The 56,431-nt window shown below is 66.9% G+C and carries 54 protein-coding genes (2 of these 54 only partly in view); 36 read left to right on the plus strand and 18 right to left on the minus strand.

Annotation, left to right across the window (positions count from 1 at the left end):
* Both VHP37_13340 and VHP37_13345 read left to right on the plus strand, forming a co-directional pair.
* Positions 1-603: the 3' portion of a saccharopine dehydrogenase NADP-binding domain-containing protein gene (locus VHP37_13340; protein HEX2827326.1), read on the plus strand. Its footprint begins 570 nt before the window's first position; 603 of the gene's 1,173 nt are visible here — the last part of the coding sequence; the start codon falls outside the window, past its left edge; the stop codon is at positions 601-603.
* Entirely contained in the window at positions 603-2,357 is a 1,755-nt protein-coding gene (locus VHP37_13345) for a hypothetical protein (GenBank protein ID HEX2827327.1), read from the plus strand. Before VHP37_13340 ends, VHP37_13345 begins: the two co-directional genes overlap by 1 nt.
* Positions 2,358-2,373: 16 nt before the next feature.
* Here VHP37_13345 and VHP37_13350 read toward each other — a convergent pair whose 3' ends face one another.
* Positions 2,374-5,523, minus strand: coding sequence for an AAA family ATPase (locus VHP37_13350; protein ID HEX2827328.1), 3,150 nt, complete (start codon positions 5,521-5,523; stop codon positions 2,374-2,376).
* Positions 5,524-5,805: 282 nt separating this feature from the next.
* Here VHP37_13350 and VHP37_13355 point away from each other — a divergent pair, with 282 nt between their 5' ends.
* Together VHP37_13355 and parC are read left to right on the plus strand one after the other, a co-directional pair.
* Positions 5,806-7,767 carry a DNA topoisomerase IV subunit B gene (locus VHP37_13355; GenBank protein HEX2827329.1) on the plus strand — a complete coding sequence of 654 codons (1,962 nt, stop codon included), beginning with the start codon at positions 5,806-5,808 and terminating at the stop codon, positions 7,765-7,767.
* Positions 7,768-7,933: 166 nt separating this feature from the next.
* On the plus strand, positions 7,934-10,177 hold the full coding sequence (parC, locus tag VHP37_13360; protein HEX2827330.1) for a DNA topoisomerase IV subunit A: 2,244 nt from the start codon (positions 7,934-7,936) through the stop codon (positions 10,175-10,177).
* Between the two features lie 37 nt (positions 10,178-10,214).
* On the opposite strand, the gene VHP37_13365 is transcribed toward parC, so the two are convergent.
* Positions 10,215-11,378: a S8 family serine peptidase gene (locus VHP37_13365; GenBank protein HEX2827331.1), complete on the minus strand. Its 1,164-nt coding sequence runs from the start codon at positions 11,376-11,378 to the stop codon at positions 10,215-10,217.
* A 214-nt stretch (positions 11,379-11,592) separates the two neighbouring features.
* On the opposite strand from VHP37_13365, the gene VHP37_13370 reads away from it, so the two are divergent.
* The 7 genes from VHP37_13370 (at position 11,593) to VHP37_13400 (ending at position 18,477) form a co-directional block, all read left to right on the plus strand.
* Positions 11,593-12,552: a tripartite tricarboxylate transporter substrate binding protein gene (locus VHP37_13370; GenBank protein ID HEX2827332.1), complete on the plus strand. Its 960-nt coding sequence runs from the start codon at positions 11,593-11,595 to the stop codon at positions 12,550-12,552.
* A gap of 32 nt (positions 12,553-12,584) precedes the next feature.
* A complete protein-coding gene (locus VHP37_13375; GenBank protein HEX2827333.1) occupies positions 12,585-14,000 on the plus strand; it encodes a carboxypeptidase regulatory-like domain-containing protein in 1,416 nt (471 codons plus the stop codon).
* Between the two features lie 9 nt (positions 14,001-14,009).
* Entirely contained in the window at positions 14,010-14,825 is an 816-nt protein-coding gene (locus tag VHP37_13380; protein ID HEX2827334.1) for a hypothetical protein, read from the plus strand.
* A gap of 10 nt (positions 14,826-14,835) precedes the next feature.
* Positions 14,836-16,413 (plus strand): D-aminoacylase, encoded by a 1,578-nt coding sequence (locus VHP37_13385; GenBank protein ID HEX2827335.1) that lies wholly within the window; start codon positions 14,836-14,838, stop codon positions 16,411-16,413.
* A gap of 133 nt (positions 16,414-16,546) precedes the next feature.
* Entirely contained in the window at positions 16,547-16,840 is a 294-nt protein-coding gene (locus VHP37_13390; GenBank protein HEX2827336.1) for a hypothetical protein, read from the plus strand.
* A gap of 96 nt (positions 16,841-16,936) precedes the next feature.
* Positions 16,937-18,274 (plus strand): hypothetical protein, encoded by a 1,338-nt coding sequence (locus VHP37_13395; GenBank protein ID HEX2827337.1) that lies wholly within the window; start codon positions 16,937-16,939, stop codon positions 18,272-18,274.
* Positions 18,262-18,477 (plus strand): hypothetical protein, encoded by a 216-nt coding sequence (locus tag VHP37_13400; GenBank protein ID HEX2827338.1) that lies wholly within the window; start codon positions 18,262-18,264, stop codon positions 18,475-18,477. The genes VHP37_13395 and VHP37_13400 overlap by 13 nt, the downstream gene beginning before the upstream one ends.
* On the opposite strand, the gene VHP37_13405 is transcribed toward VHP37_13400, so the two are convergent.
* Entirely contained in the window at positions 18,474-18,797 is a 324-nt protein-coding gene (locus VHP37_13405; GenBank protein ID HEX2827339.1) for a hypothetical protein, read from the minus strand. The two genes, VHP37_13400 and VHP37_13405, sit on opposite strands and share 4 nt — an antisense overlap.
* Positions 18,798-18,961: 164 nt before the next feature.
* Between VHP37_13405 and VHP37_13410 the strand changes: the two genes are divergently transcribed.
* The 6 genes from VHP37_13410 to VHP37_13435 all read left to right on the plus strand — a co-directional run bounded on the left by VHP37_13410 (position 18,962) and on the right by VHP37_13435 (position 25,673).
* Entirely contained in the window at positions 18,962-19,885 is a 924-nt protein-coding gene (locus VHP37_13410; GenBank protein ID HEX2827340.1) for a transglutaminase family protein, read from the plus strand.
* A gap of 524 nt (positions 19,886-20,409) precedes the next feature.
* Entirely contained in the window at positions 20,410-21,279 is an 870-nt protein-coding gene (locus VHP37_13415) for a tripartite tricarboxylate transporter substrate binding protein (GenBank protein HEX2827341.1), read from the plus strand.
* A gap of 29 nt (positions 21,280-21,308) precedes the next feature.
* A complete protein-coding gene (locus VHP37_13420; protein ID HEX2827342.1) occupies positions 21,309-21,656 on the plus strand; it encodes a RidA family protein in 348 nt (115 codons plus the stop codon).
* 9 nt (positions 21,657-21,665) lie between these two features.
* Positions 21,666-22,901, plus strand: a complete 1,236-nt coding sequence (locus VHP37_13425; protein ID HEX2827343.1) for an alpha-hydroxy acid oxidase — start codon at positions 21,666-21,668, stop codon at positions 22,899-22,901.
* Positions 22,902-22,962: 61 nt separating this feature from the next.
* Positions 22,963-24,708, plus strand: a complete 1,746-nt coding sequence (locus VHP37_13430) for an acetolactate synthase catalytic subunit (GenBank protein ID HEX2827344.1) — start codon at positions 22,963-22,965, stop codon at positions 24,706-24,708.
* A complete protein-coding gene (locus VHP37_13435) occupies positions 24,705-25,673 on the plus strand; it encodes a tripartite tricarboxylate transporter substrate binding protein (GenBank protein ID HEX2827345.1) in 969 nt (322 codons plus the stop codon). Before VHP37_13430 ends, VHP37_13435 begins: the two co-directional genes overlap by 4 nt.
* Positions 25,674-25,822: 149 nt before the next feature.
* On the opposite strand, the gene VHP37_13440 is transcribed toward VHP37_13435, so the two are convergent.
* Complete coding sequence (locus VHP37_13440) at positions 25,823-26,230, minus strand: carboxymuconolactone decarboxylase family protein (GenBank protein ID HEX2827346.1); 408 nt, start codon at positions 26,228-26,230, stop codon at positions 25,823-25,825.
* A gap of 87 nt (positions 26,231-26,317) precedes the next feature.
* On the opposite strand from VHP37_13440, the gene VHP37_13445 reads away from it, so the two are divergent.
* Positions 26,318-27,313, plus strand: a complete 996-nt coding sequence (locus tag VHP37_13445) for a tripartite tricarboxylate transporter substrate binding protein (GenBank protein ID HEX2827347.1) — start codon at positions 26,318-26,320, stop codon at positions 27,311-27,313.
* 112 nt (positions 27,314-27,425) lie between these two features.
* Here the strand turns inward: VHP37_13445 and VHP37_13450 are convergent, their stop codons facing one another.
* Positions 27,426-28,118: an intradiol ring-cleavage dioxygenase gene (locus VHP37_13450; protein HEX2827348.1), complete on the minus strand. Its 693-nt coding sequence runs from the start codon at positions 28,116-28,118 to the stop codon at positions 27,426-27,428.
* A gap of 47 nt (positions 28,119-28,165) precedes the next feature.
* Here VHP37_13450 and VHP37_13455 point away from each other — a divergent pair, with 47 nt between their 5' ends.
* The 5 genes from VHP37_13455 (at position 28,166) to VHP37_13475 (ending at position 33,846) form a co-directional block, all read left to right on the plus strand.
* Complete coding sequence (locus VHP37_13455; protein ID HEX2827349.1) at positions 28,166-29,785, plus strand: GMC family oxidoreductase N-terminal domain-containing protein; 1,620 nt, start codon at positions 28,166-28,168, stop codon at positions 29,783-29,785.
* 75 nt (positions 29,786-29,860) lie between these two features.
* On the plus strand, positions 29,861-30,154 hold the full coding sequence (locus VHP37_13460; protein ID HEX2827350.1) for a GIY-YIG nuclease family protein: 294 nt from the start codon (positions 29,861-29,863) through the stop codon (positions 30,152-30,154).
* A gap of 240 nt (positions 30,155-30,394) precedes the next feature.
* On the plus strand, positions 30,395-31,189 hold the full coding sequence (locus VHP37_13465) for an enoyl-CoA hydratase-related protein (protein ID HEX2827351.1): 795 nt from the start codon (positions 30,395-30,397) through the stop codon (positions 31,187-31,189).
* Between the two features lie 6 nt (positions 31,190-31,195).
* Positions 31,196-32,155: a tripartite tricarboxylate transporter substrate binding protein gene (locus VHP37_13470; protein ID HEX2827352.1), complete on the plus strand. Its 960-nt coding sequence runs from the start codon at positions 31,196-31,198 to the stop codon at positions 32,153-32,155.
* Between the two features lie 41 nt (positions 32,156-32,196).
* Entirely contained in the window at positions 32,197-33,846 is a 1,650-nt protein-coding gene (locus tag VHP37_13475) for a bifunctional metallophosphatase/5'-nucleotidase (GenBank protein HEX2827353.1), read from the plus strand.
* Here VHP37_13475 and VHP37_13480 read toward each other — a convergent pair.
* Positions 33,818-33,940 carry a hypothetical protein gene (locus tag VHP37_13480; GenBank protein HEX2827354.1) on the minus strand — a complete coding sequence of 41 codons (123 nt, stop codon included), beginning with the start codon at positions 33,938-33,940 and terminating at the stop codon, positions 33,818-33,820. The genes VHP37_13475 and VHP37_13480 overlap by 29 nt on opposite strands.
* Before the next feature lie 48 nt (positions 33,941-33,988).
* On the opposite strand from VHP37_13480, the gene VHP37_13485 reads away from it, so the two are divergent.
* On the plus strand, positions 33,989-34,963 hold the full coding sequence (locus VHP37_13485) for an NADPH:quinone oxidoreductase family protein (protein ID HEX2827355.1): 975 nt from the start codon (positions 33,989-33,991) through the stop codon (positions 34,961-34,963).
* Between the two features lie 123 nt (positions 34,964-35,086).
* Here VHP37_13485 and VHP37_13490 read toward each other — a convergent pair whose 3' ends face one another.
* The gene (locus VHP37_13490; GenBank protein ID HEX2827356.1) at positions 35,087-35,803 is read right to left on the minus strand and encodes an RraA family protein; all 717 of its coding nucleotides are present in this window, start codon (positions 35,801-35,803) and stop codon (positions 35,087-35,089) included.
* 64 nt (positions 35,804-35,867) lie between these two features.
* Here VHP37_13490 and VHP37_13495 point away from each other — a divergent pair, with 64 nt between their 5' ends.
* Genes VHP37_13495 through VHP37_13510 form a run of 4 tightly spaced genes read left to right on the plus strand, consistent with a single transcriptional unit; the run spans position 35,868 to position 39,277 of the window.
* Positions 35,868-36,317 carry a cupin domain-containing protein gene (locus tag VHP37_13495; GenBank protein ID HEX2827357.1) on the plus strand — a complete coding sequence of 150 codons (450 nt, stop codon included), beginning with the start codon at positions 35,868-35,870 and terminating at the stop codon, positions 36,315-36,317.
* Positions 36,314-37,531: an MFS transporter gene (locus VHP37_13500; GenBank protein HEX2827358.1), complete on the plus strand. Its 1,218-nt coding sequence runs from the start codon at positions 36,314-36,316 to the stop codon at positions 37,529-37,531. The genes VHP37_13495 and VHP37_13500 overlap by 4 nt, the downstream gene beginning before the upstream one ends.
* Positions 37,503-38,306 carry a hypothetical protein gene (locus VHP37_13505; protein HEX2827359.1) on the plus strand — a complete coding sequence of 268 codons (804 nt, stop codon included), beginning with the start codon at positions 37,503-37,505 and terminating at the stop codon, positions 38,304-38,306. The genes VHP37_13500 and VHP37_13505 overlap by 29 nt, the downstream gene beginning before the upstream one ends.
* A gap of 17 nt (positions 38,307-38,323) precedes the next feature.
* On the plus strand, positions 38,324-39,277 hold the full coding sequence (locus tag VHP37_13510) for a tripartite tricarboxylate transporter substrate binding protein (GenBank protein ID HEX2827360.1): 954 nt from the start codon (positions 38,324-38,326) through the stop codon (positions 39,275-39,277).
* A gap of 132 nt (positions 39,278-39,409) precedes the next feature.
* Here the strand turns inward: VHP37_13510 and VHP37_13515 are convergent, their stop codons facing one another.
* Entirely contained in the window at positions 39,410-39,949 is a 540-nt protein-coding gene (locus VHP37_13515) for a hypothetical protein (protein HEX2827361.1), read from the minus strand.
* Positions 39,946-40,920, minus strand: a complete 975-nt coding sequence (locus VHP37_13520) for a S1C family serine protease (protein ID HEX2827362.1) — start codon at positions 40,918-40,920, stop codon at positions 39,946-39,948. Before VHP37_13520 ends, VHP37_13515 begins: the two co-directional genes overlap by 4 nt.
* A gap of 80 nt (positions 40,921-41,000) precedes the next feature.
* Between VHP37_13520 and VHP37_13525 the strand changes: the two genes are divergently transcribed.
* Both VHP37_13525 and VHP37_13530 read left to right on the plus strand, forming a co-directional pair.
* Positions 41,001-41,567, plus strand: a complete 567-nt coding sequence (locus VHP37_13525; protein ID HEX2827363.1) for a hypothetical protein — start codon at positions 41,001-41,003, stop codon at positions 41,565-41,567.
* A gap of 208 nt (positions 41,568-41,775) precedes the next feature.
* Positions 41,776-42,933 (plus strand): iron-containing alcohol dehydrogenase, encoded by a 1,158-nt coding sequence (locus VHP37_13530; GenBank protein HEX2827364.1) that lies wholly within the window; start codon positions 41,776-41,778, stop codon positions 42,931-42,933.
* A 115-nt stretch (positions 42,934-43,048) separates the two neighbouring features.
* Here the strand turns inward: VHP37_13530 and VHP37_13535 are convergent, their stop codons facing one another.
* Positions 43,049-43,693, minus strand: coding sequence for a hypothetical protein (locus VHP37_13535; GenBank protein ID HEX2827365.1), 645 nt, complete (start codon positions 43,691-43,693; stop codon positions 43,049-43,051).
* Between the two features lie 77 nt (positions 43,694-43,770).
* On the opposite strand from VHP37_13535, the gene VHP37_13540 reads away from it, so the two are divergent.
* Positions 43,771-44,337 (plus strand): SRPBCC family protein, encoded by a 567-nt coding sequence (locus VHP37_13540; GenBank protein HEX2827366.1) that lies wholly within the window; start codon positions 43,771-43,773, stop codon positions 44,335-44,337.
* Complete coding sequence (locus tag VHP37_13545; protein ID HEX2827367.1) at positions 44,334-46,004, plus strand: thiamine pyrophosphate-binding protein; 1,671 nt, start codon at positions 44,334-44,336, stop codon at positions 46,002-46,004. Before VHP37_13540 ends, VHP37_13545 begins: the two co-directional genes overlap by 4 nt.
* A gap of 97 nt (positions 46,005-46,101) precedes the next feature.
* Here VHP37_13545 and VHP37_13550 read toward each other — a convergent pair whose 3' ends face one another.
* A complete protein-coding gene (locus VHP37_13550) occupies positions 46,102-46,527 on the minus strand; it encodes a MerR family transcriptional regulator (protein ID HEX2827368.1) in 426 nt (141 codons plus the stop codon).
* A 240-nt stretch (positions 46,528-46,767) separates the two neighbouring features.
* Here VHP37_13550 and VHP37_13555 point away from each other — a divergent pair, with 240 nt between their 5' ends.
* Complete coding sequence (locus tag VHP37_13555; protein ID HEX2827369.1) at positions 46,768-47,220, plus strand: tripartite tricarboxylate transporter TctB family protein; 453 nt, start codon at positions 46,768-46,770, stop codon at positions 47,218-47,220.
* Positions 47,221-47,222: 2 nt separating this feature from the next.
* Positions 47,223-48,719 carry a tripartite tricarboxylate transporter permease gene (locus VHP37_13560; GenBank protein ID HEX2827370.1) on the plus strand — a complete coding sequence of 499 codons (1,497 nt, stop codon included), beginning with the start codon at positions 47,223-47,225 and terminating at the stop codon, positions 48,717-48,719.
* A gap of 114 nt (positions 48,720-48,833) precedes the next feature.
* On the opposite strand, the gene VHP37_13565 is transcribed toward VHP37_13560, so the two are convergent.
* Complete coding sequence (locus VHP37_13565; protein ID HEX2827371.1) at positions 48,834-49,628, minus strand: exodeoxyribonuclease III; 795 nt, start codon at positions 49,626-49,628, stop codon at positions 48,834-48,836.
* A gap of 92 nt (positions 49,629-49,720) precedes the next feature.
* Between VHP37_13565 and VHP37_13570 the strand changes: the two genes are divergently transcribed.
* Complete coding sequence (locus VHP37_13570; protein HEX2827372.1) at positions 49,721-50,695, plus strand: tripartite tricarboxylate transporter substrate binding protein; 975 nt, start codon at positions 49,721-49,723, stop codon at positions 50,693-50,695.
* A 57-nt stretch (positions 50,696-50,752) separates the two neighbouring features.
* On the plus strand, positions 50,753-51,718 hold the full coding sequence (locus VHP37_13575; protein HEX2827373.1) for a tripartite tricarboxylate transporter substrate binding protein: 966 nt from the start codon (positions 50,753-50,755) through the stop codon (positions 51,716-51,718).
* Positions 51,719-51,820: 102 nt separating this feature from the next.
* Here VHP37_13575 and VHP37_13580 read toward each other — a convergent pair whose 3' ends face one another.
* The 6 genes from VHP37_13580 to VHP37_13605 form a co-directional block, all read right to left on the minus strand.
* Positions 51,821-52,015 (minus strand): hypothetical protein, encoded by a 195-nt coding sequence (locus VHP37_13580; GenBank protein HEX2827374.1) that lies wholly within the window; start codon positions 52,013-52,015, stop codon positions 51,821-51,823.
* A gap of 63 nt (positions 52,016-52,078) precedes the next feature.
* Positions 52,079-52,279 (minus strand): hypothetical protein, encoded by a 201-nt coding sequence (locus VHP37_13585; protein ID HEX2827375.1) that lies wholly within the window; start codon positions 52,277-52,279, stop codon positions 52,079-52,081.
* A 129-nt stretch (positions 52,280-52,408) separates the two neighbouring features.
* Positions 52,409-53,362, minus strand: a complete 954-nt coding sequence (locus VHP37_13590) for a D-2-hydroxyacid dehydrogenase (GenBank protein ID HEX2827376.1) — start codon at positions 53,360-53,362, stop codon at positions 52,409-52,411.
* Between the two features lie 46 nt (positions 53,363-53,408).
* On the minus strand, positions 53,409-53,678 hold the full coding sequence (locus VHP37_13595) for a hypothetical protein (GenBank protein ID HEX2827377.1): 270 nt from the start codon (positions 53,676-53,678) through the stop codon (positions 53,409-53,411).
* 81 nt (positions 53,679-53,759) lie between these two features.
* Positions 53,760-54,809: a Gfo/Idh/MocA family oxidoreductase gene (locus VHP37_13600; GenBank protein HEX2827378.1), complete on the minus strand. Its 1,050-nt coding sequence runs from the start codon at positions 54,807-54,809 to the stop codon at positions 53,760-53,762.
* A gap of 20 nt (positions 54,810-54,829) precedes the next feature.
* Positions 54,830-56,431: the 3' portion of a thiamine pyrophosphate-requiring protein gene (locus VHP37_13605; GenBank protein HEX2827379.1), read on the minus strand. The gene runs 123 nt beyond the window's last position; only the last 1,602 of its 1,725 coding nucleotides appear in the window; the start codon falls outside the window, past its right edge; it ends in the stop codon at positions 54,830-54,832.

Raw genomic sequence — 56,431 nt, forward strand, 5'->3', positions numbered from 1 at the left:
AAAACAGAGGAAAACGGCGCCGAGCGGCTCGTGCCGTGGCACGAGCCGGTCGGAAAGCTCGAGCGCACGTTCGACTTCACGGCGCCCGGTGATAAGGAACGCGATCTGCGCATCGCTTCGGCGGCGAGCCTCGTCGACACGCTGAGCGCGCGTCTGACGCTGGAACGCTACAAATGCATGCCGCGATCGGTGGAATCCTACATAGAAACGGACCTGGGCCGCCGTATCGCGTATCAGGCGGGCGCCCTGATGTCCGCTTTCGCCGCGACGCGCGCGAGCCGGGCGCTGGTGCGCCAGACGCTGTCCTGGCTGAGCGAAGGCCCCAGCCCGGCCGAACGCGGCAGGGAGCGCCACCTCGTCATCCTGCAGCTCGAAGATCGCTATCGCCGCAATCTGGTGGATTGGCGCTGGGAGACGCCGAACGTTTACGAGTTCACGGCCCAACTCGCGGTCGGCGTCGCCGCCGGTGTCGGCATCCAGGTCGGCGGCCGCAAGTTGGCCGGTTGGTGCTCGCCGGCCGAAGCGCTCATCCGGCTGCGGCAAGACGCTGCGGCCCGGGTGCTCAGGGGATGCAACGCCATCGAAGACAGGAGCGCCCGGTAATGGCGAGGTTCTGGCTCGGCACCTGGGACGTGCAGCCTGTGCTGCCCGCGAGCAGGTCACCCGCGCAGCCGATCGCGTACCACGGCGCGAGCAGGCTCGCGATCGAGGTGATCGTCGACGACGGCGACGGCGGCGCCCCCAGTTACGCGGTGCTGCTTTCATCCGTCGACGACGTCGCCGATCCGCAGAACCTCGAGTGCCGGATCGGCTTCGCCAACGATGCCAAGGCGTGCGCGATCTGGCGTGACCGCGGTTTTCCCCTCGTCGATGCCGCGATCACCTATGACGGCACCACTCTCGAAGTCTTTTCGCCGTTTTACGGCGGCACCGAGAGCATGACGTACGACCAGCGGCTCCTCTCGATCACCGGCCTCGAGTTCGCATCGGCCGCCGGTTCGAAAGCCAAGCTCGGCACGCGCTATCGACAGTTCTATCAGGGTCCCGATTGGAGCGACGCCGCCAACTACATCAGGCAAGCGCCCGTGCAGTGGGGCGCGCCGCGCACACAGATCGCTTATGCCCAGTCGCAGGCCACGTTGACGCTGGACGTGGTGAGAGGCGTGCGCTCCCCCGACCTCATCCCGCTAGTCGGCATGAAGAGTATCGGCGTCGCGCATGCGTGGTCCGGGTATGTCGATGTTGCCAAGGCGAAGGCGGCGGCGAACGCCGAGCAGCCGACGCGCGTGAGACGCGCCGATCTGTTCGGCGTGCCGGCATTTCGCTTCGAGGACGTGGAGGTGCTCGGCTTCCGGCTCGATCTGCCGAATACGGCCGAGACCGACGCATGCCTGTCGAAGCTCGTCGAGCCGCTCAATTTCCATCTGGCCGACCGCGTGCGCGGCGCTCGAGTTCCCGATTTCCGATATCGCGCGGCGACTCGAACGGTGCTCGTCGAGCTTCTTCGCTACGGCCGCATGAAGCTGAGAGCGCAGGACCCGCCGCTCACCCTCATGGACTACCAGTCGCAGCACGAGCTCGTCGTCCGCGTGCTCGTAGGCCGCGTCGACGACGACACCGCGCAGGCGCACGATCCCGCGGTGTTCGTGCCGGCGATCTTCGTCGACAATCCGTGGTCGAAGATCGTCGGCAGAGATCTTCAGGGTTTCGGCAAATGCATGGCCTCGTTTTGCGTGCAGCGCGACAATGCCATGGTGCCGTTGAGACCGAACGGACGCGCGGCAGACGCGCCGGACCCGTACCGGCTGGGCGACGTGATCCAGATCAGCACGTTGACGCGATCGGTCACCGGCGGTGCGCCCGACGGCAAAAAGTTGGTCACGATCGATTGCCGTCCCGACGATCATCCCGATTGGGATGATTTTCGGAGCATCGACCTCGATATTGCGCTGGGAAGCTTTTCCGCGGTGGACGCGAGATGGCGGCAGACCGATTTCGACGGCGTCGAGTTCCGGCGCGCTTTCGCCCGCGAAGCCGTTGCCGAGCCGCTGAGGGGCTTCAAGTCGGTCCAGGTCGCCCCGATCGGGAAACGCGGTCGCAACCTGACCAAGACCTGGGTCACGTCACGCTTCGAAATCGACGGCGACGTCCGTGTCGCCTTTCCCACCGGCGGAGCACGGGTCACGTTTCACGCGGACCCGGCGGCTCCTCGCGACTGGCTGTCCGTCTGCAAGCTGTTCGGTGTCGGCGACGAGCCGCTCACGCAGCGCAACTTCCGGACGGGCAGCTGGTATCGAATGATGTTTTCGATGGACATGACCGTCGAAAGCGGGCTCGCGTGGAACGACGCGGGCTGACGTTCGTGCCGCGGACTTACGCGCCCTCGGGCACCGCTGCGGCGATGGCGGCAAGCGCGCGCCGGAAGACGGCCAGGCGCTCGTGCATCCACGGTCCCTCCGGACAGGCGGCATGGCCGTCCAGGGCGTCGCTCGTGGCTTGAGCGAGCGGCGCGGTGTCGTCGCGCGGCGCAAAACGCGTCACGAGTATGGCCGCGGCGCGCAGCGCATTGGCGACCGCGCCGTGCTCGTCCGCAATGGACATCGCGCGCTTGAGCAGCGGCAGCGCAGCAGCGTCGTCCGGCTCGAGCTCTGCTTTGAGGATGAGCAACTCCGGATGCATGCGGAAATCGCCGCTCGCCTCCGCACGGCGCAACGCCTCCTCGATGAGGTGCTGCGCGACTGCCGTGTTACCGGCGAGCCTGTGACCGCGCGCGAGACCCCATAAGTACCAGGACGCATTGAGCCCTACGCCCTGGCGCGCAAGCTCGGTCATGGTGTCGGCAGCCTGTTGCAGCGCCTCGGGCGCGGGAGCGATACACGCCTGCGCGAGGCGCTCGACCAGCAGACCGGTCACGTACCATTCGCCGAAGCCGTTCTTCTGAGAGATGGCGACGCAGATCTGCGCATGCTCGACGCTTTCCTGGTAACGGCGCTGGGTGAATCGCAGACCCGCGATCCACGCGTGCTGGTAGGCCTTGTCGAAGTCGCGACCGAGATGTTCGACGTGAGACAGGCCTTGGAGGATCGCGCGATCGGCCGCGTCAGGATTGCCCAGCAGCCACTCTATGGTCGGCAGGATCGCCAGCGCGGCCAGCCCGGCGTCATTCGGAACCGGATAGTGCAGCGTGTCGCCGCCTTCGCGCCGATAGAGGTCGAGGGTGCGCTCGATCCAGGAGCGGCACTCGGGCACGTCACGGTAATACATGGCCGCATAACAATGCACGCTCATGGCGTCGATCCGGAACTCGGGCCGGCCCGACTTGTCCGCGATCTCCATCGACTGCAGCGAGAGCTCGTGCCCCGTCGGCAGATTCCCGCGCACGAGATTGAGCGCCGTCAGACCCCGCATGATCGGATAGAGCATCGCCGCTTCGGCGCTGTGGCCGCAGACCTCGCGCGCCTGCCGATACGTTTGCTCGACGATGGGCGCCGAATAGCCGTGCCGTCCCGTCAGCGCTACGCCGAGCTGGACCAGCAGCCGGAACTCGAGGTGCTGCCGCTCGGCAGCGTCCTGGACGTGCTCCACGAGCGCGAGAGCCGATTCGCAATGGCCCTGCGTCTCCACGTAGGCGCCGCGGGACGCGGTGTCCGAGCTCGCCTCGAGTCGAATCCGCACGGCCTCCACAAAGCGGGCCGCTTCGCAAAGATGGTGGGCGAGCACGTCGGGGGAAGCGTCGGAAGTGCCTTGATACGCGGCGGTCAGGATATCGGCCGCCCGCGAATGCAATCGCCGGCGGTCGTCGCGCAAAAGCGTCTGATACACCGCATCGCGGATCATCGCGTGGGTGAAGCGGGCGCGATCCGATGCCGGAGACGAGCGCGGGGCGAAAAGGCCATGCTGCCCCAGCAGGTCGAGCGTAGGTGAGAGGTCCACGAAGTGCTCCGACAGCATCGTCTGGAGCAATCCAACCGAGAACTCCCGGCCGAGCACCGACGCAGCTTGTATGACCGCTCGCTGGCTGCGGAAACGCTCCAGGCGGGATTCGACGACCAGCTGCAGCGTCGCGGGGACGGCGCCGCCGGTCGGATTCAGCGCGCGCCCGAGCGCGCCGCCGCTTTCGGATTCGACGGCGCTGCGCGTGAGCTGCTGAAGAACGAGCGGCACGCCTTCGCAACGGCTGACGATCGCCTGGACCACCTCCTCCCCGAGGTCCGCGCCGTGGGCGGCCGACCGCACGAGGTCCGCGGCCTCATCGGGCGGCAGCGCTTCCAGCACGATGCGCGTGTGATCGGCTGAGAGGTTCTGCGCGAGGTCGCGCTCGCGCTCGGGGCGCGTCGTCACGATCAACACGGCAGGCAGACCGCCGATCTGCTGCGCGATGCGCTGAACCAGCGTCGCGGTCGTGTCGTCGGCCCAATGAAGGTCTTCGCACGAGGCGATCATGGGCCCTTGCGCCGCGAGCGCGCGCAGCATGCGGCAGATCGTGTCGATCGTCGCTTCGCGTAAGTCGTCGGGGCTTTGTCCCGGCGCCGGTGCCGCCTCGATGCCCAAGAGCGGCGACAGCATGTCCAGCGCGCGAGGCACGTCGTCTTCGGCCAACAGGCGCAGCAACAGCGTTCGCGCCAGCTGGTCGCGCTCGACGCTCGGTGTTCCGGTCTCTATGCCTGCGAGCCGGCGCAGCAGTACGCCGACCGGATACAGCGGCGTGTTGCCGGTGCTCGGCATGCAGTCGATTTGAATCGCCGTGGCGCCGATTTCCAGCGCCGAATCGATCGCGGCCTTGGCGAGGCTCGACTTGCCGATGCCGGCGGGTCCTACGAGCTCGACGATCTGGCCCGCACCCGCCCGCGCTTTCGCCCAGCACGCCTCCAGCGTGTCGAGCTCGGTCGAGCGCCCCACGATCGATTGCCGTGCGACGTCGAAGCGTTGCGCGACGAAACGCGAAGCGATCGGTGTTTCGCGCGCGGCGCACCATGCATGCAAGCCCTGGCCGAAGCCTTTGGCTTCGCGCGTGCCGAGATCCTCGTAGTCAAAGAAGCGCGCGGCCAGATGCTTCGTCGCATCATCGATGACGACCCAACCCGGTTCGCCGAACGACTTGAGGCGCTCGGCTACGTTGATCGCGATACCTTCCAGCGACTGCGTGAGATGGTCGATCGCGACCGGGCCCGACGCGATCCCGACCCGGAATTCGAGCCTGACATCCGCGACTCGCAAGCCGCGCACCGCGCGCGCGAGCTCGAGCCCGGCTCGCACCGCGATCTCCGGAGCGTCCTCGCGCGCATCGGGATATCCGAATGGTACGAGTGCGCCGTCACCCTCCCAGCGCGCGATCCGCGCGCCGTAGCGCTGGACGACGTCCTCGATGAGCTTCCGAACGCCGCGCGAGAGCGCGAGCCCGTCCGACGGATCCAGCGCGCTCCAGATGCGGGTCGACTCGACGATGTCGCATTTGAGGATGGTCGCGTGGCGCAACTCCGCGTCGGCGGCGCCTCCCAGCGCGTCCATGGATTTTTCTGTCATCGAGCCTCCATCGTCTCATCGGACAGCTCGGCGGCAGCCCGGCCGTCTTAGTCGGATCGTGCACGATTGTTGCGACGTATTATGTCCCGCACGGCGGGAAGTTTTCTACCGGGGCGCTTTCAAGGCCTGTCGGGACGCCGCAGGCGTCAGGACTCCCGTATTCCCAGACACTTATCGGCGCTGTACCCGCGCGGTACACCGGCGTGCGCGATGGTGCCGTAGCGCGCGGTACAATGCGCCGTTTTTCGAAGCGGCGCCCCCGGTGCGCCTCTCAAGGATTCCATGGCAGCAAAGAAATACGACGAAAGCTCGGTCAGAAAGCTCCGCGGCATCGAGCCCGTGCAGCGCCTGCCGGGCATGTATACCCGCACCACCGATCCCACCCACATCATCCAGGAAGCGATCGACAACGCGGCCGACGAGGCTTTCGGCGGTCACGCGAAGCAGATCGACGTGACCGTCCACCGCGACGGCTCGGTGACCGTCGCCGACGACGGTCGCGGCATCCCGGTCGGCCTGCACCCCGAGGAGAAGATCCCGACGGTTCAGCTCGTCTTCACCGAGCTGCACGCCGGCGCGAAGTTCTCCAAGACCGAGGCCGACGCGGCCTACAAGTTCTCCGGCGGTCTGCACGGCGTCGGCGTGTCGGTGACCAACGCGCTCGCCGACCGCTTCGAAGTCGAGGTGAAACGCGAAGGCGCGCTCCACCGCATCGTGTTCGTCAACGGTGCGGTCGCGGAGAAGCTGAAGAAAGTGAAGACGGTGGGTCCGCGAGACACGGGCACGTCGCTTCGCATCTGGCCGAACAAGAAGTATTTCGACTCGCCCAAGGTCTCGATGCCCGACCTCGAGCGCATCGTGCGCTCCAAGGCGGTGCTGCTCCCCGGCGTGCAGGTCACGCTCAACATCGAGACGGCGAAAGAGACCGAGACGAAGCGGTGGAACTACCCGGACGGGATGAAAGGCTATCTCGCGGAGCTCCTCGCCGAAGCGCAGTCCGTGGCGCCGATCTTCGACGGCGAGAAGTACGTCACCGAGGCGAACGGCTTCGCGGTCGGCGAAGGCGCGGGCTGGGCGTTCGCGTTCGTCGAGGAGAGCAAAGGCTACGGCGAGTCGTATGCCAACCTGATCCCGACGCCGGCGGGAGGCACGCACGAAGCGGGCTTGCGCGACGGCGTGTTCGCGGCGGTGCAGGCATTCGCCGAGCATCACGGCATGATGCCGCGCGGCATCAAGCTGGTCGCCGACGACGTGTGGTCGCGCACCGTGTACTTCCTCTCCGCGAAAGTGCTCGAGCCGCAGTTCCACGGCCAGACCAAAGAGAAGCTCTCCAACCGCGACGCGCTCAAGCTCGTCTCCAGCATGGTTCGCGATCCGTTCGAGCTGTGGCTGAACAGCCACGTCGATTGGGGCAAGAAGATCGCCGAGCTCGTGATCAAGCAGGCGGTCGAGCGCTCGCGCTCGGTGCAGAAGGTCGAGCGCAAGAAGTCCTCCAGCGTGGTGATACTCCCCGAGAAACTCACCGACTGCGAATCGACGAGCATCGACGAGAACGAGCTTTTCCTGGTGGAAGGTGACTCGGCGGGCGGTTCGGCCAAGCAGGCGCGCGACAAGCGCTACCAGGCGATCTACAAGATGCGCGGCAAGGCGCTGAACTCGTGGGAAGTGAAGCGCGAGCTCCTGTTCTCCAACGCCGAGATCCACGACATCGCGGTCGCGGTCGGCGTCGATCCGCACGGCCCCGAGGACAATCCCGATCTTTCGGGGCTGCGCTACGGCAAGATCGCTTCGATGACCGACGCGGACGTCGACGGCGCGCACATCTCGGTGCTGCTGCTCACGCTCTTCTATCGCCATTTCCCGAAGCTGATCGAGAACGGCCACATCTACGTCGCGAGCCCGCCGCTCTACAAGATCGACATCCCCGCGCTGGGCAAGCGCCAGCGCAAGATGGTCTACGCCCTCGACGAGGAGGAGCGCAAGTCGATCCTCGATCGCGCGCGCGACGACGGCGTGAGGATGGAATCGATCAAGATCCAGCGCTTCAAGGGCCTCGGCGAGATGAATCCCGAGCAGCTCTGGGACACCACGCTGTGCCCCGATACGCGGCGGCTCCTGCAGGTGCGGATCGAAGATCGCGAAGCGACTTACGCGATCTTCAACATGCTCATGAGCAAGCGCGAGGCGGACAAGCGCTGCGCGTGGATGGAAGAAAAAGGCGACACCGTCGAGGCTGACGTGTAGCGCAGGCGCCTCGCCTGCAGCAGAGACATTCATGGATACCAAGACCCGAAGCTCCAAGCCCGACGACGACCTGTCGGGCGACCTTTTCGCCGAAGCCGGCAGCGGCGGCGGCAGCACCGGCCTGCCGCCGGCGCCGCCCGCGACGGGCGGCGACGACTACATCGACATGGCCGCGTTCGCCGAGCGCAGCTATCTCACCTATGCGATGAGCGTGGTGCGCGGCCGCGCGATCCCGAACGTCGAAGACGGCCAGAAGCCGGTCCAGCGCCGCATCCTCTACGCGATGCACGAGCTGGGACTGCGCGCCGGCGTGCAGCACACCAAGTCGGCGCGCATCGTCGGTGAAGTGCTCGGTAAGTACCATCCGCACGGTGACGCATCGACGTACGACGCGCTGGTGCGCATGGCGCAGGATTTTTCGCTGCGCTATCCGCTCATCGACGGCCAGGGCAACTTCGGCACCGCCGACGGCGATTCGGCCGCGGCGTATCGATACACCGAGGCGCGTCTCACCCCGATCGCCGACCTGCTGCTCTCGGAGATCGACCAGGACACGGTCGACTTCCTGCCCAACTACGACGGCCGGCTGCATGAGCCCGAGCTTCTGCCCGCCCGCCTGCCGATGCTGCTGCTCAACGGCGCATCGGGCGTGGCGGTCGGCATGGCGTGCGAGCTCCCGCCGCACAACATGCGCGAGGTCGCCGAAGCGGCGATCCAGGTGCTGAGGCATCCGAACACCAAGCCCGAAGCGCTGATGGACATCATGAAAGGCCCCGACTTCCCGGGCGGCGGCCAGATCATCAGCCCGCGCCAGGCGATCGTCGACGCGTACACGTCGGGCCGCGGGAGCTTGCGCGCGCGCGCACGCTGGAAAGTCGAGAACCTCGCGCGCGGCCAGTGGCAGGTCGTGGTCTACGAGCTGCCGCCCAGCACCTCGGCCAAGCGCGTGATGAGCGAGATCGAGGAGCTCACCAATCCCAAGCCCAAGGAGAAGGGCGGCAAGATCAACGCGACGCAGGCGAACCTGAAGCAGCTCATCATGGGCGCGCTCGAGAAGGTCAACGACGAGTCGGGCAAGGAAGACAAGGTGCGGCTGGTGCTCGAGCCGCGCTCGTCGCGCCAGGATCCCGACGAGTTCATGCGACTCCTTCTCGCGCACACCAGCCTCGAGGAGAACTTCTCGGTCAACCTGGTGGTGCTCGGCCTCGACGGCCGGCCGGGGCGCAAGAACGTCCGCGAGATCCTCGACGAGTGGGTGCGGTTCCGCGTCTCCACCGTCACCCGCAGGACGAAGTTCAGGCTCGGCCAGGTCGAGAAGAGGATCCACATCCTCGAAGGCCGGATCATCGTCTTCCTCAACATCGACAAGGTGATCAAGGTCATCCGCGAGTCGGACGAGCCCAGGCCCGAGCTGATGAAGCGCTTCAACCTGACCGAGGTGCAGGCGGAGGACATCCTCGAGATACGGCTTCGCCAGCTCGCTCGTCTCGAAGGCATCAAGATCGAGCAGGAGCTCAAGGAGCTCAAGGGCGAGCGCAAGGAGCTCAAGGCGCTGCTCGCCGACGAAGGCGAGATGAAGAAGCTGGTCACCAGGGAGATCCGCGAGGACGCCAGGAAATACGGCGACGAGCGCCGCACCCTGATCGAGGAAGCGAGCCGTGCCGCCTTCGAGCGCCAGGTCGTCGACGAACCGCTCACCATCATCGTCTCGCGCAACGGCTGGGTGCGCTCGCGCCAGGGCCACGGCCTCGACCTCACCGGCGTCACGTACAAGACCGGCGACGCCGAATACGCGATCGTCGAGACGCGTTCGGTCAACTTCATCGCCGCGATCGATTCGACGGGACGCGCCTTCAGCGTGCAGGCGTCCGACATCCCGGGCGGCAAGGGCGACGGCGTGCCGTTCACGTCGCTGATCGAGCTCGCACCCGGCGCGCGCCTCGCGCACATCGTCGATGCCGCTCCGGGCAAGCGCTACCTCGTCGCCAACTCCGGCGGTTACGGCTTCGTCACCAAGTCCGAGGAGCTGCTGTCGCGCGTGCGCGCCGGCAAGACCTTCATGACCCTCCAGGAAGGCGAGGAAGTGCTGCGCCCGGCGCAGATGACCAAGGACTCCGAGATGGCGGTCACGCTCTCCGAGCACGGCCGCATGCTGCTCTTCAAGGTCGAGGAGCTCAAAGAGCTCGCGCGCGGCCGCGGCATCACGCTGATGAGCCTCGACGACAGGGAGAAGATGACCGCGGTCGGCTTCTCCGGCGGCAAGTCGGTGACGGTCGTCGGCAAGTCGAAGTCGGGCGCGGACAAGACGGTGCGCGTCTCGGGCGAAGACCTCGAGAAGCACGTCGTCCATCGCGCGCGCAAAGGCTGTCTCCTGCCGGGCAAGATCGTGCCGGAGGCAGTGAAAGCGTAACGCCGCGGGGGCGGCTCCCGCGGCCGCCTCCGACGGATCAGCTTTGCGGCGCCTGGACCATGCCTGCGCCGTAGTCGTGCGCGTCGTATTCCTCGGGAATGCCTCTCGTCGTGCACGAGTCGATGACGGCGTTGCGCAAGGTCTCGGCGTCGAGGCGGTCTTCCTTCCTGAGCTTTTCGGCCCACAGCGCCGCGACGCCGGCGACGTGCGGCGTTGCGGTGCTCGTGCCGTTTCGCCTGCGCCACCGCTCGGGCATGGGTGTGGCGGACCAGATATCGGCGCCCGGACCCGATACGTTCGCGTCGGTATTCGAGCTGTGCCATGACGCTAACACGTTATCGCGGAAGCTGAGAGCGGACACCGCTAGTACATTCCTGGCTGCCGCAGGCAGATTCACCGCAGCCTCCCAGTCCTCGTCCGCCTCTCGCAGGCTGTCGTTTCCCGCTGCGGCTATGAGAACGCAGGGCTCGATCTGCCGGGCCAGTTGCTCGAAGAAACGCAGCGTATCGCGGTAACCGATCAGCGCTTTCGACAGCGCAATGGCCGGAGGCATGTTCGCCGCGAGATCCGTCATCATCCCGTCCAATAGGCGGATGTCCAGGGACAGAGAAATCACATGCGCGCCTTGGGCGGCAGCCCACGCAATGGCTTTCGCCATGCGCGCCGGAGCGAGCTCCACGTCATCCGCGATGATTTTGCCGATCAGAACTTTCTCGATGTCTCGCGCAACGCCGATGCGCCTGCCGTCGACGTCCTGGCCGAAGAGCACGCCCGCGCAGTGCGTGCCGTGTCCGGCGATTCGTCCCGTTCCGGTGTCTCCGTTTCCTTTGCCCGTGAAGTCTTGTTGAACGATCCGGTCCTTGATGTCGTGGAACGCCGGGTGATCGATATCGATGCCGCTGTCCAGAATCGCGACGGTGACGCCCTTGCCGGTGAACGGAGACGTGTCGGCTCCGACCGCTTTGACGCCCCATTGCATACCCTGCGGCGGTCCTTCGGATGCGGCTTGCGTGGACGCCGGGCTCGGCACGGTGGGAGCGCCTGACGCGGCCGGTGCGAGCGCCAGCACGCTCGGATCGTTCTGCAATTCGCGCTTTTCCTTGCGATCGAGCCCTTTCACCTCGAGCGTGGGCGTCGGAGGGTGGGCCCGGGGTGCCCCAGTATGTGGGGCCCTGCGCAGGATCACATGTTCTTTCTTCATCGGTTCCCTTTCTTCGATCAGAGCGCAAGACGGCTGGCGACCTCGCCATCATTGCACGACCGACGCGGAGTAACGCTGTCGATCGGTGCTATGGCCGATGCGATCTCGAGCTCGAAACGTTGTCAGCCATTCACCGATTGACGCGGTTCGCCGGTGTGCATATAAAACCTCAACGAAAAAGCAGCGCCGGACGCTCTTCACGAGGAGGTGCTCCATGAAAGCGCACACGCTCCTGCCGTTGTTGCTCGCGGCCGTCACCCCGACGGTCGCACTCGCCGCCGAGTACCCGTCGCGGCCCATCCGCATCGTCGTGCCTTTCACCGCCGGCAGCGCGAGCGACCTGCTCGCGCGCATGATCGGGCCGAAGCTCACCGAGGCGTGGGGACAGCAGGTCGTCGTCGACAATCGACCGAGCGCGGGCGGCACGGTCGCCGGACAGATCGTGGCGGGCTCGGCGCCCGACGGTCACACCCTGATGATCACCTCGTCGGCGTTCGCGGGCGCCGCCGCGCTCTACGACAAGCTGCCTTACGACCCGGTGAAGGACTTTTCCGGGATCACGCAGGTGGCGGCGACGTACCTCGTGCTCGTCGCGGGAACGGGCGGTCCCAGGTCGGTGAAGGATCTCATCGCGATGGCGCGCGAGAAGCCGGGGCGGATCAACTACGGCTCCTCGGGGATCGGCAGCGGCACCCATTACGGCGGCGAGCTCTTCAAGCTCGCGGCGAAGATCGACCTCGTGCACGTGCCCTATCGCGGCGTGCCCGAGGCGCTGACCGACACCATGAGCGGTCGCATACAGGTCGCGATGTCGCCCACGCTCATCGCCGCGCCGCTGATCCGCAGCGGCCGGCTGGTCGCGCTCGGCGTGACCGCGTCGCAGCGCCTCGGCGTCCTCCCCGACGTGCCGACGATCGCGGAAGCGGCGCTGCCGGGCTTCGTCTACGAAGGCTGGTTCGGCGCGCTGTGTCCTTCGCGCACCCCGCGCGCGACGGTCGCGAAGCTCAACCGCGAGATCGGCCGCGTGATGACGCTGCCGGAGAACCAGGAGCGCATCGCGCGCGAAGGCTCGGTCGCGCGCGTGTCGACGCCGGAGGAATTCGAAAAGCTCGTGCGCGGAGAGATCGTCATGCGCACCAAAGTGTTCAAGGCCGCGGGCGCCAAGCCCGAATGAACGAGGAGCGGCGACGACGGGGGAGGTGAATCGTGCTGAAGAACCCGCGGCAGGAGGGACAGCAGGCCGACGCGACCGTATCCCAGGACAGCGCGGGGACGCGCAAGGATCGCCGCAAGACCGACAAGCGCGGTTGCAGCGAATGGAAGTCGATGAAGGACTGGGTGTGCGAGCGCCCGTGGCCCGTCGTGCTGTTCGGTCTGCTGTTCGGCATCGCGTGGATCGGCTGGGCGACCGACGCGTGCAGCGATCACGGCATTCCCGAGATCCTGCTGCCGCTGCTGATGCTGGCGTGGGTCGGCGCGCTGTTCGCGTGGTTCATCGTGTGCTTCGCCGGCGACGCATACCTCAACCGCCTGCGCGCGATCGAGTTCGCGTACTTCTTCATGGTCCTGTCGTTCTGCCTCGTCGGCGTGATGATCACCGACATGGGGAAGGCGCGGAAATTCGGCGTGGTCGAAGGCTGCATCGAGAACCTCGCGCCGAACAACGTCTCGCTCATCCAGTGCGATTACCCGATACGCGCGCCGTGGCGCATCGTGGACGCGGCGAAGAAGGACAAGGAGAAGAGCGTCGCCGCACCCGCCGAGGCCGACACCGCAACGGCTGTGCAGACCCCCGCGCCGGCCCAGGCCGCCGCCCGGGATGCCGCCAAGGCCAAGTCGGGCATCGAGAGCAACGGCATGCCCACGATCGACGAGCTGAAGGACTACTACGCGGCGAACAGGAACTACCACTACCTGCTCAACATCGGCGGCAGGCTGACGCCGCTCGAGCAGGCGCGCTACGAGGAGATCAAGCTCGGCGGAAACAACAAGCGCGCGCAGTGCAACGCGCCGGTCTATGCGGTGCGCGGCGGTCTGCCGGTGCCGGTGTATTTCATCGTGCTCGCCCTCATCGGCGGCGCGATCAGCCTCGCCAAGAACGTGCCGGTGATCCACAAGCGCTCCGACGAAGCGTGGCAGGGCACGGTCACCGAGCCGCGGCTCGCGCCGGGTGAAGTGCGCGAGCTCCTGCTCTTCCAGGTCCTGCAGTTCGTGTCGGCGCCGCTCCTCGCGGTCGCGGCGTATCACACCATCAAGCCCGATTCCTTCGGCACGACCGTCGCGCTCGGTTTTCTGGTCGGCTTCGCGTCCGACCAGATCCTCGCGTCGATCCGCGGCATGATCAAGAGTCAGCCGCTCGGCAGCGCCATGCAGACCCCGCTCGCCGGCAGCATCAAGGGCGCGGTGACGCAGGGCGACAAGCCGGTGCAGAACGCGACGGTCGTGCTCCTGAGCACGACGCTCAACGCGAAGACCGACGACAAGGGCGGTTTCCTGCTGACGGCGGTGCCCACCAAGAGCGATCCGTACACCCTGCGCGTCACCGCTGCGGACAAGAGCAAGGAGGTGCCGGTGACGGTGAAGGACCCGGCGCAGGTGACGGTCCAGATCGCGCTCGCCTGAGGGCGTCCGATGCCGTTCTCGCCGAGCTCGCCGGTGTTCGAGTTGCTGCGTGCGGAAACGACCGAGGGCGGCCTGTCGGACGGTCAGTTGCGCGATCTCGTCGCGTACGTCGAGCGCTCGCCGATCCTCGAACGGCGCCTGACGGGTTTCGAGCGCGTCGGGGGACGCATCGTCTACAACACCGACGAAGTGAACTGCTACTGGCTCGACCGCTCGACCGAGCCGCCGGGGCCGCCGACGATCTACCTCGCGGCGTCTTTTCTCGAGACCGCCGACATCGCCGGGATGGTGCAGATCGTCGCGCACGAGCTGTCGCACTTCGAGACCGACGCGGGCACCGCCGGAGGCTTCAACCCCAACGCCATGGTGAACAAGGATGTCGCGGCCGCTGCGGGGTGCCGCGACGAAGCGCGCGCGTATGCGCTCGAGTACCTCGTCCAGCAGGAGATCAACCGCACCCAGCCGCGCGTGGACTGGATGGCGCGAGGGCAGGAAGCGGCGATCAGGAGCGGCCTCGACACGCTGCCCGCGGACGAGCACGACGAGATCCGCAGGCTCGATGCGGCGACCCGGACCACGATCGCATGGGCCGCGAACTGGACCGGCGCGGATCCGAAAGCCGGCGGCTATTTCCAGTTCTATCAGAACGAATGGCTCAGGACGAACCCGCCCGGCGGCACTGCCGCCGCGAGCAAGGTCGAGCTCGTCTGCGATGCGAGCGGCAACATCGTCAAGCTCGAATACGTCGCGGGCGCGGAGGGCGCGCGCATCGTCATCCTCGATCCCGCGGTCGGCGGGTTCACTCCGGGGACGCGGCTCGCGTAAGCTTGCGCTCGTGCTCCGCTATCTGATCTTTGTGCTCGTCGCGGCCGCCGCGCACGCCGCGGACGCGCCGTACGACCTCGTGCTGCGCAACGCGCGCATCGTCGACGGCACCGGCAGCCCGTGGTTCAGGGGCGAGGTCGCGATACGCGGCGACACCATCGTCGAAGTCGCGCCGCAGGTGTCGCGTCCCGCTGCCCGCACGATCGACGTCGGGGGCAACGTCGTCGCGCCGGGCTTCGTCGACCTGCACACCCACGCGATCCGCGGCATCTTCGAAGTGCCTACGGCGGACAACTACATCCGCCAGGGCGTCACGACCGTCCTCGAAGGGCCGGACGGCGCCTCGCCGGTGCCGCTCAAGCCTTTTCTCGACAAGCTCGAGCAGCTTCCGAAGTCGATCAACATCGGGAGCTTCGTCGGGCAGGGCTCGGTGCGCGCGAAGGTCGTGGGGCGCGCCGACCGCGCGGCGACGCCGGACGAGATCGCGAAGATGAAAGCGATCGTGCGCGAGGCGATGCACGACGGCGCCTTCGGCCTCTCGACCGGGCTCTTCTACGTGCCGGGGAAGTTCACGCCGTCGAGCGAGGTGATCGAGCTGCAGAAGGAGGTGAGCCCGTTCCGCGGCCTGCACACCTCGCACATGCGCGACGAAGCGTCGAAGATCGTCGACAGCGTGCGCGAGACGATCGCGATCGGCGAGCAGGGCGGGGTGCCGACGCAGATCTCGCACCACAAGGTGATCGGCAAGGCCTACTGGGGGAAAACGGTCGAGACCCTGAAGCTCGTCGACGAAGCCCGCGCGCGCGGCGTCGACGCGACGATCGACCAGTATCCTTACACCGCTTCGAGCACCTCGATCCACGCGGCGCTGCTGCCGGGATGGGCGCTCGAAGGCGGGCTCAGGGAGACGCGCCAGCGCCTGAAGGACCCCGCCACGCGGGCGAAGATCAGGCAGGCGACCGCCGATCTCATCCGCAACGAGCGCGGCGGCGGCGATCCCGCCAACGTGGTCGTCTCGCTCTGCACGTGGGACGCGTCGCTCGCGGGCAAGAGCCTGGCGGTCATCGCGAAGGAACGCGGCATGACGCCGACGATCGAGAACGCCGCGGAAGTCGTGGCGTGGCTCATCGACAACGGGAGCTGTCGCGGCGTGTTCCATGCGATCAGCGAGGACGATCTCCTGCGCGTCATCGTGCATCCCGCGACGATGGTCGCCTCCGACGGCGAAGTCGTGATCTTCGGCCGCGGCGCGCCGCATCCCAGGAGCTACGGCACGTTCGCGCGCGTGCTTAGCGTTTACGTGCGCGAGAAGAAAGTGCTGACGCTCGAAGGCGCGGTCCGCCGCATGTCCTCGATGCCCGCGATGCGCATCGGCCTCGCCGACCGCGGCGTGATCCGCCCGGGGATGAAGGCGGACCTCGCGGTCTTCGATCCCGCGCGCGTGCGCGACGCCGCGACCTTCGAGAAGCCGCACCAGTACGCCGAAGGCTTTTCGCACGTGATCGTCAACGGCCGCATCGCGTACGAGAACGGCGCCATGACGGCGGCAAGGGCGGGGCGCGTCCTCTACGGTCGCGGCAAGCGCTGAGAAGCCGTCATTCCGGACCGCGCGGCAGCGCGTTGTGATCCGCAATCCATTTTGACGTTGAAACCGTCTTAAAATGGATTCCCGCCTGCGCGGGAATGACGTTCCGCGCACGCATCACCATAGGAGGCAGGCAGTGGTCACCCTCGAATTCCACGATCCCTCGGGCGCGCTCGAAGTAAGCGTCCCGTTCGCGAAGCGTCTCGATACGCTCGAAGGCAAGAAGGTCGGCATCGTCACCAACGATCAGTGGCAGGCGTATCGCATGATGCCGGCGCTGAAGGAGATGCTGGAGAAGGACTTCCCCGGCGTCGAAGTGCTGCCGGTCGACGCGTATCCGCAGGGCAACCTGCTGATCGGCACCGAGGAGACGGCCAAAGCGGTGAAGGCGAGCGGCGTCGACGCGGTGATCGTCGGCAACGCGAGTTGAGGGGCCTGCGCCACAGCATGCGGCCGTGCAGCCGCTAGGATAGAAAGCCTCGGGATCCCGACGGTCACGCTGACGAGGCAGGACTTCGTCGGCGTCATGAAGAACGCGGTGTCCGGCCTCGGGCTTGCGCCCGACGCGTCGATGGTGACGTTCCCCATCGACATGTTCCTGCCGGGCAGCGACATCTCCGCGCTCGAGCTTCGCAAGCGCGAGTTCTACAACGGTCTCACCAAGTGGAAGTCGGAGTTCGGCACCGGCGTGGGCGAGAGCAAGATGGTGAAGGTCGAGGCGCCGACTTACGAGGATGCGCTGATCCAGGCGAACAACCTGATGATCACCAACCTCTGGGGCGACGGCCTGCCGGTGTGGCCCGCGACGCGCGCGCGCGTCGACTGGATCCTCAAGGGCGCGGCGTTACCCCGCGATCACGTGCTCGGCAAGTTCCCGCCGCGCGGCGGCATCACCACGATCGAGACCTGCGCGGTCGCGCTCGCGATGGCGGGCGGACGTCCCGAGTACCTGCCGGTGCTCGTCGCCGCGGTCGAGTGCGCGCTCGAAGCCGATTCGAACTTCGATCAGCTCCAGGCGACGTCGGGCGCGCCGTTCCCCGTCGTGATCGTGAATGGTCCCATCGGTAAGGAGATACGCCTCAACTCGGGTTTCGGCTGCCTCGGTCCCGATCCGCAGCAGCCCGCCGGCGCGTCGATCGGACGCGCGCTGCGCATGCTCCAGCAGAACGTCGGCGGCGCATTACCAGGTGTGGGCACGATGGCGATCTGGGGCGCGATGCGCTACACCAACGTCGTCTTTGCCGAAGACGAGGAAGGCCTGCCCGAAGGCTGGCAGCCGCATGCCACCGATCGCCACGGCTTCGAGCCCGGCACCAACTCGGTGTCGCTGGTGTTCGCGAGCGGCGTCACCAACGTGCGCCGACGCAGCGCGCGCAAGGAAACGCCCGAAGAGGACATCCTTCAGGGACTCTGGCGCATGGCCGATTACATGCGCACGCCGAACCTCGGCGGCCTGATGGGCTACGAGAAAGGCACGCCCGGCGTCTTCCTGATTCCGCGCGTGGTGGCGCAGATGATGGCCGAGCAGGGCTGGACCAAACCCAAGTTGAAGCAGTTCCTGTACGACAACTCGAAGATCCCGATGGAGCACCTGAAGCGCGGCGGCGCGCTGTCGTGGTTCGAGATCGATTCGAACCCGATCACGCGCGACAGCGTGAAGCAGGACCCGTGGCCGGTGACGCTGAAGCCCGAGAACATCGTCTTCGTCGTCGCGGGCGGCTCGCATCCGACCCACGCGTACTGGCTGCAGGGCACGGGCCCGCGCGTGCACGGCCGCGTGATACGCACGCCGGAAACCTTCGATCGCCTGCTCGCGCAGGCCGATCGCGATCTGGGCTGCGCCTCCGACGAATGCCGGATCTGATCCGGCGCTGGGTCTTCCGACTGAACCGCGCGAGCGCGGCGGCGCTAAGCCGCGTGCTCGCGTGGCTCGATCGGAATGCGGAGCGTCAGGGCGGCGGCTGGGGCGCCACCATGGAATACCGGCATCGCTACACCAACCCCGACGACGCGAAGCGGGCGCGCAACGGTCTGCCCGAGCGCCGCAAAGGCGATCGCAGAGCCTAGATCCCCGTCAGACCCGGCGCCCTCGGCGCGGTCATCTGCATCTCTCCGCCGGCGCTGGGCGCCATCTCGGACTGCATCATCAGAAGCTGCAGCAGCAGCATCTGCATCGCGGCCATCTCCTCGGGGCCGGGGGGCGTGCCGTCCGGCGAGGGACCGAGCTCGAGGATGATCACGTCGTTGGTGCCGCCGACGTTCGGGGGCACGTCCGCAGGAGCTCCGGCCTGGGGCTGCGCGTCCTGAACCATCTCGGGACCCGCATAAGCGCTGCCCCACGTAAGGCAGAGACCGACTGCGGTCGCCGCCAGCTTCTTCGCAAACATGTGCCGACTCCTGCGATTCAGTAACTGACGCGATAGACCTTGCATCCCCCGTGCCGTGGATTCGAGTCTTCGTCGCGGAATGTTCCTGTCGGGCCGAAGCGACGGGTTGCGCGCACTGGTAGAGTGCACGTTGTGTGGCATAGGTGTTGCTCGAGGAGGCCCCGATGAACGCCGTCCCGATCGATCCGCCGCCGCTGGAGCTCACCGTCCGCGTCGGCTGCAAGCTCGCGTACGAGACCGCGGAGCGCGCGCCGCTCCTGCTCGTGCTCAAACCCAGGCTCGACCTGCGCCAGCTCATCCTCGAGGAGAAGCTCGTCTTCGGCGAAGGCGTGCCGACCGAGCAGCTCACCGATTCGCACGGCAACACCGTGTATCGTCTCATGCTGATCCCAGGCCGCAACGAGATCGTGCACGACGCGATTTTCGCGGTGCCCAGCGTGTGCGACAACGTCGGGCTCCCCGACGAGATGGTCCCGATCGAGCGCCTGCCGATCGAGGTGCTGCGCTATACGATGCCGAGCCGCTACTGCGACTCCGACAAGCTGATGGCGTTCGCGCTGCAGAAGTTCGGCCACATCCCGCGCGGCGTCGAGCAGGTGAAGGCGATCTGCGAGTGGACGTACCGGAATATCGAATACCGCTACGGCTCGGGCAGCGCGGTGATCTCGGCGTGGGACGTGGTCGAGCGCGGCTACGGCGTCTGCCGCGACCTCGCGCACGTCGGCGTCGCGCTGTGCCGCGCGATGAGCTATGCGTCGCGCTACGTGTCGGGGCACGTCCCCGACATCGCGGTCATCGACCCCGACATCCCGATGGACTTCCACGCCTACTTCGAGGTGTATCTCGGCGGCTGCTGGCACACCTACGACGCGCGCTACAACATGCCGCGCATCGGCCGCGTGAAGATCGCGCACGGCTTCGACGCCGTCGACGGCGCGTTCTCGACGATCTACGGCGTCGCGTCGCTCACCAGCTTCGAGGTGTGGGCCTACCAGATGGACCGCAAGCACGTGCGGGTCGGCGATCCCGTCGATCTCACCAAGCGCCTCGACGGTACCGAAGAGCTGCGCTTCGCGTCGAACGCTTGATGGGAGCCTGTCGCGGCTCTTAACCGTTCGCCCTGCGTGTACTGGCGTAGGGTGCGTTAGGCGCAACGCGCCGTAACGCACCGTTTGGTTCGCAGGGTGCGCGCGAGCGCACCGCGCCTTACCACCGTTCGTCCTGAGCGTAGCGATAGCGAAGTCGAAGGACGAACAGCACTACCGCGCACACTGCTTTGCTCTCTCTCGCGACGCAATCGACGCGTGCGCCGCGCCACCCATGGCCTTCCCGCCCGACTCGTCGCCGCTGCTCGCGCTCGAGCTTCGCAACGCTCAGCACGAACGGCTAAACAGCGCGGTGCGCTTGCGCGCACCCTACGACAATGCATCTTCGTTTCCGCGCGGCGCCGCGGTTCGACGTATCATCGACATGAACGCAAGCGCTTCAATCGTTCACTGTTCACGGAGATCCGATGATCGAGCGTCGTGCATTGCGAGTCGCCTTCCTGGCAGGAGCGCTCGCGCTTTGTTTTTCGCAGGCTCACGCAGCGGGCGCGTACCCGGAAAAGCCCGTGCGGCTGATCGTCCCGTCGCCGCCGGGCGGCGGCAACGACATCATGGCGCGGCTCGCAGGGCAGAAGCTGACCGAAGCGTGGGGCAAACAGGTGGTGGTCGACAACCGTCCGGGCGCCGGCGGCGCGATCGCGTTCGAGATGGCGGCGCGCTCGGAGCCGAACGGTTATACGCTCCTGCTGGGCAGCACCAACTTCACCGTGCTGCCGGATATGACGAAGGTGAATTACGATCCGATCAGGGATTTCGCGGCGGTCTCGCTGCTGGCAACCTCGATGAACATCCTCCTCGTGCATCCGAGCGTCCCGGCGAAATCCACGAAGGAGCTCATCGCGCTCGCCAGGGCGCGTCCGGGCAAGCTCAATTACGCGACCAGTATCGCGACCTCGGTGCATCTCGCCGCCGAGCTCTTCAAGGCAAAGGCCGGCGTGAACATCGTCATGGTGCCCTATAAAGGCATGGGGCCGGCGTTGCTCGATCTCGTCGCGGGCAACGTGGACGTCTCGTTCGCCAACCCCGCCGCGTCGTATCCGCACGTGGAAACGGGCCGCATGCGGGCGCTGGCGGTGACGGGGGCGAAACGCTCCGCGATGCTGCCGAACGTGCCGACGATCGCGGAAGCCGCGATCCCGGGGTTCGAGGCGAGCACGTGGTGGGGCATACTAGTCCCCCGGGGCACGCCCGCCGCCATCGTCTCCGAGGTCAACGGCAAGCTCACGCACGCGATCGCGCAGCGCGACGTGACCGAGCGCATTGCGGCGCTCGGCGCAGAGCCTGCAGGTGGAGAGCCGAAGCGGCTCTCCGATCATTTGAATGCCGAAATCCCGAAATGGCGCGAGGTCATCCGCGCGGCGAACATTCGGTTGTAGCAGTTCCACTTCACCACAGGAGGATCAGCATGAGCATCACCCGTCACGAACCCAGCGGACATCTGAGCAAGGCGGTCGAGCACAACGGCGTCGTGTACGTCGCCGGTTTGACGGCCACGAACAAATCGCTCGGCATGAAGCAGCAGACCGAGGAAGTCCTGAAGAAGATCGACGGCTACCTCGAGGCGGCCGGCACGAACAAGTCCAAGCTCCTCGCGGCGACGATCTACGTCTCCGACATGTCGCAGAAGAACGCGATGAACGAAGCCTGGATCGCCTGGGCCGACCCGAAGAACCTGCCGACGCGCGCCTGCGTCGCGGTCGAGCTGGGATCCAAGGACACGCTGGTGGAAATCGTCGTCAGCGCGGCGAAATAGGAGTCCGGCATGGCGGGCGACACGCTGGGTGCGTACAGCATCGAAGACCTCCGCAGGCGCGCGAAGAAGCGCCTGCCGCGCGGGATCTTCGAGTACATCGACGGCGCGGCTGAGGACGGCATCGCCAAGGAGCACAACCGCGAGGTCTACCGGTCGCTGAAGATCAAGAACCGCGTCCTCAAGGACGTGTCGAAGCGTTCGACCGCGATCGAGATCTTCGGGAAGAAGCTCGCCATGCCGTACGGGATCTCGCCGACCGCGTCCGCGGGCCTGATGAGCGATCTCGGCGAGATCGCGCTGGCCAAGGCGGCGGCGAGGATGGGCGTGCCCTGCACGGTCGCGACCAACTCGCTGACGCCGATGGAGGACATCTTTGAGGCGGCCGGCGGCAATCTCTGGATGCAGCTCTACATGTGGGTCGACCTGCGCCTGCGGGCGCAGTTCGTCGAGCGCATCAAGTCGATCGGTTTCGACACGATGCTCATCACCGTCGACGGCTCGGTCGGCGCGAACCGCGAGCACGACCGCCGCAACGGTTTCTCGATGCCGCTGCGCTACACGCCGAACCTGATCCGGCAGGTGCTGGCGAATCCCGGCTGGTGCGCGCGCGTGCTGGCTCCGCAGTACCTCAAGCGCGGCGCGTTCAGGAAGTCCAACTATCCGGAGGAGATGAACAGCAAGCTCACCGACAAGATCAGCGACCACGAACTGACCAAGCCCGCCACGCAGTGCTGGGACGACATCAAGCGCATCCGCGACGTGTGGCCGGGGCATCTCCTGGTCAAGGGTTTGCAGAGCCTGGAAGACGCGGTGCTCGCGGCCGATTACGGCCTGGACGGCGTCGTCATCTCGAATCACGGCGGCCGCTATCTCGATTCCGCGCCGGCGCCGCTGCAACTGGTGCCGGAGTTTCGCCGGGCCGTCGGCAACCGTCTCAAGCTCATCATCGACAGCGGCGCGAGACGCGGCTCCGATCTCGTGAAAGCGATGGCGATGGGCGCCGACATGGTCATGTCCGGAAGACCGACCTTGTACGGCGCTGCCGCCGCGGGTGAAGCCGGCGCCTATCGCGCGCTCGAGATCTTCCAGACCGAGATGGACCGCGTCATGGCGCAGCTCGGTCTTTGCAGCGTCGACGAGATCAGCCCGCACATCTTCTGGAATCCGCCGGACTGGGTGCCCAAGCCCGTGCCTGCGCGGATCGTCGAGGTCGAGGAGATCATCTCGCGCGTGGTTGGGGTCTGACCCCGACGGAGCGGGGGTCAGACCCCTGCGGTAACATCGCGGATCGGAGGAGGGTCCGCAGATGAACAAGCTCGTCGAGAGCGACGTCGGGGCAACGTCCCGCCACAAGCTCCCCAATCCCTGCGGCGCGCATCTCGTCGCGCGCGCGCTGAAGCGCCACGGCGTCGAAGTGATGTTCGGCCAGAGCCTGCCTTCGGCGCTGTATCTCGTCACCGCCGAGCTCGGTATCCGCCAGCTCGCGTATCGCACCGAGAACGCGGGCGGCTCGATGGCCGACGGTTACGCGCGAGCGACGAACAAGGTTGCGGTGGTGACGGCGCAGAACGGCCCGGCTGCGGCGCTGCTGGTGAGCCCGCTCGCCGAAGCGCTGAAGGCATCTATTCCCATCGTCGCGATCGTGCAGGACGTGCGACGCACGCAGACCGACAAGAACGCGTTCCAGGAGCTCGACCACCTCGACCTCTTCCGCGGCTGCGCGAAGTGGGTCAAGCGCGTCACCGAAGCGAGCCGCATCGAGGACTACGTCGACATGGCGTTCACCGCCGCGGCGAGCGGCCGTCCGGGACCCTCGGTGCTGCTGCTTCCGCAGGACCTGCTGCTCGAAGCGGTGAAGAGCGACGCGCCCGAGCGCACCGCGGCGCTCGGCACGTATCCGCTCGATCGCGCCGCCGCCGATCCCGCAAAGATCGAAGAGGCGGCTCGCCTGCTTGCCGAAGCGAAGAACCCGCTCGTCGTCGCCGGCGGCGGCGTGCACTCGTCGCATGCGCATGCCGAGGTCGCGGCCCTGCAGGAGTATGCGTCCCTGCCGGTCGCGACGAGCGCGATGGGCAAGGGTGCGGTATCCGAAAGCCATCCGCTGTCGGTCGGCGTCATCGGTTACTTCATGGGACAGCGCGCGCGGGCGAGGCACCTCAAGCCGCTCGTCGACCAGGCCGACGTGATCCTGTTCGTCGGCGCGCGCACCAACCAGAACGGCACCGACTCGTGGACGGTCTTTCCGAAGTCGGCGCGCTACATCCACATCGACGTCGACGGCATGGAGATCGGACGCAACTACGAAGCGCTGCGGCTCGTCGGCGACGCGAAGCTCACGCTCGCGGCGCTCACCGACGCGCTCAAGAAACGCAGCGTCTCGGTGCGCACGGCCGCGCGTGGCGCGCTCGAGAAAACGATCGCCGACGCACGGCGCCTCTTCCGCGACGAAGCCGAAGCGATGAGCGCGTCCGATGCGTCGCCGATTCGCCCCGAGCGCCTGATGCGCGAGCTCGAGCCGTTCGTCACGCCCGACACCCTCATCGTGTCGGATGCGAGCTACTCGCCGATCTGGGTCGCGAACTATCTGACCGCACAGCGCGCGGGCCAGCGCTTTCTCGCCGGCCGCGGACTCGCCGGGCTCGGCTGGGGACTGCCCGCCGCGATCGGCGCGAAAGTCGCGAACCCAGGCAAGCCGGTGATCTGCGTCAGCGGCGACGGCGCGTTCGCGCACGTGTGGTCCGAGCTCGAGACCGCGAAGCGCATGGGCGTGAAGATCACGCTGATCGTGCTCAACAACCAGATCCTCGGCTATCAGTGGCATGCCGAGGACGTGCTGTACGGCGATCACACCGACGCGTGTCAGCTCGGTCCGGTCGATCATGCGGCGGTCGCGCGCGCGTGCGGCTGCGAGGGCATACGCGTGGAGAAAGCGTCGGAGATACGCGCGGCGCTGGAGCGGGCGATGAAGAACGACGTCACCACGGTGGTCGACGTGATGATCGATCCGCAGGCGTATCCGCCGATTACGCTGTTCGATGCGAAAAACAAGTGACGGGTAAGGCGGTGACGAAGTGGTTGTTGGTAGCGGCGCTGGTAGTCGGTTCGATGGCGGCGTTTGGGCAGCACTATCCGTCACGACCGATACGCATCATCGTGCCGTTCCCGCCGGGCGGGGCGAGCGACATCATCGCGCGCACGGTGGGGCAGAAGCTCACCCAGCGCTGGGGACAGCAGGCGATCATCGACAACCGTCCGGGCGCGGGCGGCAGCATCGCCGCGGAGATCGCGAAGAACGCGGCGCCCGACGGCTACACGCTGTTCTTCGCGGCCAGCGCGCAGCTCGCGGTGAACCCGTCGCTCTACTCGAAAGTGCCGTACGACCCGGTGCGCGACTTCGCACCGGTCATCCTCACCGGTTTCGGCGTCAACATCCTCGTCGCACATCCTTCGGTCGGCGCGCGGTCGCTCAAGGAATTCATCGCGATCGCCAAGGCGAAGCCGGGACTGCAATACGCGTCACCCGGCAGCGGGTCGACCGCGCACCTGTCGGCCGAGCTGCTGAAGATACAGACGGGCATCGACATTCAGCACGTGCCTTACAAAGGCGCGGCGCCCGGCGTGGTCGACGTGCTCGCCGGGCAGGTGCCGCTCATGTTCGTGACCATTCCTTCGGTGATCGGGCACGTGAAAGCCGGCAAGCTCGTCGCGCTCGGCGTGACTTCGGCGAAGCGTTCGCCGGCCGCACCCGACGTGCCGACCTTCGCCGAGACGCTGCCGGGTTTCGAAGCGACTTCGTGGTACGGCTTCGTCGCGCCCGCCGGCACGCCGCGCGAGGTCGTGACCAGGCTCAATCGGGAGGTCGCCGCGATCCTCAAGCTGCCCGAGGTGCGCGAGGTGCTCACGACCACAGGGACCGAAATCGGCGGCAGCACACCCGAGGCGTTCGGCCGCCACATCAAGTCGGAGCTCGGCAAGTGGGCGGCGGTGGTGAAGAAGTCGGGCGCGCGGGTGGATTGACGTTGCCCGTGATTCCCGAACCGCGGTAGCCGACGCGACTGTCGGTCGCGTCGTCCCGGACGTGTCCGCGATGGCGGACGCGATCCGGGAGCCATTTTGACTTTCAACGTCGTCGAAAATGGATTCCCGCCTACGCGGGAATGACGAACTTATACGAGCGTCGGTTTTTTCTTCTTCCCCTTCCGGATCTCCTCGTCCTCCTTCATCACCGCGGTGTATTGCCGCACCGCGTGCGAGAGCGTCGGCCAACCGGCGTAGTGGGCCACCTGGATCATCACCTCGAAGATCTCCTCGGGCTTGATGCCGATGTGCTGCGCGCTGCGGTAGTGCGAGTAGTTGCCGCTCGGCCGCGCGAGCGCGATGTTCGCCGCGAGCGTGACGAGCTGGCGGTCGCGCAGGCTCAAACCCTTGCGGGCCCATACGTCGCCGAAGAGATGTCCCACCGACATGTCGTACATGTCGGGGCTCAGGTCCTTCTGCTCCATCATGAGGTGCTCGCGGCCCATCTTCTTCAGGAGGTCCATGCCGCGCTTGTAGCGTTTCTTGTAATCGCTCATCGCCTCTTCCCTGGTGGTCGGGTTGTTCCCGCGCCGATGATGTCGCTAACATGCGGGGAGAACAAGAGCGCGATCCCGGAGGAGGGTATGAAACGCAGCTCCATGTTTTGGACGGCCGCGTGCGCGGCTACGCTCGCGTGCGGCGACGCGCTCGCCGCGCAGGCCGCGGCGGATGCCTGGCCGTCGCGTCCCATCCGCGTCGTGGTGCCGAGCGCGCCCGGCGGCGGCACCGACATCGTGGCGCGCCTCATCGCACAGGCGCTGCAGGAGCGCTGGGGCCAGACGCTCGTCGTCGACAACCGCGGCGGCGCGGGCGGCCTGCCGGCGGTGTCGATGGTCGCGAAGAATTCCGCCCCCGACGGTTACACGATGTGCGTCGGCAGCAACGGGCATCTGTCGTTCGCGCCGGCGATCCACCGGCATCTCGCGTTCGACCCGCAGAAGGACCTCACGCCGGTGTCGCTCGCGGCGAACCAGCCTTTCGTGGTCGCTGCTGGTGCGGGCGTGCCTGCCGCTTCCATGCAGGAGCTCATCAGCCTCGCCAAGGCGAAGCCCGGGTCGCTGCGCTACGGGTCGGGCGGCACCGGCACCTCGAGCCATCTCGGCACCGAGCTGCTCCAGCTTCGCTCGGGGATGTCGCTGCTGCACGTGCCTTACAAGGGAACCGGCCCCGGCATGACCGCCCTCCTCGGCGGCGAGATCCAGGTGCTGCTGGTCGGGCTGGCGACGGTCCTGCCTTACGTGCGCAGCAAGAGCGACAAGGTGAAAGTGTTCGCAGTGACCGGCTCGCAGCGCTCCGCCGTCGCGCCCGAGATACCGACGGTCGCCGAATCGGGCGTGCCGGGCTTTTCCTTCGATGTGTGGTACGGCGTCGTTTTCCCCGGCGGCACGCCGCGCGCGATCGTACAGAAGACCAACGCCGAATTACGCAATGTGCTGGCCGCGCCGAGCCTGAAAGAGCGCTATGCCGCGGGCGGATTGGAGCCGGTTTACACCACGCCCGAAGCGTTTCGCGAGCTGATCGACAAGGAAGTGCCGCGATGGAAGGAAGTCGCGCGGCAGGCGAAGATCCAGGTGGATTGAACCAGCCGTCATTGCGAGGAGCGCTAGCGACGAAGCAATCGCGGAGCGTCCGTACCGCGCGTCGCGAGATCGCCACGGCGTTCCTGCCGGAGCCGCCTCGCGATGGCGTGCTTCAGACGTCCAGCGACACGTCGAACGTCCCCGCGTAACCCTTCCGGTGCTCCTTCAACGGCAGGACGAGCTTGCTCCCGCCGATCAGCGACACCACGTCGCGGTTGTTGCGCACCTTGCGCTGGCCGTGCTTCGAGTACGGCGCCTGCGCGTGGATCTCGTCGGTGAGCTTGTCGTCGAAATAGATCTGCGACGTGAACTCGGCCGCGTCGTTGCCTTTTCCGCGGTGGCCGACGCGTATCTTGAAGTGAACGTGCACCGCTCTGCCGGGATACCAGCCGGGATAGATCGTGGTGAAGCTCGCGTGGCCGTTGCGGTCGGTGACCTGGTAGCCGCGCAGGAACTTGAAGCCGCGCGTGTCTTCCTGGAAATCGTCGGTGTCGGAATACAGCCCCATCGCGTCGCAGTGCCAGACGTCGACCTGCGCGCCGGCGAGCGGCAGGCAGGTGCTGCCTTCGGTCTGAGAGACACGGAACGCGAGGTAGAGCGGCACGCCTTCACTTACCACTTTGGTCCACGGATCGGAGCGGATGTCGGAGCGGTTGAGCTTCTCGTCGACGAAGTACGGTCCTTCGATCTGCGACGGGCGCACCACGCACGCGAGCGAAGTGGTCCGTGTCGCCGCACGCGCGAGAGGCGACGCGGCGATCGCGCCGGCGCCGATCGCCATGACGAATTTTCTGCGCTGGATCATGTGGCGATGATAGCGCGCGAGGCCCGATAATCCACACGGGAGGAAGCATGGGCGAACATCGCAGCGCCGGCACGTTCGACTACGTCATCATCGGCGCGGGCACCGCGGGCTGCGTGCTCGCGAACCGACTGTCCGCCGATCCGGAGACGACGGTGCTGGTCCTCGAGGCCGGCGGCAAGGACGACTGGGTGTGGATACACATCCCGGTCGGCTATCTCTACTGCATCGGCAACAAGCGCACCGACTGGTGCTACGAGACGGAAGCCGAAGCCGGGCTCAACGGGCGGTCGATCGGCTATCCGCGAGGGCGCGTGCTCGGCGGGAGCTCGTCGATCAACGCCATGCTGTACCTGCGCGGCCAGGCGCGCGACTACGACGAATGGGCGCAGGTGACCGGCGACTCCGGCTGGGCGTGGAGCAGCGTGCTGCCCGTCTTCATGAAGTCCGAGGACCACTGGCGCGGCGCCGACGAGAAACACGGGCAGGGCGGCGAGTGGCGCGTCGAGCGGCCCAAGCTCACATGGGAGATCCTCGACGCGTTCGCGAGTGCCGCGGTGGAGAGCGGCATCCCGCCTACCGAAGATTTCAATCGAGGAGACAACGAGGGCGTCGGCCGCTTCGAGGTAAACCAGAAGAGCGGCGTGCGCTGGAGCGCCGCGAAAGCGTTCCTGCGTCCGGCGATGAAGCGTGCCAACGTGACCGTGATCACCGGCGCTTTGGTACGCAAGCTGCGCATCGAAGGCCGGCGCGTGCTCGGCGTCGAGTTCGAGCGTGACGGCGTCGCGCACTACGTCGAAGCGCGGCGCGAGACGATACTGTCCTCCGGAGCGATCGGCAGCCCGCAGATACTCCAGCTCTCGGGCATCGGTCCCGGCGGTCTGTTGCAGCAGCACGGCATACCGGTCGTTCACGACGCGCCGGGCGTGGGCGCGAACCTCCAGGACCATCTGCAATTGCGGATGGCGTTCAAGGTCAGGCACGCGCTGACGCTCAACACGCTGCTCGGCTCGTGGTGGCACAAGGGGCGCATGGCCGCGGAGTACGCGTGCTTTCGCACCGGCGCGATGACGATGCCGCCTTCGCAGCTCGGCGCGTTCACGCGCTCCGATCCGTCGCAGGCGACGCCCAACCTCGAGTATCACGTGCAGCCGATCTCGCTCGACCGCTTCGGCGAGCCGCCGCACCGCTTCAACGCGTTCACCTCCAGCGTGTGCAACCTGCGGCCGACGTCGCGCGGCACGGTGAAGATCGCATCGAACGATCCGCGCGCGTATCCCGCCATCGCCCCGAACTATCTCTCCACGCCCGAAGACCGGCAAGTCGCGGCCGACGCGATCCGGCTCACGCGCCGCATCGTGCTCGGCACCCAGGCGATGCAACAGTACGAGCCCGAGGAATACACGCCCGGCGCGCAATACCAGACGCCCGAAGAGCTGGTGACCGCGGCGGGCCACATCGGCACCACCATCTTCCATCCGGTCGGCACCTGCCGCATGGGCCGCGAAGCGGACGACTCCGCCGTCGTCGACCCGCAGCTGCGCGTGCGCGGCGTCGAGCGCCTGCGCGTGATCGACGCGTCGATCATGCCGACCATCACGTCCGGAAACACCAATTCACCGACGGTCATGATCGCCGAGCGCGGAGCCGAGCTGCTGCTACGACATTGACTAGACCACCGTTCGTCCTGAGCGTAGGCGAAGCCGAAGTCGAAGGACGAACAAGGCACAAACATCGGGGCCTCAATGGCTTTCTGGATCTATGTCTTACGGTGCTCGGACGGCTCGTATTACACGGGGCATACCGACAACCTCGAGCATAGATTCAACGCACATCAGAGCGGGGAAATCCCCGGCTATACGCAACCGAGGCTGCCGGTCGAGCTGATGTTCTCGCAAGAGTGTGCGACTCGAGAGGAGGCTTTGGCGGCGGAACTGCAAATCAAGGGCTGGAGTCGGGCGAAGAAAGAGGCGCTGTTTCGCGGGGATTGGGCGGCGATCAATCGCCTCGGTCGAGGTAAGCATCGGCATCAGCGGTAGTCTGAAGGCGTTCGTCCTTCGACTTCGCTATCGCGCAGCTTGTCCTGAGCGTAGCCCGTTCGTCCTTCGACTTCGCTATCGCTACGCTCAGGACGAACGGGCGGAGTCGAAGGGCTCAGGACGAACGGGCGGAGTCGAAGGGCTCAGGACGAACCGGTCGCGGTGCGGCGCGGCTGGCGGAATGACTCCGCACGCGGTAGATTCAGGTCTCCCCGAATACTCGCTGTCGAAGGAATTGCCATGGCTTACGAATGCCTGCTGTACGACGTCAAGGACCGCATCGCCACCCTCACGCTCAATCGGCCCGAGCGGCTCAACGCCCTCGGCGGGACGCTGCGCGAGGACCTGCTGGACGCGATCCAGAAAGCGGGCGCGGACGACGACGTGCGCGTGATCGTCATCACCGGCGCGGGCCGCGGGTTCTGCTCGGGCGGCGACGTCAAGGCGATGAGCGAGCGCGAGAAAAGCGGCGACGGCGGCGCGATCAAGGAAAAGTACCTGCCGATCCGCGACCGGATCGTGATCGCGATGCGCGAGTGCCCGAAGCCGATCATCGCCGCGGTGAACGGCGCCGCCGCGGGGGCCGGCATGAGCATGGCGATGGCGTGCGACATCCGCCTCGCCGCGAACACCGCCAAGTTCTCGCAGGCGTTCGTCAAGCGCGGCCTGCATCCGGACTGGGGCGGCTCGTGGTTCCTGCCGCGCATCGTCGGCACGGCGAAAGCGTGCGAGCTCATCTTCACCGGCGACGCGATCGACGCCCAGACCGCGCTCGACATCGGTTTCCTCAACGCGGTCGTCGCCCCCGAGGCGCTGCTGGAAGAGACTTACAAGCTCGCGAAGAAGATCGCCGACGGCCCGCCGATCGCGATCCAGCTCGCCAAGCGCGCGATCTATCACAACGAAGACGTCGATCTCAAAGCCGGTCTCGAGTTCGAATCCTTCGCGCAGAACATCACGAAGGAGACCGAGGACTATCGCGAAGGCGTGAAGGCGTTCGTCGAGAAGCGCGCGCCGAAGTTCGGCGGGAGATAGCCGACCATGCGCGCCTTCGTGACGCTCGCAGCGCTGCTGGTGCACGCCGGGGTCGCGGCGGCGCAAAACTATCCGTCGCATCCCGTCCGTCTCGTCGTCGGCTTCGCACCGGGCGGCTCGACCGACGTCACCGCGCGCATCGTCGCCGAGCGCCTGACCTCGGCGTACGGCCAGCAGGTGATCGTCGACAACCGCACCGGCGCCGGCGGGAACATCGGCGCGGACATCGTGGCCAAGGCGAACGCCGACGGCTACACCGTGCTGCTCGCGACGACGGGCGTGATGGCGTTCAACGACTATCTCTACAAGCAGCTTTCCTACGACGCGCAGAAAGATTTCGCGCCGGTGACGCAGATCGGCTCGCTGCCGCTCATCATCGTGGTGCCGGTGACGCTGCCGGCGAAATCGGTGAAGGAGCTCGTGGCGCTCGCGAAAGCGAGCCCGGGCAAGTACTCGTTCGGCTCGTCCGGCGTCGGAGGCGCGACCCACGTCACCGCCGAGCTCTTCAAGGCACTCGCCGGCATCGACATCGTTCACGTGCCTTACAAGGGCAGCGGCCAGATGATGACCGATCTCGTCGGCGGCCAGGTGCAGATCGCGTTCGACCAGATCTCTTCGTCGATCGGTTTCGTGAAGACGGGCAAGCTGCGCGCGCTCGGCATCACGACCGCGAAGCGCTCCGAGCTGCTGCCCGACCTGCCGACGATCGCCGAAGGCGGGGTGACGGGTTACGAAGCCACGTCGTGGAACGGTCTCGCGGTGCGCTCGGGCACGCCGCGCGCGGTGATCGATCGCCTCCAGCAGGAGACGCGCAAGCAGATCTTCGATCCCGCGGTGAAGCCCAGGCTCTTCGAGCTCGGCATCGAGCCGATCGGCGGCACGCCGGAGCAGTTCGCCGCGCTGATCAAGTCGGAGCGTGCGAAGTGGATCCCGCTGTTCAGGAAGATCGGCATTCAGCCTCAATGACTTGACGTGCGCCACGAGATCGCTTCGGCTGCCGCCTCGCGATGACGGTCATTGCGAGGAGCGTCAGCGACGAAGCAATCCCGGAGCGTCCGGGGCGCGCTGCGCTTTTCGCGCTTGCGCTGCTGCTGGCCGGATGCACGACGATCCCGACCGCGCGCATCCTCACTCTCAACCTCGCCGCGATCAACGATTTCCACGGCCACCTGCACCGCTCGGCCGAGCCGGTGGCGGGACGGCCGCTCGGCGACGTCGCGAGGCTCGCGACCGTCGTCGCCGACCTCCGCGCAAGGAGCGCGCACTTCGCCTTCGTGTCTGCCGGTGACCTCGTCGGCGCGTCGCCGGTGGTGTCCGCGGCTTTCAACGACGAGCCGACGATCGAGGCGATGAACGCCGCGGGGCTGGACTTCAATGGCGTCGGCAATCACGAGTTCGACGCCGGTCTCGAGCACATCCAGCGTCTCCAGTCCGGCGGCTGCCCGCCCGGCGGCTGCCGCAGCGGAAGCGAGTTCGCCGGCGCGCGCTTTCGGTTCCTCGCCGCCAATGTCGTCGTCAGGACGACCGGCGAGCCGCTGTTTCCGGCCTATGCGATCCGCGAGTACGCGGGCGTGAAGGTCGCTTTCGTCGGCATGACGCTCGAGGGCACGGCGGAGATCTCCGCGCCCGCCAACGTCGAACGGGTTGACTTCCGCGACGAAGCCGACACGGTGAACGCGCTGGTGCCGGTCCTGAAGCAACAAGGCGTCGAGGCGATCGTCGTGCTGATCCACCAGGGCGGCGTCAATCGCGGCGGGCCGAACGAGTGCGCGGGTTTCGAAGGTCCGATCCGTGACCTCGTGGCACGCATGGATCGGGCGGTCGATCTCGTCGTCAGCGGGCACACGCACCAGGCGTATGTCTGCAACCTCGACGGCAGGCTCGTGACGAGCGCGGGCTCTTATGGGCGCTACGTCACGCACATCGAGCTCGACCTCGATCCGAAATCGCGCGACGTCATCGCCGCGCGTGCGGAGAACCGCATCGTATCGCCCGACGTCGCGCCGCATGCGGCGGTCGCCGCAGTGGTCGAGCGCTACACGCAGCTGGCCGCGCCGCTGCGGCGTGTCGTCGGGCTGTTGACCGCGCCCCTCGAGCGCCGCGCGAGTGCCGACGGCGAATCGCCGCTCGGCCAGACGATCGCGGACGCGCATCTCGCGTCGGCGCGCGGCGCGGGGGCGGTCGTCGCGTTCATGAACCCCGGGGGCATACGCGCTCCGCTCGATCGAGGCGAGGTCACGTTCGCGCAGGTGTTCGACCTGTATCCGTTCAACAACGCGGTCGTCGCGATGACGCTCACCGGCGCGCAGATCCTCGCGCTGCTGGAGCAGCAATGGGGCGGCGATTTCCCGCGCATCCTCCAGGTATCGCAAGGCTTTTCCTACGCGTGGAACCCCGGTGCGCCGAACGGCTCGCGCGTGGTGCGCGGGAGCGTGACGCTCAACGGCGAGCCGGTGGTTGCGGAAAAGCCCTATCGCATCGCGGTGAACAGCTATCTCGCGCAGGGCGGCGACCGCTTCTCGATCTTCCGCGACGGCGTGGATCGCGTCGAGGTGGGCGGCGGACGCGACGCCATCGCGAGCTATCTCGAAGCGGCTTCGCCGTACTCCCCGCCTTCGGTGCGCCGGATCAGGCGCGCCGGCCGCGCGGGTCCGTAAACGCGATAAGCTCGGGCTGCGCGGCAAGCGCGGCGGCGAGGTCCTTCCACGCGAGCGACGTCACGAGGTCGAGCAGTTGCGTGCGGGATGTCATCGTCCCTCGGCTACGACGGCGAATACGAACTACTAACCCGGTGCATCCATGAAAGCAATGGTGTGTGAAGCGTTCGGCGGTCCCGAGGTCCTCGCGTTGCGCGAAGCGCCCGACCCCGCGCCGCCCGGCAAGGGCGAGATCCAGGTGCGCATCGCCGCGCGCGGCGTGCAGTACGTCGACGTGCTGATGCTCGCGGGCAAATACCAGTTCAGGCCCGAGCCGCCGTTCATCCCCGGGAGCGAAGCGGCGGGGACCGTCGTCGCCGTGGGCGAGGGCGTCAGCGGCTTGAGCGTGGGAGACCGCGTGATGAGCCGCCACTCGCTGGGCGCATTGGCGGAGATCGGCAACGCCAAGGCCGTGCTCTGTGACCGCATTCCGGACAACATGAGCTTCGAAGAAGCGGGCGTGTTCCGCGGCGCGTACGCCACCGCCTATCACGCCCTTCTCCAGCGCGGCCGTATGGTCGCGGGCGAATGGGTGCTCGTTCACGGCGCGGCGGGCGGCATCGGCATCGCGGCGATCCAGGTCGCCAAAGCCTACGGTGCGAAGGTGATCGCGACCGCGAGCACCGAAGCCAAGCGCAAGGCGTGTATCGAGGAAGGCGCCGATCATGCGATCGACTATCGCGGCGGCTTCGTCGATCGGGTCAAGGAGCTGACCGGCGGCAAAGGCGTGGACATCGTCTACGATCCGATCGGCGACAAGGTCGCCGAGGAATCGCTGCGCTGCCTCGCGTGGGGCGGGCGCCTGCTGATCCTCGGCTTCCTCGGAGGCAGTCCGGCCAACATCAAGAGCAACTACCTGCTCATCAAAGGCATCGACGCGGTGGGCGTGCGCATCGGCGGCCTGAACGAGATCAATCCCGGACTCGCGAAAGAGAACATGCAGAAGCTGCTCGCGCTCGCGGGCGAGGGGAAATTGAAGCCCCGCATCTCGCATCGGTTTCCGCTGCAAGATGCCGCGAAAGCGCTGCAAGCGGTGATCGACCGCGAGGTGATCGGCAAGGCGGTGCTGGTGAGCTGATAAACAAGACGCGGCAAAACCTCCTTCGTCATTCCGGACGCGCGGCAGCGCGATCCGGAATCCATTTTGATTTTGACGCTTTGAAAATGGGTTTCCGCCTGCGCGGGAACGGCGGCCGGGTGATCATTTCTTCATGTACTGATGCCCCGCCATGATCGCCTTCACCTCCTTGACGCCTCTGGCACGCAGCAGCTGGCCGACGCGCTCGTCTTCCTCGGCCAGCAGCGCCTTCGCGGTGCGCACCACTTCCTCGAGGCGGTCGGCAGGGAATTTCACCGCGCCGTTCTCGTCCATGTGCACGATCTCGCCGGGTGCGACGTCCATGCCGGCGATGCTCACCGGAACCTGCACCGCGTGCACCGCCTGCGGGCCGTGTCCGGCGCAGATGCCGCGCGTCAGGTACTGGAAATTCATCGGGCGGATCTCGTGGATGTCGCGCGACGGGCCGTTCGACACCGCGCCGATCGCGCCGCAGGCGCGCATCGAAGACGTCATGTTGCCGCCCGAGAGGCCGACCTTGTTGGCGAGCTCCGGCGGAAATTTCTGCTGGAAACAGAAGATCGACGGCTTGCCGAGCTTGTCCATCGCTTCGAGCACGTCCATCAGCGTGAGCTTCCTGAACGTCGGATCGGGAAGGCCGTAGGTGCACGTCACCGCGTAACCGGCGATCGGTCCCATCTCGGGGTACCAGCAGCCGAGCGAGTTGTCGGTGTACCAGTGCTCGCTCCACGGGTTGTAGATCTCCAGGCACAGCGGCCGTCCCGGATACGTCGCGACCACGTTGGTGATCGTCGGCGTGTCGATCGTCTTCAGCGCCTCCAGCAGCTCCAGGTCTGTCATCGCCTCCCCCTTGTGATTTGCTATACCCTCGGGAGTGTAGCGGAGTCGTCAGGAGGACCACTTCATGGACACAGCGGACGGCACGGGAAGCGGGATGCGGCTGCAGAAATCGTTCGTCAGCACGACGCCGTACTCGCAAGGGCGGCGGCCTTTCTTCAAGTATCGCGACCTCGGCCTCGAGGCGGCGACCGGCGGGCGCATGCGCGCGTATCACAACACCGCGATCGCCGGCATGACCCAGCCGACGGGCTGGCACTACCACATCTGCGAGATGCAGTTCGTCTACGTGCTGAAAGGATCGCTCACCATCGAGTTCGAGGACGGCACCGTAGGCACGTTCGCGGCCGGCGATTCGTTCTTCATCCCCGGCGGCGTGCGCCACAACGAGATCTACGCATCCGAGGACAAGGAAGCGCTCGAAGTCTCGGTCCCCGGAAAAATAGAAACCGTCGACGTCGAGCGCCCGGCGCACCTGCCCGAGAAGCTCAGGGAAGTGAGCAACCAGCAGCCGTGAGGAGCGTCACGGTCGCCCTCGGGGCGATGTTCCTGCAGCAGACGTTCGTCGCGCTCGGTCGCGCGCTGCCTGCGGTGATCGCGCCGGCGATCATCTCGGATCTTTCGCTCGACGCCGCGTGGATCGGCATCTACTTCGGCATCACCGCGGCCGCGTCGCTCGTCGCGCAGCTCGGCTGCGGCAGCTTCATCGTGCGCCACGGCGCGCTGCGCATGAGCCAGATCTCGCTCGTCATGATGGCGGTCGGCACCGCGCTCGCGGCGCTCGGCACGCCGGTCATGCTCGTGCTGTCGGCGATCATCGTCGGCGCCGGCGGGGCGATCTCGACGCCGGCGAGCTCGCACCTCCTGAGCCGTGTCGCGTCGGCGCAATACCTGCCGCTGGTGTTCTCGATCAAGCAGACTGCCGTTCCGGCCGGCCTGCTGCTCGCGGGCCTGATCGGCCCCCGGCTCACCGAGGCGACCGACTGGCGCACCACGATGCTCGCCAGCGCCGCGTCGTGCGCGCTCTTCACGCTCATGCTCCAGCCCCTGCGCCGGTCGTTCGACGACGACCGCGTGCCGAGCCGCTATTTCAAGCTCTCGGACTTCAAGGCGACGCTGAAATCGGTGCTCGATACGCCCAGCTTGCGCGCGCTTTCGTTCGCGTGCCTCGCGTTCAACGGCATACAGACGGTCGTCACCGCGTATTTCGTCGTCTATCTCACGACGATCGGCTACACGCCGGTCGCCGCAGGTTTCGTTTTTTCGATCGCGGTTACCGTAGCGGTGCCGGGACGGATCCTGTGGGGCTGGCTCGGCAGCACCTACGTCACGCCGCGCGCGATGATGGCGGGCCTGGCGCTGGGCATGGCGGGCAGCATCGCGGCGCTCGCGCTGTGCACGCCGGCATGGCCCGCGATCGCCGTGGCCGCGGTCGCGTGCGTGCTCAGCGCGACCGCGCTGTCGTGGCACGGCATCCTGCTCGCGGAGACTGCGCGAGCCGCGCCCGAAGGCGCGCGCGGCGGCGTGACCGGCGGCGTGCTGTCGTTCGGGCAGGTCGGCGCGCTCGCGCTGCCGCTGGTGTATTCGGGATTGCTCGATTACACCGGGAGCTACGGCATCGGCTTCGTCGTGTGCGGGATCCCCGCGCTGATGGTCGGCTTCCAGCTTTTGCGCCAGGGCGCACATCGCGGAGAGACATTGCGTGAACCCACCGAAGAGCGCACGCGCTGAATATCGCGTGCAGGCGTGCAACCTCTCGCACGCCAGCGAGAACAGGATCCACGACGACGACGTCGCGCGCCGCTTCGGCTTCCAGGGCGCGCTCGTGCCGGGCGTCGAGGTTTACGCGTACATGGCGCACCTGCCGGTCGCGCGCTGGGGCGTCGACTGGCTCGAGCGCGGCACTGCCGAGTGCCGCTTCCTGAAACCGGTGTACGACGGCAAGCTCGTGATCGCGAGCGCCGAGGAAGAGGCGGGCGCGCTCGCGATCGTCGTCGACAGCGAAGGCGAGCGCTGTGCGGCAGGCGCCGCGTCTTTACCGCAGGCGCGCGGCTCGGCGCCCGAGGTTCCCGAACCTGCGCCCACACCGCGCGCCGACGCGAGGCCCGAACCCGACGAAGCGACGCTCGCGGTCGGTCGCCGCCTCTCGTCGCATCCGCTGCATCTGCCACGCGAGAAGCACGAGCAATACCTCGCCGACATCCGCGAGACCGAGACGCTGTACTCGCGCGAGCAGATCGTGCATCCGTCGTGGGTGCTGCGTCTCTCGAATTCCGCGCTCAAGGACAATGTCAGGCTCGCGGCGTGGATACATACCGGGAGCGCGATACGCCACTGCGCGATCGCGCACGCGGGATCGACGCTCGCGGCGCATGCGCTGGTGCAGAAGAACTACGAGCGCAAAGGCCACCGCTTCGTCGATCTGGACGTCGTCATCGTCGCGGACGGCAAGCGCGTCGTGGCGCAGGTGCAACACACTGCGATCTACCGGCTGCGGCCGGCATAACAAAACGAGGAGAAGTCATGAAGCGTTTCATCTGGGTGTTGCTGTTGTTCGCGTGCGGCGCGGCCGCGCAGGACTATCCGTCGAAACCGGTGCGTCTGGTCGTGCCGTATCCCGCGGGCTCGAGCAGCAACGACATCATCGCCCGCGCGCTCGCCGAGCAGCTGAGCGCCGGCCTGAAGCAGCGCGTGCTGGTGGAGAACCGTTCCGGCGCGGGCGGCAACGTCGGTTCGGAGTACGTCGCCAAAGCGGCGCCCGACGGCTACACGCTGCTGGTCGCGACCAACGGGCCGCAGGCGATCGCGCCTTCGGTGTTCAAGCTCCATTACGACAACCAGAAGGACCTTGCGCCCGTCGCGATGGTCGCGAACGTGCCGTACATGCTGATGATCCATCCGTCGCTGCCGGCGAAGAACGTGAAGGAGCTCATCGCGCTGGCGAAGGCCAGGCCCGGGCAATTGCTGTTCGCGTCTTCCGGCAATGCGGGCACGCCGCACCTGTGCTGGGAGCTCTTCAAGTCGATGGCGAAGATCGACATCCGGCACGTGCCGTACAAAGGCGGCGCGCCGGCGATGATGGACACGGTCGGCGGACAGACCCAGATGTACTGCTCGGGACTCGTCGCCGGCGGTCCGCAGATCAAGGCGGGCAAGCTGCGCGCGCTCGGGATGGGCACACTCGAGCGCTCGGCGGTCATGCCCGACGTACCGACGATTGCGGAGCAGGGTCTCGCCGGCTTCAACGTCGCCTCATGGTTCGGCATCATGACGCCCGCCGGCACGCCGGCGGCGATCGTGCAGCGGCTTTACGGCGAGATCGCGAAGATCGTCGAGAGCGCGGAGATGAAAAAATTCCTGCTCACGCAGGGCGCGGAGCCGATGCTCATGGACCCGCCGAAGTTCTCCGAATTCCTGCGCGCCGAGACCGAGAAGTGGGCGAAGGTCGTCAAGGCCGCGAACCTGAAGCTGGATTAGCTGGTCATCGCGAGGCTCGCGCAGCGAGCCGAGGCGATCTCGTGGCGCACGTTATCGGAAGCATCGGGATTGCTTCGTCCCCCGGATGCCGTTCCGGGGCTTCGGCTGTCGCTCCTCGCAATGACGACGTAGCTAGTTCACCGTTCGCGGCTGCGCTGGCTGCGCCGGCGCGGTCGCCTGCCCTTCGTGCAGCGCGAGAGTGACGTCCCAGTCGGTCTTGGCGACCTGCTCGCGCAGGAGGCGCATGAAGAGGTGGAGCAGCCGCGTGTCGCAGGTGATGTCGATGCCCTGACCCTGCATCGGCCGCAGGCTCAGGATCTGCGCGCCGCCGGGCTGCTTCTTGCCTTCGGCGCGGCCGAGCAGCACCGGCGCGTCTCCCAGCGGCATGGTGCGCGGCGCGTCCCGGGCTTGCTCGCGGAACTCGGTCTTGTAATCGGCCTCGCGCGCGTAGCCTTCGTGCCGGATGTCGAGCACCTCGTGGCGCGCGGCCGGATCGACCTGCTGCTTCACCGCCTGGTCCCATTCGAGCATGCGCACGAGCATGGTCCACAGGCGCTTCACGAAGCGCCGCGTGAGCCAGAAACGGTATTCGCAGTTTCCGGTCGTCGAGAACCGCAGCAGCAGGCGATCTTCGTTCTCGTCGTAGCGGATCTGTATCTGCGCGATGCTCAATGCAGCTTGGGCTTGCGGAGGAAGTCGTGGCGGTCGCCCGACTTGATCGTGATGTGCAGCACGTCGCCGCCGCGCGCCAGCGTGAGCGGCACTTCGATCCCCGGCGCGCCGAGCCGCCATACGCTCCTGAACATCTCGGCGAGCTCGGTCACGCGCGTGCCGCCGACCTTCAGCACGATGTCGCCGGCCTGCACGCCGGCTGTGTGTCCCGGACCGCCCGGCGTGAGCCGGCTCACGATCAGCTTGCCGTCGCTGTCCTGCGTCGACATGCCGAGCCACGGATGCGCCGGCTGCGGGCTGCGGCCGGTCGTCGTCAGGCCTTCGAGTATCGGGTGCAGGAGATCGACGGGCACGAACATGTTGGCGTGGGCCGCTTCGCCTTTCACGTCCTGCTGCACCAGCAGCGAGCCGACGCCGATGAGGTCGCCCTGCGTATCGAGCAGCGCCGCCCCGCCCCATTGCGGGTGCGCGGGTGTGGTGAAGATCGCCTCGTCGAGCACGTATTCCCACGAGCCCGCGAACTCGCGCTTGTCGACGATCTGGGTCTTGAGCGCGTGCTCGATGCCGCCGTGGCCGAGCACGAACGCGGTATCGCCGACCTTCACGTCGGACGCGAGCCCGCGCTTCAAAGGCGTGGCGGACATCTTGCCCAGCGCCTGGACGAGGCCGAAGCCGGTCGTGTGATCGTAGCCGAGGCGATAGCCTTCGACGAGCTGGCCGCGATTGGTCGTGAGCCAGATCTGCGAAGCTTCGTTGATGAGATAACCGATCGTCAGCACGAGGCCGTCCTCGCGGATCACCGCGCCGTAGCCGCCGCGCTCGGTGCCGAGCGTCGACGCGGTGTACCCGTCCGCGGGAACTTCGGCGCGCACGAGCACCATCGCGTCCAGCGCGGCCGCGAGATCGAACTGCGTTTCGTCGGCCTTGGGCTGGACCGAGTCGTGGAAAGCCCACTGCTGGGGTTCGGACATGCGGCGATTTTGACACGAACTCGGGGAGGGTATGCGTATTGCACCTGTTGCAGAAATCGAAAGAAATCGAGGGAATACGCATGTCCACCATCATCGCAGGACGTTTCGATACGCAGGAACACGCGGACGCAGGCATGGCCGCGCTCGAGCGCGCGGGTTTCACGAGGAGGGATTTGCAGTCCTTCTATATTTCGCCTCCCGGAATGCACGGCAACCTTCCGATCGTCGATAACGAGCAGCCCGAAGTCGGGACGCGGCACGCGGGCGCGAAAGCCGCGGCGGGCGCGGTCGTCGGCGGCGCGGTCGGGCTCGCGGCGGGGATCGCCGCGGCGCCGCTCGCAGCGCCGGCAGCGGCCGTCGCCGGCGCGATCGCGGGCACGGGTGTGGGCGCTTACGGCGGCTCGCTCATCGGCAGCATGCAGGGTGCGGGCGGCGGCGAGATCGAACGCAAGGCCGAGCGCGGCGAGCCCGTCGAGCGGCGCTCGGGCATCCTGGTCGCGGTGTGCGCGGATACTTCGGGCGCCGATCGGGCGATCGAGGCGTTGCGCGCCGCGGGTGCGCAGGACATCGAGCACGCGACCGGCGTGTGGAACGAAGGCGAGTGGCTCGACTTCGATCCGCTGAGCCGGCCCCAGCTCGTGGATTAAGAACCGATATGCGCGGCCACGCGCCGCGCATGTGTCCGAGGGCGGCGCGATCCGCCTGAAAAATTCTTCGAGATCGCGTCTCGCGTCCGGATCGGCATTCTCCTGCACGAACATCGGTCCACGTCTTCCGTAAAATCGTAGAGACCGGGGCCTGGTGCGCGGACGGTGAGTATCGTTTGCACGGCCCGTTCTGACAGAGGGGGAGGACATGCAGACAGGCGTCGTTCAATGGACCGCGCAGGAGCGCGTCGTACACGGCAAGCCCGCCGCGAAAGCGGTTCCCGAAGAGATGGAGCGCATCGGCGCGAAACGCGTGCTGCTGCTCACCACGCGCTCGCTCGCCGACAGCAGGCTCGTCAACGCAGTGAGCTCCGCGCTGGGCGATCGCTGCGTCGGGCGCTTTTCCGACATACACGCGCATTCGCCGCGTGAAGCGGTGATTGCGGGCGCCAGGCTCGCGCGCGAGACGGACGCCGATCACCTGCTCGCGGTCGGCGGCGGCTCGGTGACCGATGCGACCAAGACGATGCTCGTCGCGCTCTGGCGCGGTGCGACCGACGTCGACGCGCTGTCGGCGCTGGCTTTGAGGCGCGGCTCGCCGGGCTTGACGGTGCAGGACACCGACCGCATCCGCATGACCGCGGTGCCGACGACGCTGTCGGCGGCCGAGTTCACCGCGAGCGCCGGCGTCACCGACATGCAGCAGAGGGTGAAGCTCTCGTTCAGCCATCCGAAGATGGCGCCGTTGTGCGCGATCATCGATCCCGCCGCGACCCTCGAGACGCCGATGGAGCTGATGCTCTCGACCGGCATGCGCGCGATGGACCACGCGGTCGAGCACTGGTGCTCGGTCAAGGCGCATCCGCTGACCGACGGCCTTTCGGTGCAGGCGATGGAGATGCTCGCGTCCGGCTTGCCCGCCGTGAAAGCGCGTCCCGACGATCTCGACGCGCGTCTCGCGTGCCAGATGGCTTCGTGGCTCACGCAGGTCGGCGGCACTCACCTCGTGCCGAACGGCGCGAGCCACGGCATCGGCTACATCCTGGGCGGATACCTCGGCATCCCGCACGGCATCACGTCGTGCATCTCGCTGTGGGCGACGCTGCAATGGAACGAGCCGGTGAACGCGGAGCGCCAGCGGGTCGTCGCCGAAAAGCTGGGAAGGCCGGGCGCCCGTCCGAGCACAGCGCTGCGTGAGTTCGTGAAGTCGCTGGGTTTGCCGACGACGCTTCAGGAGATCGGCATCTCCGCCGACCGCATCCCCGAGCTCGCTCGGCAATACAAAGGCACCGGGCCGATCTCGACCAATCCGCGTCCGGTTAAGAGTGCCGACGATCTCGCGGAGATTCTGCGGATCGCGGCCTAGATGTCATTGCCAGGAGCGATAGCGACGAAGCAATCCCGGAGCGTCCGATGACGTGCGCCACGAGATCGCGTCGTCGCCCGATGGGCTCCTCGCGATGACGATCACTGTGCCGCCGTTACTTCGGTGCGGTGCCCGTAGTCCCGCCGCCGCTCGGGCTGGTCGTCGAACCGGTGCCGCTGGTGCTCGACGGTTTGCTGGTCGATGTCGTCGGCTTGCTCGCGCTGCTGTTGCTCGCGGTGCCGCTGCTCGACGGAGTCCCGCTGCCCGGTTTCACGGTCGTATTGCTGCTCGACGCGGTGCCTGCCGCCGGTTGCGACGATTGAGTCGCGCTGCCGCTCGGCGCGACATTCTGGTTTCCGCTCGAGCTCTGGTTGGTCGTGCCCGTCGCGTTGTTGGTCGTGTTGGTGTTCGAAGGCGAAGTGCCGCTCGCGGTGCCGCTGCCGCCGCTGCTGCTCGGCGCACCTTGTGCGCTGCTGCCGCTCGAGCTCGGCGCCGCAGAGCCGGACTTCACGCTGGTGTCGGTGCTGCCCGCGGTGCCGGCCGTCGGCGCCGCCGACTGACTGGCGTTGGCGCCCGCGCCGGCGTTCTGGTTGGCGTTGGTGTTCTGGTTGGTGTTGGCGTTGGTGTTCGCGTTCGTGTTGGTGTTGGTCGGCGTGAAGGTGTTATTGATCGTGTACGGCTGCGTGGTCGGCATGGGGCCGCACCCTGCAAGGGCGCCCGCGACCGCCGCTGCAAGCACGGTGCAGTATTTCCGGATCATGGCGGTTCTCCTCGGGAACTATTGCCGGGGTCCGTTGCAGCTAACATGCCCGGTGAATAGACGATGGAGCGAGGTCGATGGAACTGAAGGAAAAATTTGCGATTGCTGCGCCGCCGGACGAAGTTTGGCCGCTGATGTCCGATCCAGCCGTGGTCGCCGCATGCATCCCCGGCGCGGAGCTGACCGAGCTCACGCCGGAGGGCGCCTATCGCGGCAAGGTGACGTTCAAGTTCGGGCCGACGGTCGCGGTGTTCCGCGGCGAGACCAGGCTGAACTACGATCATCCCGCGAAGCGTTGCGTCATCGAAGCGCGCGGCATCGACCAGAAAGGCGCTTCGCGCGCGCGTGCGAACTTCGATCTGCGTGCGAGCGGGAGCGACACCACCGAGGTGACGATGGAAGGCGGCTTCGAAGTCGCGGGCCCGCTCGAGACGTTCGCGTCGGCAGGCGGCATACACGTCGCGCGCGCGCTGATGAAGGACTTCGCGGCGAACATCGCCAACGTCATCGAGCAGCGGCGCGAGAAGGGCGCCGACGCGGTCATCGAGCAGGCGCCGGCGGCATCGGGCACGAAAATCATCGGGCGCGCGATCGTGGACGGCGCGCGTGGACTCATCAGAAAGAAAGGCGAGGCGGAGGAATGAGCGATCCCAAAGGCTATGAGGTTCTGTCGCAGGCGTTCGTCGCCGAAGGCGTCGATACGATGTACGCGCTGCTCGGAGACGCGAACATGTACTGGGGCGCGATCATGGCGCAGCAGTACGGCGTCAAGGTCGTGCACGCGCGCCACGAGCACTGCGCGGTCGCGATGGCCGACGGCTACGCGAGACATACCGGCAAGGTGGGTGTGGCGAGCGTCACCTGCGGCCCCGGCTTCACGCAGATCATGACCGCTCTCGCCACCGCCTCGCGCGGCAGCATCCCGCTCGTGGTGTTCGCCGGCGATTCGCCGACGACCTCGGCGTGGTACGTGCAGCAGCTCGAGCTCGGGCCGCTCGCCACCGCGACCGGCGCGCGCTATCTCGCGGTGAAGAGCGTCGACCGCATGCTCGACACCGTGCGCGAAGCGTTCTATATCGCGCGGCAGGAGTGCCAGCCGGTGGTGCTCGGCGTGCCGATGGATCTTCAGAAGCAGCCGTTCCCGTGGGGCGCGGAGTACTCGCCGTCGACCGAGCTCATGCCGACGCCGCAGCGTCCCGCGCCCGATCCGGCGATGGTCGACAAGGTCGCGGCGATGATCGCCGAAGCCAAGCGTCCGATCATCCTCGCGGGCCGCGGCTGTGTGCGTTCGGGCGCGGGTCCGGCGCTCGAAGCGCTCGCCGACCGCTGCGGAGCGCTGCTGTCGACGTCGCTCTTCGCGAAAGGATTCTTCGACCACAACAAATACGGCATCGGCATCGCCGGCGCGTACGCAAGCCCGCTCGCGCGCGAGCAGTTTGCCGAAAGTGATCTCGTCCTGGGTTTCGGCGCCGGGATGGGGCATTACACGACCGAGGCGGGCTATCTCTTCCCGAACGCGAAGAGCGTGCACGTCGACCTCAATCCGCGCGGTCTGTATCAGGGCCTGCGCGTCGCGGACGTGCACATCAAGGCCGATGCCCAAGCCACCGCGGAAGCGCTGCTCGCCAGGCTCGAGCAGCGGGGGCACTCGTCCTCGGGCGCGCGGACGCCGATGCTCGCGAATCAGATCGCGGCGACCAAGGCGCGGCCCGACCCGAAGGAGTTTCTGGTCGCCCCCGGTCTCATCGATCCGCGCCCGGCGATGATCGAGCTCGACGCGGCGATACCCAAGGACTGGACCGTGGTGAGCGGCGGCGCGCACTTCGCCGGCATCGCGGTCACGCACATGCACGGCCGGCGCGCGGAGAACGTGCACGTCACCAACGAGTTCGGCGCGATCGGCTCGGCGTTCGCGATCGCGATCGGCATGGCCGCCGCGCGCGGCGACGGCAAGGTGCTGCTGATCGAGGGTGACGGCAGCCTCATGATGCACATCCAGGAGCTCGAGACGCTCAGGCGCCACGGCATACGGATGCTGATCTGCGCGGTGAACGACGGCGGCTACGGCGCCGAAGTCCACAAGTTCAGGGCGCAGGGCTACGACGCCGCCGAGTCGCAGCACGGCCGCGGCGACATCGCGGCGATCGCGCGGGGCTTCGGATTGCGCGGGGAGAAGGTGAATTCGCTGGGGCGGTTCGAGGATCTGTTCGCCGCGCACTGCAAAGGCGATACCGCGGAGCTGTGGGATCTGCACGTCGACGATACGATCCCGTCGATGGCGTATCGCCGGATCCACTACGGCGAAGTTTGAGGCCGAGGCGGTGCGTTACGACGCGTCGCGTCTAACGCACCCTACGGTCCTACAGCCGATGCGTAGGGTGCGTTAGCGCCGGCGGCGCGTAACGCACCTACGCAGCGACGCGCTGGGCGAGCCGGGCGGCGAGCGCGACCACCAGCGGACTCTCGACCGTGGTGATGGGCGCATCCTCGTCGGTGGACGACGGCAGGACCGAGTCCAGCGCGGCGCACATCGTGCGCAGCGACTCGATCGTCTGCTCGATCTGCATGCGTTTCTCGACGAGCAGGTCGTTGGCGTGCCGCCGCTCGGCCACGGTGCCGTTGTGCATTCGCAGCAAATCGCCGATCTCGGTGAGTGAAAAACCGCAGCGCTGGGCGTGCTTGATGAACACGATGCGCCGCAGCGCCTCGTCGCCGTACAGGCGATAGCCCGAAGCCGTCTTGCTCTCCGGCGCGAGCAGGCCCTGGCGCTCGTAGAACCGGACGCTGTCGACATTGACCCGCGCGCGCCGCGCGAGCCGACCGATGGTGTACATAAAGCGCGCCTCCTTTGCGCCATTGCGTTACCTGTAGACCGGGTCCGGCGTCCCGTACTTACAGACTTTTAAAACTCGTGACCATGGTTCGCGCTTACTCGGGGTTTTTCCGAATTTGCGCGGGGGAATGCCGCGCCTAGGATGGGCGCCGCCTGTGCAAGGCGCGGTGTCACAAAACCCATTCGAGGAGTGCAGCATGTCTGACTGTCCCATCGGGGCGCCTTCGTACAGGAGGCGCCCGTGAAGGTCGAGCTTCGCAACAACAAACGTTTTCTCTCGGGCCTGATGTTCATCGGCATCGGCGGCATCGCGATGCTGATGGCGCGCGATTACCCCATGGGCAGCGCGCTGCGCATGGGGCCGGGTTACTTCCCTAACGTCCTGTCCGGCGTGATCATCCTGTTCGGGCTGGGCATGCTGCTGAAGGGCGTCGTCAAGCCCGAGCGCGTGGAAGGCACGTGGTCGCTGCGCGCGCTGTGCATCCTGCCGCTCGCGACGGTGATCTTCGGCCTGCTGATGGAGCATGCCGGCTTCATACCGGCGCTCATCGTCCTGATCCTGGTCTCGGCGTATGCGGGCAACCAGTTCAAGCTGCTCGAGGTGATCCTGCTCGCGATCGGCCTGACGATCGCCTGCTGGGCGGTCTTCATCCTGGGGCTCGGCCTGCCGTATCCGCTCATCTTGGGGATGTAAACGTGGAACTCTTCAACAACCTGTTTCTCGGCTTCAGCGTCGCCGTTTCGATGCAGAACCTGTGGTTCTGCTTTCTCGGCTGTTTCCTCGGGACGCTCATCGGCGTGCTGCCCGGCATCGGACCGCTCGCGACCATCGCGATGCTGCTGCCGATCACCTTCAACGTGCCTCCGGTCTCCGCGCTCATCATGCTCGCGGGCATCTACTACGGCGCGCAGTACGGCGGCTCCACCACCGCGATTCTCGTGAACCTGCCGGGTGAGACGTCGGCGGTCGTCACGTGCATGGACGGTTACCAGATGGCGCGGCAGGGCAGGGCCGGACCTGCGCTCGGCATCGCGGCCATCGGCTCGTTCTTCGCCGGCACGGTGTGCACGTTCATTATCGCGCTGTTCGGGCCCCCGATCGCGGAGATGGCGCTCAAGTTCGGCGCGCCCGAATACTTCTCGCTGATGCTGATGGGCCTGGTCACCGCCGCGGTGCTCGCGCACGGCGACATGATGACCTCGCTCGCGATGGTCGCGCTCGGTCTGCTGGTCGGCGTCGTCGGCACCGACGTGAACTCGGGCATGGCGCGCTTCAGCTTCGGCATCGCGGAATTGACCGACGGCATCGGCTTCGTGGTGCTGGCGGTCGGCGTGTTCGCGATCGCGGAGATCGTGACCAACCTCGGCGATCCCGAGGAACGCCAGGTCTTCACCAAGAAAGTGAAGAACCTGTGGCCGACCTGGGCAGACATCAAGCAGAGCTCCGGCGCGATCCTGCGCGGCACCGGCATCGGCGCGTTCTTCGGCGTGCTGCCGGGAACGGGGCCGTCGATCGCGTCGTTCTCGTCCTACATGGTCGAGAAGAAGATCGCGAAAGACCCGTCGCGCTTCGGCAAGGGTGCGATCGAAGGCGTCGCCGGTCCGGAATCGGCGAACAACGCCGACGCGCAGTGCAAGTTCATCCCGACGCTGACACTGGGCATCCCGGCGAGCGCGACGATGGCGCTGATGCTCGGCGCGCTGACGATCCAGGGCATCGCGCCCGGGCCTCAGGTGATGACGCAGAAACCCGACCTCTTCTGGGGCCTGATCGCCTCGATGTGGATCGGCAACGCGATGCTCGTCATCCTGAACCTGCCGCTGATCGGTCTCTGGGTGAGCCTGCTGAAGGTGCCGTATCGCATCCTGTTCCCGTGCATCATGGCGTTCTCGTGCATCGGCATCTACAGCGTGAACAACAGCGCGTTCGACATCTACATGACGGCGTTCTTCGGCGTCGTCGGCTTCGCGTGGGTGAAGCTCGAGTGCCCGCCCGCGCCGATGCTGCTCGGCTTCGTGCTGGGACCGCTGATGGAGGAGAACCTGCGGCGCGCACTGCTGATCTCCCGCGGAGATCCCAGCGTCTTCGTGACGCGGCCGATCTCGCTGAGCTTCATCATCGCGACCGGCGTCATCGTCGTCGTCATGCTGCTGCCGGCGATTCGCGCGAAGCGGGAGTCGATCACGGACTGAAAGACCTACGCCGCTGGTCGGTGCGGCCTGAATGGCCGCACCTCCCCGCGCAAAAGGCGCGCTTATGCGCCTGCCGGCGCTACATGTTATTCGCAGGGTGCGTTGCCGCGCCTGCTACGGCGCCAGCGTTACCGTCAGCGGCGCGTGGTCGCTCCACCGCAGTAAATCGAGGATCTCGGCGCCGCGCACGCGCGGCACGAGATCCTCGGACACCAGGATGTAATCGACGCGCGCGGCGTCGAGCCGGCGCGAACGCTTGTTGAACCACGTATAGGCGCGCGCTTCCGGGTTGCGCTCGCGCCAGATGTCCACGAACCCCTCTTCGACGATGCGTGCGTTGAGCTCCGCCCTGGCGCCCGCGTGCGGCTCCTCGGTCCTCAGCCGCGGATACGTGTCCTGCTTGGTCCGCGACACGTTCCAGTCCCCCGCCATGATGACGCCGCCGTCGCGGCGCAGCTCGCGGCCGAGATCCATGATGCTGTTCTGCACGCGCCGCTTGAGCCGGTGGCGATCGCCTTCGATCCGGCCGTTCGCGTCGAAATACGGCCTGGACGTGCCGTTCACCGCGTAGACGTTGACCACCGCGAGGCCACGCTTGCGCACCACGACCACGCGGCCTTCGAGATCCCATTCGGGCACCAGGGCCTGCCAGCGCCCGCGCACGTAGGTGGCGACGCCGTACATGCGGCCGCCGCGAAACGTGACGTTACGCGCGTCGCGGGCGAGCGAGTGGTGGCAGCGATAACCCGGCAAGGCGCGCTCGAGCGCGGCGACGGCCTCGGCGTCTTTCGCCCGTATCCGAACCTCCTGCAGACAGAGCACCTCGGGCTCGCCGAGCGCCTCGGCGACCTGCGGCAGGACGGACAGGCGCGGCGGCGCGTTCTCGATGTTCCAGGCCGCTACTTTCATGAGCAGGCGCTCCTTTGGTAACGTAGCTCTCCATCGGCCCGGCAATCTCCGGGCCCTCGATCGAAGCGTCACCGTTTCGGAGGGGAAACGCGATGCGCTGTACGAGCGTCATGCTTGCGGCCGTGCTGGCTCTGGTGCCGGTCACCGCGTGGTGTCAGAGCGCCGGCCAGTTCCCTTCCAAGCCGGTGCGCTACGTGGTGCCTTTCGGCGCAGGCGCGGCGCCGGACATCGTCGGCCGGCTCGTCGCCGAAAAGCTCACGCGCACGTGGGGGCAGCAGGTGATCGTCGACAACCGCGTCGGCGTCGCCGGCGTGCTCGGCACCGCGTTCGTCGCGAAGTCCGCCCCCGACGGCTACAACCTCATCCAGTGCAACATCGCCTCCAGCGCGATCGCGGTGACGCTGTTCGCGAAGATGCCGTACGACCAGGTGCGCGACCTGGCGCCGATCGCGCGCATCGGCATGACGCCGAACATCCTCACCGTGCATCCCTCGCTGCCGGTGAAGACGGTGAAGCAGCTCGTCGCCTACGCGAAAGGTCATCCGGGGCAGCTGAGCTATTCGTCGGGGCTGGTCGGCACCTCCCCGCAGCTCTCCATGGAGCTGGTCAAGCTGGTGACGAAGATCGACGTCGTCAACGTGCCCTACAAGAACTCCGCGCAGGGCGTGACCGACAACATGGCGGGGCTGGTGCCGATCGGCATGGTCAACGTGCCGTCGGCGGTCGCGCCGATACAGGCGGGGCGGCTGCGTCCGCTCGCCATCACCAGCGCGAGCCGCATATCGCAGCTCCCGGACGTGCCGACGATGCAGGAGTCGGGCATCCCCGGCTACGAAGTGAACTCGTGGTACGGCCTGTGCGCGCCCGCGGGGACGCCGGCGGCGCTGCTCGACCGGATGAACGCGGAGCTCAACTCGATCCTGGCCATGCCCGACATCCGGCATCGTTTCGACGAGCTCGTCGTCATCGGCCCGCCGACCACGCGCGACGAATTCGACCGCTTCATCCGCGCCGAGATCGCGCGCTGGGCCAAAGTCATCAAGGACGCCGCCATACCGCTGCAATAATTGGGGTCAGGTCCACATTTCCGCGAAATGTGGACCTGACCCCCGGGGAGGACCGCCATGCGCCGTGCCGCCGTCGCCATCCTTGCGTCCGCAGTCCTGCCGCACTCCGTTGCCGTTGCGCAGACTTTCCCGGTGAAACCGGTGCGTTACGTGGTGCCGTTCGGCGCGGGCACCTCGCCCGATATCGTCGGACGGCTCATCGCCGACAAGCTCTCGCGCATCTGGGGACAGCAGGTGATCGTCGACAACCGCGTCGGCGCGGCCGGCACCATGGGCACCAACTTCGTCGCTAAATCGCCACCGGACGGGCACACGCTGATCCAGTGCAACATCGCGTCGAGCGCGATCGCGGTGTCGCTGTTCGTCAAGATGCCGTACGACCAGCTTCGCGACGTCGCGGCGGTGACGCGCATCGGCACGACGCCCAACATCGTCACGACGCACCCGTCGACGCCGTTCAGGTCGATGAAGGACCTCATCGCCTACGCCAAACGAAATCCGGGCAAGCTCTCCTACACGTCAGGGCTGGTCGGTACTTCACCGCAGCTCTCGTTCGAGCTCGTCAAGCTGATCGCGAAGATCGACATCGTGAACATCCCCTACAAGAACGGCGCACAGGGGATCACCGATACGATCGGCGGGCAGGTGCCGATCAACATCTCGAACTTTCCGCAGAGCGTCGCACCGGTGCAGTCGGGGCGGCTGCGGCCGCTCGCGGTCACGACCGCGCAGCGCGCCGCGACCTTTCCCGAGGTGCCGACCATGCAGGAAGCGGGCTTGGCCGGCTACGAGGTGAGCTCGTGGCAGGGCGTGTGCGCGCCGGGCGGCACGCCGCCGGCCGTGCTGGAGAAGATCAACGCGGACGTCAACGGCGTGCTGCGCATGACCGACGTCCACGCGCGGCTCGAGGAGCTCATGATGGGCGGCCCGGAGACCACGCGCGAACAGTTCGACCAGTTCATCCGCGGCGAGATCTCGCGCTGGGCGCGGGTGATCAAGGAAGCGGGGATACCTCAGCAGTAGCCGCCGCACCGACGGCCACCTCAGCGCAGAGCAACGACGTGCGTGCGAACCCAATCCAACTACAGCTCGAGAACCTCAGCCAGCGAAAGGTATCGCACCTAGCTAGGCGAGACGGCGGTGCAGCTCGCGGTTTTTGTCCAGCAATCTCGAAGCGATTTGTTCGAAATCCTCTCCCGGCTGCGTGACCAGGTCGCGAACTGCCGCTTCGGCGAGGTCGCTGACGGAAACGTTCAAGCGAGCGGCGATGTCAGCGAGCTGCGCCTCGAGATTGGTGGGCACGTCCAGAGTGATCTTCATGGATGCACTTTACCACCGGACTGCACACCAAAGCTTTCGAGACGCACGCCCCAAATCTGCCGGTCAGTAATACCGCGCATCCCCCGGCCGGCGATCGTAGCGGTTCGGCACGCCGTCGCGATCGCGGTCGCGATAGCCGTAGCCGTTGCCACGATAGCCGGAGTCGCGATAGCCGTAATCGTGGCGCGGTCCGTCGACAGGGTAGGCGACGCATCCCGACAGCACGGCGGCGCCGAGTGCGAGCGCTGCAAGCAGCTTTTTCATGACGACTCCTTCGTATGTGTCTTACGCGATATTCAACGCGCAGCCGCCGCCGGAGTCGTCAGGTCTTACAAACTGTTACCTCCGGGTCAGAGTCAGATTCGGGAACAATAATGTGACTCTGACCCCGATTTAGTAGCCGCGGGCGCGGTCGACCAGCGCGGTCATCGGCTCGCCCGCGAGATAGCGCCTGGCGTTCTCCGCGAAGATGTCCGCGACGGCCGCGCTGCGCCCGGGGTGGCCGCCGCCGATGTGCGGCAACACGAGGATGCCTTCGGTCTGCCAGAAGGGATCCGACGCGGGGAGCGGCTCTTGGCGAAACACGTCGAGCACCGCGCCCGCGATCGTCTTCGCTTTCACCGCCGCGATGAGATCCTCGTCGTGAATCACCGCGCCGCGCGCGAAGTTGATCAGGTAGGCGGTGGGCTTCATGCGCTTCAATCGCGCGGCGTTGATGAAGCGGTCGGTGTCGGGCGTCGCAGGCAGCAATACGACGACGTAGTCCGACGCTGCGAGCACTTCGTCGGTCTCCGCCGAGCCGTAGACCTTGTCGACGTGAGCGACCGGAGAGGCCGTGCGCCTGGTGCCGATGACGCGCATGTCGAGCCCCGCCGCCTTGCGCGCGAGCTCCTGCCCGACCGCGCCGAGGCCGAGTATGCCGAGCGTCTTGCCCGCGAGCGTGCCGCAGGTGCGGCGCGTCCAGCGGCTCTCGCGCTGGTCCAGCACGATCGGCATGAACGGCTTGGTGAGGTGGAAGAGCGCGCCGAGGATGTTCTCGGGCATCGACAGGCGGTGGGAGCCGCGCGCGCAGGTGAGGGTCACGCTGTCCGGCAGGTCGGGGCTCTCGAGCCACGACTCGACACCGGCGGTCATCGTCTGCACCCAGCGCAGGCGAGAGGCCTGTTTGAGAGCGCCGTCGGGCTCCCAGCCGACGAGGATCTCGGCGCGCCCGGCGAGGTCGTCCGGCAGCGCCTGGTCGCGCTTGAAGCTATGGATCTCCAGCCGGTCGAGCACCCCTTTGCGCTCGAGCGCCTGCTCGAAGGTGGGCGACTCGTTCAGCCACAGCACACAGACCGGTTTGCTCATCGACGGGCTCCTCCTCGTGAAGAGCCCGATCGTATCGCAACCGGCGTTATTTCTTCTTGGCGCTCTTTCTGGGCGCGGCCGCCTTGCGGACCGCCCTGGTTTTCTTCTTCGCCGGGCCCTTCTTCTTCGCCGCGCTCTTCTTCTTCGCGGCGGCCTTCCTCTTTGCCGCCGTCTCGGCCTTCGAGACGCGCTTCACGTCCTGTCCGTGCGCGCGTTTGTAGGTCTGAATGTCTTCGAACTCACCTTTTCTGCTGCGCTCGGCGTACAGCTTGGAATTACTCCGGCTGCGATGCGTCGTGCGTTTTTTGGCTGCCATCGTTAGTCCTTTGCGTCCAATTGGGGTCAGGTCCACATTCTCAATCAAGAATGTGGACCTGACCCCAATTAGTTGCAAACGTTATGCCAATGGCAGATGAACGCGCCGTCCTTCGCGGCTCGACGTGTGTACCGCTTCGGTGAACTCCATGTAATGCACCGCGTCCGCGAACGACGTGCGGCGCACCTGCTCCTGGCCGCGGATCGCCGACACGAACTCTTCTTCGACGCGCCACTTGTAGCTCTTGTCCGCGGGGACTTCGATGATCGACATCGCCTTGTCGCCGCGCTTGCCGCCCGAGAGCACGAGGTTGTCGCGGCCGCGCTGCTCGAGCCGCAGCGTGCCTTCGCTGCCGTACAGCCACACCTCGGGTCCCGGCATGAAGCCCGCGACCGAGCTCCAGTGCATGCGCGCGATCGCGCCGTTGGCGTAGTCGGCGAGCACTTCGACGTGGTCCGGAACGGTGACCGCGCGGCGCTCGCCGCTATCCTTGTCCATGCGGTACGGCACCGCGAGGCGCGTGCGCGCCGTCACCGCCACCGCGTGACCCAGCCAGCGCGAGATCGACTCGTACCAGATGCCCATCGACATGATGTTCATGCCCGAGAACTCGCGGTCCATGCGCCAGTGCATCGGCGCGTCGCGGTTGACGAACCCCGCCGGCACCTTGAGATCGACCGACTGGAGCTCGCCGATGTAGCCGTCGGCGAGCAGGTGCATGACCATCGGATCCGCGGCGAAGGTCGGCGGGCCCGGCACGACCTGCGTCACGAGGTTGGGCTTCGCGCGCGAGGCGGCGAGCATCTGCCGCGCCTCGGTCGAGTTCATCCCGATCCGCGCCTCGGTCAGCACGTGCTTGCCGGCGTCGAGCGCGGCGAGCGTGATCGGGCAGTGCATGTAAGGCCACGTGCCGATCACCACCGCGTCGATCGCCGGATCGTTGACGAGCTCCTGCCAGCGGTCGTGCACGCGCGGGATGCCGAACTCCTGCGCGACCTTTTCCGACGAGGCGCGCGAGCGGTTCGAGACCGATACGATCTCGACGCCCGGGATCTTCTTGAGCTTGGGGATATGGTGCAGCTTGGTGTTGCCGCCTGCGCCGACGACGCCGACGCGTAAGGTTTCGCTCATCTTCCTTCCTCTGGTGGTGGTCAGGCCGCGCCGCGGCGGTGCGAGAACGCGGTCTCCGCGCTCGTGATCATTTCCAGCAAGGCCGCGCGGCCGTTCTCGTTCTGCTCGCGCGCACGGAGTATGGCATTGCCGACTTCGGCCGGATTGTCGACGCGCTCGCTCCAGCCGCCGAGGTCTTTGGCGATGTTGGCGTAGCTGCCGCCGAGGTCGCGCGTCTTGTATTTCTCGTGCGAGTACTGCATCGCGTGGGTCTCGATCGCCATCGTGTTGTTGTTGAGCACGATCGTGGTCGAGGGGATGCCCGAGCGCGCGGCGGTCTCGAAATCGAGCCCGGTCATGCCGAACGCGGCATCGCCCATGAAGTTCACGCAGAACTTGTCGGGCGCGCCGACCTTGGCGCCGATCGCGAGCCCGAGGCCGGTGCCGAGCTGGTGCGACTTGCCCCAGCCCAGATAGCCTCGCGGCCTCGAAGCGACGTAGAACGGCAGGAGCTGGTCGCGCGGGCTGCCCGAGTCGTGCGTGACGATCGCATCCTCCGACGGGATCACGCGCATGAACTCCGACATGACGAAATACGGGCAGAGCGGCTTCTCGGTCGAGCGCAGCTTCGCTTCCCAGCGGCCGAGCCATTCGTTGCGCAGCTTCTGGATCGTCTGCCGCGTCTCGGTCCTGCGCGGCTTGCCGCCGAGGCGCTCTTTCGCCGCTTCGGCGAGCTGCGCCAGCACGAGCTTCGCGTCGCCCAGTATCGGGATCTGCGTCTCGTTGATCTTGTTCAGATCGCGGGCGTCGTTCGTCGCGTGGACGATTTTCTTGCCGGGCGGTAGCACCGGCGTCGTGATGTTGTGCTTGGTGAGCGAGGTGCCGATCGCGAGGATGACGTCGCTGTCGTGCAGGTAGTGCCGGCCCTGTCCGGTGTAGACGATGCCGCCCGAGCCCAGCGCGAGCGCGTGGTCCTCCGGGAAACCGCTCTTGCCGTCGGTCGTCGTCATCACCGGCACGTCGAGGAGCTCGGCGAGCGCGACGAGCTCGGCGGTCGCTTCGGCGTAGAGCACGCCCTGGCCGGCGATGATCATGGGGCTGCGTGCTTCGAGGATCAGCTTCACCGCGTCGTCGATGTCGCGCGCGTCGCCGGCGGAGCGCGCCGCGCGGATCGGCGTGTAATCGACGGCGCCTTCGAAGTCCGCGGTCATGAGGTCCGCCGGCACTTCGACCATCACCGGACCCGGCCGGCCGTTCTTCAGCGCGTTGAACGCGCGCCGCATCGCCGCGACGACGTGCTCGGCGCGCGCGACCGGCTCGACCTGCTTCACCACCGATGCGTAGGTGCGCGTCGAATTAAAGAGCGGGAACGTCTGCGCGGTCTCCTGCGGATGCCCGAGCGGCAGCAGCAGCACCGGAGACGAATCCGAATACGCCGACGCGATGCCGGCGAACGCGTTCTCCGCCCCGGGGCCGTACTGCATCGCGAAGACGCCGGCGGGCTTGCCGTTCGCGACGCGCGTGCAGCCGTCGGCCATGTGCACCCCGACGCGCTCCTGCCGGCAGATGACGGGCCGTATGCCCGCCGCTGCCGCGGACTCGATGATCGGCGTGGTGGGAAAGCAGAACATCGTCGAGATGCC

Source organism: Burkholderiales bacterium (assembly GCA_036262035.1).
GTDB lineage: Bacteria > Pseudomonadota > Gammaproteobacteria > Burkholderiales > SG8-41 > JAQGMV01.

Coding starts and splice junctions, on each gene's coding strand:
- VHP37_13345 (HEX2827327.1), top strand. CDS start 603: ATGGCGAGGTTCTGGCTCGGCACCTGGGACGTGCAGCCTGTGCTGCCC.
- VHP37_13350 (HEX2827328.1), bottom strand. CDS start 5,523: ATGACAGAAAAATCCATGGACGCGCTGGGAGGCGCCGCCGACGCGGAG.
- VHP37_13355 (HEX2827329.1), top strand. CDS start 5,806: ATGGCAGCAAAGAAATACGACGAAAGCTCGGTCAGAAAGCTCCGCGGC.
- parC (HEX2827330.1), top strand. CDS start 7,934: ATGGCCGCGTTCGCCGAGCGCAGCTATCTCACCTATGCGATGAGCGTG.
- VHP37_13365 (HEX2827331.1), bottom strand. CDS start 11,378: ATGAAGAAAGAACATGTGATCCTGCGCAGGGCCCCACATACTGGGGCA.
- VHP37_13370 (HEX2827332.1), top strand. CDS start 11,593: ATGAAAGCGCACACGCTCCTGCCGTTGTTGCTCGCGGCCGTCACCCCG.
- VHP37_13380 (HEX2827334.1), top strand. CDS start 14,010: ATGCCGTTCTCGCCGAGCTCGCCGGTGTTCGAGTTGCTGCGTGCGGAA.
- VHP37_13395 (HEX2827337.1), top strand. CDS start 16,937: ATGAAGAACGCGGTGTCCGGCCTCGGGCTTGCGCCCGACGCGTCGATG.
- VHP37_13400 (HEX2827338.1), top strand. CDS start 18,262: ATGCCGGATCTGATCCGGCGCTGGGTCTTCCGACTGAACCGCGCGAGC.
- VHP37_13405 (HEX2827339.1), bottom strand. CDS start 18,797: ATGTTTGCGAAGAAGCTGGCGGCGACCGCAGTCGGTCTCTGCCTTACG.
- VHP37_13410 (HEX2827340.1), top strand. CDS start 18,962: ATGAACGCCGTCCCGATCGATCCGCCGCCGCTGGAGCTCACCGTCCGC.
- VHP37_13420 (HEX2827342.1), top strand. CDS start 21,309: ATGAGCATCACCCGTCACGAACCCAGCGGACATCTGAGCAAGGCGGTC.
- VHP37_13425 (HEX2827343.1), top strand. CDS start 21,666: ATGGCGGGCGACACGCTGGGTGCGTACAGCATCGAAGACCTCCGCAGG.
- VHP37_13430 (HEX2827344.1), top strand. CDS start 22,963: ATGAACAAGCTCGTCGAGAGCGACGTCGGGGCAACGTCCCGCCACAAG.
- VHP37_13440 (HEX2827346.1), bottom strand. CDS start 26,230: ATGAGCGATTACAAGAAACGCTACAAGCGCGGCATGGACCTCCTGAAG.
- VHP37_13445 (HEX2827347.1), top strand. CDS start 26,318: ATGAAACGCAGCTCCATGTTTTGGACGGCCGCGTGCGCGGCTACGCTC.
- VHP37_13450 (HEX2827348.1), bottom strand. CDS start 28,118: ATGATCCAGCGCAGAAAATTCGTCATGGCGATCGGCGCCGGCGCGATC.
- VHP37_13455 (HEX2827349.1), top strand. CDS start 28,166: ATGGGCGAACATCGCAGCGCCGGCACGTTCGACTACGTCATCATCGGC.
- VHP37_13460 (HEX2827350.1), top strand. CDS start 29,861: ATGGCTTTCTGGATCTATGTCTTACGGTGCTCGGACGGCTCGTATTAC.
- VHP37_13465 (HEX2827351.1), top strand. CDS start 30,395: ATGGCTTACGAATGCCTGCTGTACGACGTCAAGGACCGCATCGCCACC.
- VHP37_13470 (HEX2827352.1), top strand. CDS start 31,196: ATGCGCGCCTTCGTGACGCTCGCAGCGCTGCTGGTGCACGCCGGGGTC.
- VHP37_13475 (HEX2827353.1), top strand. CDS start 32,197: ATGACGGTCATTGCGAGGAGCGTCAGCGACGAAGCAATCCCGGAGCGT.
- VHP37_13480 (HEX2827354.1), bottom strand. CDS start 33,940: ATGACATCCCGCACGCAACTGCTCGACCTCGTGACGTCGCTCGCGTGG.
- VHP37_13485 (HEX2827355.1), top strand. CDS start 33,989: ATGAAAGCAATGGTGTGTGAAGCGTTCGGCGGTCCCGAGGTCCTCGCG.
- VHP37_13490 (HEX2827356.1), bottom strand. CDS start 35,803: ATGACAGACCTGGAGCTGCTGGAGGCGCTGAAGACGATCGACACGCCG.
- VHP37_13495 (HEX2827357.1), top strand. CDS start 35,868: ATGGACACAGCGGACGGCACGGGAAGCGGGATGCGGCTGCAGAAATCG.
- VHP37_13510 (HEX2827360.1), top strand. CDS start 38,324: ATGAAGCGTTTCATCTGGGTGTTGCTGTTGTTCGCGTGCGGCGCGGCC.
- VHP37_13520 (HEX2827362.1), bottom strand. CDS start 40,920: ATGTCCGAACCCCAGCAGTGGGCTTTCCACGACTCGGTCCAGCCCAAG.
- VHP37_13525 (HEX2827363.1), top strand. CDS start 41,001: ATGTCCACCATCATCGCAGGACGTTTCGATACGCAGGAACACGCGGAC.
- VHP37_13530 (HEX2827364.1), top strand. CDS start 41,776: ATGCAGACAGGCGTCGTTCAATGGACCGCGCAGGAGCGCGTCGTACAC.
- VHP37_13535 (HEX2827365.1), bottom strand. CDS start 43,693: ATGATCCGGAAATACTGCACCGTGCTTGCAGCGGCGGTCGCGGGCGCC.
- VHP37_13540 (HEX2827366.1), top strand. CDS start 43,771: ATGGAACTGAAGGAAAAATTTGCGATTGCTGCGCCGCCGGACGAAGTT.
- VHP37_13545 (HEX2827367.1), top strand. CDS start 44,334: ATGAGCGATCCCAAAGGCTATGAGGTTCTGTCGCAGGCGTTCGTCGCC.
- VHP37_13550 (HEX2827368.1), bottom strand. CDS start 46,527: ATGTACACCATCGGTCGGCTCGCGCGGCGCGCGCGGGTCAATGTCGAC.
- VHP37_13565 (HEX2827371.1), bottom strand. CDS start 49,628: ATGAAAGTAGCGGCCTGGAACATCGAGAACGCGCCGCCGCGCCTGTCC.
- VHP37_13570 (HEX2827372.1), top strand. CDS start 49,721: ATGCGCTGTACGAGCGTCATGCTTGCGGCCGTGCTGGCTCTGGTGCCG.
- VHP37_13575 (HEX2827373.1), top strand. CDS start 50,753: ATGCGCCGTGCCGCCGTCGCCATCCTTGCGTCCGCAGTCCTGCCGCAC.
- VHP37_13580 (HEX2827374.1), bottom strand. CDS start 52,015: ATGAAGATCACTCTGGACGTGCCCACCAATCTCGAGGCGCAGCTCGCT.
- VHP37_13585 (HEX2827375.1), bottom strand. CDS start 52,279: ATGAAAAAGCTGCTTGCAGCGCTCGCACTCGGCGCCGCCGTGCTGTCG.
- VHP37_13590 (HEX2827376.1), bottom strand. CDS start 53,362: ATGAGCAAACCGGTCTGTGTGCTGTGGCTGAACGAGTCGCCCACCTTC.
- VHP37_13595 (HEX2827377.1), bottom strand. CDS start 53,678: ATGGCAGCCAAAAAACGCACGACGCATCGCAGCCGGAGTAATTCCAAG.
- VHP37_13600 (HEX2827378.1), bottom strand. CDS start 54,809: ATGAGCGAAACCTTACGCGTCGGCGTCGTCGGCGCAGGCGGCAACACC.